This is a genomic window from Martinezella rhizogenes, assembly GCF_007002745.1.
GTDB classification, from domain to species: Bacteria; Pseudomonadota; Alphaproteobacteria; order Rhizobiales; family Rhizobiaceae; genus Agrobacterium; species Agrobacterium cucumeris.
In genome coordinates this window covers 282,361-340,031 of sequence record NZ_SGNY01000004.1, presented here as the reverse complement: position 1 = coordinate 340,031, position 57,671 = coordinate 282,361, and the positions used below count along the sequence as shown (strand labels likewise).

At 59.5% G+C, this 57,671-nt stretch carries 47 protein-coding genes (2 of these 47 only partly in view); 31 read left to right on the top strand and 16 right to left on the bottom strand.

Translation table 11 applies throughout. The features are described 5' to 3' along the window. From EXN68_RS14790 to EXN68_RS14740, 11 genes are all read left to right on the top strand, one after another. Nucleotides 1-563, top strand: the 3' portion of a protein-coding gene (locus EXN68_RS14790; protein ID WP_142841606.1) for an amino acid synthesis family protein. It extends 40 nt beyond the left edge of the window; 563 of the gene's 603 nt are visible here — the last part of the coding sequence; its start codon lies beyond the left edge, outside the window; the stop codon is at nt 561-563. Between the two features lie 11 nt (nt 564-574). After that, entirely contained in the window at nt 575-1,420 is an 846-nt protein-coding gene (locus EXN68_RS14785; RefSeq protein WP_142841605.1) for an alpha/beta fold hydrolase, read from the top strand. Beyond that, nucleotides 1,417-2,355: a flavin reductase family protein gene (locus EXN68_RS14780; protein WP_142841604.1), complete on the top strand. Its 939-nt coding sequence runs from the start codon at nt 1,417-1,419 to the stop codon at nt 2,353-2,355. The genes EXN68_RS14785 and EXN68_RS14780 overlap by 4 nt, the downstream gene beginning before the upstream one ends. Continuing rightward, complete coding sequence (locus EXN68_RS14775) at nt 2,352-3,392, top strand: LLM class flavin-dependent oxidoreductase (RefSeq protein WP_142841603.1); 1,041 nt, start codon at nt 2,352-2,354, stop codon at nt 3,390-3,392. The genes EXN68_RS14780 and EXN68_RS14775 overlap by 4 nt, the downstream gene beginning before the upstream one ends. 3 nt (nt 3,393-3,395) lie before the next feature. Further along, complete coding sequence (locus EXN68_RS14770; protein ID WP_142841602.1) at nt 3,396-4,862, top strand: aldehyde dehydrogenase; 1,467 nt, start codon at nt 3,396-3,398, stop codon at nt 4,860-4,862. 4 nt (nt 4,863-4,866) lie between these two features. After that, the gene (locus tag EXN68_RS14765) at nt 4,867-5,181 is read left to right on the top strand and encodes an NIPSNAP family protein (protein WP_142841601.1); all 315 of its coding nucleotides are present in this window, start codon (nt 4,867-4,869) and stop codon (nt 5,179-5,181) included. Between the two features lie 57 nt (nt 5,182-5,238). Then, entirely contained in the window at nt 5,239-6,249 is a 1,011-nt protein-coding gene (locus EXN68_RS14760; RefSeq protein ID WP_142841600.1) for an ABC transporter substrate-binding protein, read from the top strand. Nucleotides 6,250-6,356: 107 nt separating this feature from the next. Further along, nucleotides 6,357-7,184 carry an ABC transporter permease gene (locus EXN68_RS14755; protein WP_237681418.1) on the top strand — a complete coding sequence of 276 codons (828 nt, stop codon included), beginning with the start codon at nt 6,357-6,359 and terminating at the stop codon, nt 7,182-7,184. A 1-nt stretch (nt 7,185) separates the two neighbouring features. Continuing rightward, nucleotides 7,186-7,986, top strand: coding sequence for an ABC transporter permease (locus EXN68_RS14750; RefSeq protein ID WP_142841598.1), 801 nt, complete (start codon nt 7,186-7,188; stop codon nt 7,984-7,986). After that, complete coding sequence (locus EXN68_RS14745) at nt 7,983-9,065, top strand: ABC transporter ATP-binding protein (RefSeq protein WP_142841597.1); 1,083 nt, start codon at nt 7,983-7,985, stop codon at nt 9,063-9,065. The genes EXN68_RS14750 and EXN68_RS14745 overlap by 4 nt, the downstream gene beginning before the upstream one ends. An 11-nt stretch (nt 9,066-9,076) precedes the next feature. Next, nucleotides 9,077-10,531 carry an NAD-dependent succinate-semialdehyde dehydrogenase gene (locus EXN68_RS14740; RefSeq protein ID WP_142841596.1) on the top strand — a complete coding sequence of 485 codons (1,455 nt, stop codon included), beginning with the start codon at nt 9,077-9,079 and terminating at the stop codon, nt 10,529-10,531. 17 nt (nt 10,532-10,548) lie between these two features. Here EXN68_RS14740 and EXN68_RS14735 read toward each other — a convergent pair whose 3' ends face one another. Further along, on the bottom strand, nt 10,549-11,163 hold the full coding sequence (locus tag EXN68_RS14735) for a TetR/AcrR family transcriptional regulator (RefSeq protein WP_142841595.1): 615 nt from the start codon (nt 11,161-11,163) through the stop codon (nt 10,549-10,551). A 300-nt stretch (nt 11,164-11,463) separates the two neighbouring features. Here EXN68_RS14735 and EXN68_RS14730 point away from each other — a divergent pair, with 300 nt between their 5' ends. The 4 genes from EXN68_RS14730 (at nt 11,464) to EXN68_RS14715 (ending at nt 17,573) form a co-directional block, all read left to right on the top strand. Continuing rightward, nucleotides 11,464-12,540: an efflux RND transporter periplasmic adaptor subunit gene (locus tag EXN68_RS14730; protein WP_142841594.1), complete on the top strand. Its 1,077-nt coding sequence runs from the start codon at nt 11,464-11,466 to the stop codon at nt 12,538-12,540. Continuing rightward, nucleotides 12,540-13,625, top strand: coding sequence for an efflux RND transporter periplasmic adaptor subunit (locus EXN68_RS14725; protein ID WP_142841593.1), 1,086 nt, complete (start codon nt 12,540-12,542; stop codon nt 13,623-13,625). Before EXN68_RS14730 ends, EXN68_RS14725 begins: the two co-directional genes overlap by 1 nt. Further along, nucleotides 13,622-16,693, top strand: coding sequence for an efflux RND transporter permease subunit (locus EXN68_RS14720; RefSeq protein ID WP_142841592.1), 3,072 nt, complete (start codon nt 13,622-13,624; stop codon nt 16,691-16,693). Before EXN68_RS14725 ends, EXN68_RS14720 begins: the two co-directional genes overlap by 4 nt. A gap of 163 nt (nt 16,694-16,856) precedes the next feature. Further along, nucleotides 16,857-17,573 (top strand): FadR/GntR family transcriptional regulator, encoded by a 717-nt coding sequence (locus EXN68_RS14715; protein WP_142841591.1) that lies wholly within the window; start codon nt 16,857-16,859, stop codon nt 17,571-17,573. On the opposite strand, the gene EXN68_RS14710 is transcribed toward EXN68_RS14715, so the two are convergent. Continuing rightward, a complete protein-coding gene (locus EXN68_RS14710) occupies nt 17,542-18,969 on the bottom strand; it encodes an aspartate ammonia-lyase (protein WP_237681411.1) in 1,428 nt (475 codons plus the stop codon). The genes EXN68_RS14715 and EXN68_RS14710 overlap by 32 nt on opposite strands. Before the next feature lie 267 nt (nt 18,970-19,236). On the opposite strand from EXN68_RS14710, the gene EXN68_RS14705 reads away from it, so the two are divergent. From EXN68_RS14705 to EXN68_RS14670, 9 genes are all read left to right on the top strand, one after another. After that, nucleotides 19,237-20,697, top strand: a complete 1,461-nt coding sequence (locus EXN68_RS14705) for an amino acid permease (protein WP_142841589.1) — start codon at nt 19,237-19,239, stop codon at nt 20,695-20,697. After that, complete coding sequence (locus EXN68_RS14700) at nt 20,694-21,647, top strand: asparaginase (protein ID WP_142841588.1); 954 nt, start codon at nt 20,694-20,696, stop codon at nt 21,645-21,647. The genes EXN68_RS14705 and EXN68_RS14700 overlap by 4 nt, the downstream gene beginning before the upstream one ends. 317 nt (nt 21,648-21,964) lie before the next feature. Continuing rightward, on the top strand, nt 21,965-22,054 hold the full coding sequence (kdpF, locus tag EXN68_RS14695) for a K(+)-transporting ATPase subunit F (protein ID WP_035226808.1): 90 nt from the start codon (nt 21,965-21,967) through the stop codon (nt 22,052-22,054). A gap of 33 nt (nt 22,055-22,087) precedes the next feature. Then, entirely contained in the window at nt 22,088-23,791 is a 1,704-nt protein-coding gene (gene kdpA / locus EXN68_RS14690) for a potassium-transporting ATPase subunit KdpA (RefSeq protein ID WP_142841587.1), read from the top strand. 9 nt (nt 23,792-23,800) lie between these two features. Continuing rightward, nucleotides 23,801-23,965 carry a hypothetical protein gene (locus EXN68_RS27670; RefSeq protein ID WP_174031935.1) on the top strand — a complete coding sequence of 55 codons (165 nt, stop codon included), beginning with the start codon at nt 23,801-23,803 and terminating at the stop codon, nt 23,963-23,965. Nucleotides 23,966-24,009: 44 nt separating this feature from the next. Beyond that, the gene (gene kdpB / locus EXN68_RS14685) at nt 24,010-26,094 is read left to right on the top strand and encodes a potassium-transporting ATPase subunit KdpB (protein ID WP_142841586.1); all 2,085 of its coding nucleotides are present in this window, start codon (nt 24,010-24,012) and stop codon (nt 26,092-26,094) included. Between the two features lie 12 nt (nt 26,095-26,106). Continuing rightward, nucleotides 26,107-26,673, top strand: a complete 567-nt coding sequence (kdpC, locus tag EXN68_RS14680) for a potassium-transporting ATPase subunit KdpC (RefSeq protein WP_110758121.1) — start codon at nt 26,107-26,109, stop codon at nt 26,671-26,673. Nucleotides 26,674-26,728: 55 nt separating this feature from the next. After that, the gene (locus EXN68_RS14675) at nt 26,729-29,431 is read left to right on the top strand and encodes a sensor histidine kinase (protein WP_142841585.1); all 2,703 of its coding nucleotides are present in this window, start codon (nt 26,729-26,731) and stop codon (nt 29,429-29,431) included. A 60-nt stretch (nt 29,432-29,491) separates the two neighbouring features. After that, nucleotides 29,492-30,181: a response regulator transcription factor gene (locus EXN68_RS14670; RefSeq protein ID WP_142841584.1), complete on the top strand. Its 690-nt coding sequence runs from the start codon at nt 29,492-29,494 to the stop codon at nt 30,179-30,181. A gap of 33 nt (nt 30,182-30,214) precedes the next feature. On the opposite strand, the gene EXN68_RS14665 is transcribed toward EXN68_RS14670, so the two are convergent. Next, a complete protein-coding gene (locus tag EXN68_RS14665; RefSeq protein WP_142841583.1) occupies nt 30,215-31,267 on the bottom strand; it encodes a threonine aldolase family protein in 1,053 nt (350 codons plus the stop codon). Between the two features lie 373 nt (nt 31,268-31,640). Here EXN68_RS14665 and gltB point away from each other — a divergent pair, with 373 nt between their 5' ends. From gltB to EXN68_RS14655, 3 genes are read left to right on the top strand one after another with little or no spacing between them, the layout of a single operon-like run. Beyond that, nucleotides 31,641-36,386 carry a glutamate synthase large subunit gene (gene gltB / locus EXN68_RS14660; RefSeq protein WP_142841582.1) on the top strand — a complete coding sequence of 1,582 codons (4,746 nt, stop codon included), beginning with the start codon at nt 31,641-31,643 and terminating at the stop codon, nt 36,384-36,386. An 8-nt stretch (nt 36,387-36,394) separates the two neighbouring features. Next, the gene (locus EXN68_RS27665; protein ID WP_193559524.1) at nt 36,395-36,553 is read left to right on the top strand and encodes a hypothetical protein; all 159 of its coding nucleotides are present in this window, start codon (nt 36,395-36,397) and stop codon (nt 36,551-36,553) included. Nucleotides 36,554-36,568: 15 nt separating this feature from the next. Continuing rightward, nucleotides 36,569-38,023 carry a glutamate synthase subunit beta gene (locus EXN68_RS14655; RefSeq protein WP_046799952.1) on the top strand — a complete coding sequence of 485 codons (1,455 nt, stop codon included), beginning with the start codon at nt 36,569-36,571 and terminating at the stop codon, nt 38,021-38,023. A gap of 201 nt (nt 38,024-38,224) precedes the next feature. Here the strand turns inward: EXN68_RS14655 and EXN68_RS14650 are convergent, their stop codons facing one another. From EXN68_RS14650 to EXN68_RS14635, 4 genes are all read right to left on the bottom strand, one after another. After that, a complete protein-coding gene (locus EXN68_RS14650; RefSeq protein ID WP_142841581.1) occupies nt 38,225-39,580 on the bottom strand; it encodes a sensor histidine kinase in 1,356 nt (451 codons plus the stop codon). Continuing rightward, nucleotides 39,577-40,251, bottom strand: coding sequence for a response regulator transcription factor (locus EXN68_RS14645; RefSeq protein ID WP_142841580.1), 675 nt, complete (start codon nt 40,249-40,251; stop codon nt 39,577-39,579). Before EXN68_RS14645 ends, EXN68_RS14650 begins: the two co-directional genes overlap by 4 nt. A gap of 203 nt (nt 40,252-40,454) precedes the next feature. Next, nucleotides 40,455-41,690: an SGNH/GDSL hydrolase family protein gene (locus EXN68_RS14640; protein WP_142841579.1), complete on the bottom strand. Its 1,236-nt coding sequence runs from the start codon at nt 41,688-41,690 to the stop codon at nt 40,455-40,457. A gap of 62 nt (nt 41,691-41,752) precedes the next feature. Next, nucleotides 41,753-42,976 (bottom strand): lytic murein transglycosylase, encoded by a 1,224-nt coding sequence (locus EXN68_RS14635; RefSeq protein WP_142841578.1) that lies wholly within the window; start codon nt 42,974-42,976, stop codon nt 41,753-41,755. A 195-nt stretch (nt 42,977-43,171) separates the two neighbouring features. Here EXN68_RS14635 and galU point away from each other — a divergent pair, with 195 nt between their 5' ends. Beyond that, nucleotides 43,172-44,059: a UTP--glucose-1-phosphate uridylyltransferase GalU gene (gene galU / locus EXN68_RS14630; RefSeq protein WP_082185327.1), complete on the top strand. Its 888-nt coding sequence runs from the start codon at nt 43,172-43,174 to the stop codon at nt 44,057-44,059. Nucleotides 44,060-44,113: 54 nt separating this feature from the next. Here galU and uppP read toward each other — a convergent pair whose 3' ends face one another. After that, entirely contained in the window at nt 44,114-45,622 is a 1,509-nt protein-coding gene (gene uppP / locus EXN68_RS14625) for a polysaccharide biosynthesis protein UppP (RefSeq protein ID WP_142841577.1), read from the bottom strand. A gap of 418 nt (nt 45,623-46,040) precedes the next feature. Between uppP and EXN68_RS14615 the strand changes: the two genes are divergently transcribed. Further along, complete coding sequence (locus EXN68_RS14615; protein ID WP_142841576.1) at nt 46,041-46,406, top strand: PAS domain-containing protein; 366 nt, start codon at nt 46,041-46,043, stop codon at nt 46,404-46,406. A 60-nt stretch (nt 46,407-46,466) separates the two neighbouring features. Beyond that, nucleotides 46,467-47,462 (top strand): KpsF/GutQ family sugar-phosphate isomerase, encoded by a 996-nt coding sequence (locus tag EXN68_RS14610; protein ID WP_142841575.1) that lies wholly within the window; start codon nt 46,467-46,469, stop codon nt 47,460-47,462. Nucleotides 47,463-47,476: 14 nt separating this feature from the next. On the opposite strand, the gene EXN68_RS14605 is transcribed toward EXN68_RS14610, so the two are convergent. The 6 genes from EXN68_RS14605 to EXN68_RS14580 form a co-directional block, all read right to left on the bottom strand. Next, nucleotides 47,477-47,941, bottom strand: coding sequence for an NfeD family protein (locus EXN68_RS14605; protein ID WP_142841574.1), 465 nt, complete (start codon nt 47,939-47,941; stop codon nt 47,477-47,479). A 2-nt stretch (nt 47,942-47,943) separates the two neighbouring features. Further along, complete coding sequence (locus EXN68_RS14600) at nt 47,944-48,957, bottom strand: SPFH domain-containing protein (RefSeq protein ID WP_142841768.1); 1,014 nt, start codon at nt 48,955-48,957, stop codon at nt 47,944-47,946. Between the two features lie 59 nt (nt 48,958-49,016). Then, nucleotides 49,017-50,051, bottom strand: a complete 1,035-nt coding sequence (hemH, locus tag EXN68_RS14595; RefSeq protein ID WP_142841573.1) for a ferrochelatase — start codon at nt 50,049-50,051, stop codon at nt 49,017-49,019. Nucleotides 50,052-50,402: 351 nt separating this feature from the next. Next, entirely contained in the window at nt 50,403-52,325 is a 1,923-nt protein-coding gene (locus EXN68_RS14590) for a 5'-nucleotidase C-terminal domain-containing protein (protein ID WP_142841572.1), read from the bottom strand. A gap of 220 nt (nt 52,326-52,545) precedes the next feature. Further along, complete coding sequence (gene omp10, locus EXN68_RS14585; RefSeq protein WP_046799940.1) at nt 52,546-52,920, bottom strand: outer membrane lipoprotein Omp10; 375 nt, start codon at nt 52,918-52,920, stop codon at nt 52,546-52,548. Nucleotides 52,921-53,069: 149 nt separating this feature from the next. After that, nucleotides 53,070-54,515 (bottom strand): homospermidine synthase, encoded by a 1,446-nt coding sequence (locus tag EXN68_RS14580; RefSeq protein ID WP_142841571.1) that lies wholly within the window; start codon nt 54,513-54,515, stop codon nt 53,070-53,072. A gap of 243 nt (nt 54,516-54,758) precedes the next feature. Here EXN68_RS14580 and EXN68_RS14575 point away from each other — a divergent pair, with 243 nt between their 5' ends. Further along, nucleotides 54,759-55,667: a GGDEF domain-containing protein gene (locus EXN68_RS14575; RefSeq protein WP_142841570.1), complete on the top strand. Its 909-nt coding sequence runs from the start codon at nt 54,759-54,761 to the stop codon at nt 55,665-55,667. On the opposite strand, the gene EXN68_RS14570 is transcribed toward EXN68_RS14575, so the two are convergent. Next, on the bottom strand, nt 55,664-56,299 hold the full coding sequence (locus EXN68_RS14570; RefSeq protein WP_142841569.1) for an aminotransferase class IV family protein: 636 nt from the start codon (nt 56,297-56,299) through the stop codon (nt 55,664-55,666). The two genes, EXN68_RS14575 and EXN68_RS14570, sit on opposite strands and share 4 nt — an antisense overlap. Nucleotides 56,300-56,398: 99 nt before the next feature. Continuing rightward, a protein-coding gene (locus tag EXN68_RS14565; RefSeq protein ID WP_142841568.1) for a M3 family oligoendopeptidase crosses the window boundary here: on the bottom strand, nt 56,399-57,671 show its 3' portion. Its footprint extends 578 nt past the window's final position; 1,273 of the gene's 1,851 nt are visible here — the last part of the coding sequence; its start codon lies off the right edge, out of view; its stop codon occupies nt 56,399-56,401.

Below are 57,671 nucleotides of genomic sequence, written 5' to 3'. Positions count from 1 at the left end.
CGACGTTGATTGAGGGAGGCAAGGCTGCCGCTACGCCCTTGAAGCTGTTCAGCGCGATTGCGGTCGTGAAAAATCCCTGGGCGGGAAAAGGCTTTGTCGAAAACCTGAAGCCGGAAATCCATGCCGGTGCGCCCGTGCTTGGCGAGTTGCTGACGAAGATGATCCTTGATGCCGTCGGCTCGGGCGAAGCTGTGGAGGCCTATGGCAAGGCGGCAGTCGTCGGGCTGGATGGCGAGATCGAGCATGCGTCCGCACTCATCCACACGCTGCGGTTTGGCAATCATTATCGCCAGGCGGTTGGCGCGAAATCTTACCTGGCCTTCTGTAACACCCGTGGTCCGGGCAATGCACCGATCATGATCCCGCTGATGGACAAGAATGATGAAGGCCGCCGTTCGCATTATCTGACCATTCAGACCGCCATTCCTGATGCCCCGGCCGCCGATGAGATCGTCGTCGCACTCGGCGCTTCGGTTGGCGGCCGGCCCCACCACCGCATTGGCGACCGTTACCAGGATCTGCAGGATCTCGGTCAGGATGTTGCCAACCCGGCCGGCGTTTGAGGGTGACGCCAATGCAGGAGGCCGCCACCACCTCACGGGTCAATGTTGCAAAGGCAGGTGCTGCCGCGCTCCCTCGCAAGACGACCGAGGGCGGGGCGGCTTATTTCGAAGCCGGTGCGGGTGAGTATCTGATCCTCATCCACGGCGTCGGCATGCGGCTTGAAGCATGGGAGCCGCAGATCGAAGTTTTTTCCCGGACGCACCGTGTCATCGCGGTCGATATGCCGGGCCATGGCGGCAGCGCACGTTTGGCCGCGGGCAGCACGCTTACGGATTTTGTCGGCTGGTTCGGCCGTTTTCTTGACGATATGCGGATTGCACGCGCCAATGTTGCCGGCCATTCCATGGGCGCATTGATTTCCGGTGGAGCGGCAGCAACCTTCGGAGATCGCATTGCGCGCGTCGGTTACCTGAACGGCGTCTATCGCCGTGATCCGCTGGCAAAGGCAGCGGTGCTTGCCCGTGCGGCGGCAATTCGCACCGAGGGAGTGGACAAGGAAGGTCCACTGCTGCGCTGGTTCGGCGATGATGCCAAGAGCCAGCATGCGCGCGAACTGACACGCGGTTGGCTGGAAATGGTCGACCCGGAAGGTTACGCAGTTGCCTACACGGCCTTTGCGGGAGGGGATGAGACCTATGCGGATCGCTGGCCTTCGGTCGCTTGCCCCGCGCTTTTCCTGACTGGTTCTGATGATCCGAATTCGACGCCGCAGATGGCCGAGCAGATGGCGGCAATCACGCCGCGCGGTTACGCTCGCATCGTCGAGGCGCACCGGCATATGGTCAATCTGACCGCACCTGAAACTGTCAATGCACTGATGGCCGAATGGCTGGCTATTGAGGAGGAGCCGCAATGACTGTTGCAACCCTTGACCCGCGCGCCTTGCGCGACGCATTCGGCGCTTTCGTGACGGGCGTAACGATCGTGACCACGCGGGATGACGCGGGAAAGCCGGTGGGCTTCACCGCAAATTCCTTCACATCCGTTTCGCTCGATCCGCCGCTGCTGTTGATCTGCCTCGCACGCACCTCGCGCAATTTCGCGACGATGACCGGCGCAAAAAACTTCGCCGTCAACATTCTGTCGGAAAACCAGAAGGACCTGTCCAACACCTTCGCCCGCCCGGTGGAGGATCGTTTTGCTGCCGCCGCCTGGTCGGATGCACCGCAGGGATCGCCAGTCTTCGCTGAGGTTGCGGCCTGGTTTGAGTGCACGATGCAGGAGGTTATCGAGGCGGGCGACCATGTCATCCTACTTGGGCGCATTGGTGCTTTCGACAATAGCGGCCTGAACGGTCTGGGCTATGCGCGTGGCGGTTATTTCACGCCTATGCTGGCCGCCAAGGCGGTCTCGGCGGCAGCCGAGGGCGAAATTACGGTTGGCGCGGTGCTGGAGCGGCGCGGCGAGATTTATCTCGTTGGTGATGACGTGTTGTCGCTGCCCGGCTGCGTCGTCGCAGGCGGTGATCCCGTTGCGGCGCTGACATCGCGCCTTGAGGAGTTGACGGGCCTCTCCGTCAGGACGGGCTTCCTCTACTCCGTTTATGAAAACAAGGCGGATGGACGCCAGCATATCGTCTACCACGCGCTTGCCGAGGGTGACGACGCGCCGGAACAGGGTCGTTTCCTGTTACCGAGTGCGCTTGGTTCCACAAAATTCGATTCCGCCGCGACCGCGGATATCGTCAATCGTTTCGCGCTGGAAAGTTCCATCGGCAATTTCGGTGTCTATGTCGGCAACGAGACCGCGGGCAAGGTCCATCCCATTTCCATGAAGGGGGCAAACCCATGAAATTTTCGCTCTTCGTCCACATGGAACGGCTGGACGCCTCGCAGGATCACAAGACGCTCTACGAGGAGTTCGTCACCCTTTGCGAGATTGCCGATCGCGGCGGCATGCATGCCATCTGGACCGGCGAACATCACGGCATGGATTTTACCATTGCCCCGAACCCCTTCGTAACGATTGCCGATCTCGCGCGCCGCACGAAGACGGCACGTCTCGGCACCGGCACGGTCATCGCGCCCTTTTGGCATCCGATCAAACTGGCGGGTGAAGCGGCGATGACGGATCTCATCTGCGATGGTCGCCTTGATATCGGCATTGCCCGCGGTGCCTATTCCTTTGAATATGAACGGCTGCTTCCCGGCCTCGACGCGTGGGGTGCCGGCCAGCGCATGCGCGAGCTGATCCCGGCCGTTAAAGGCGTCTGGGCGGGCGATTATGCCCATGACGGCGAGTTCTTCCAATTTCCGGCCACCACGTCGGCCCCGAAGCCCTTGCAGCAACCCTTTCCGCCGATCTGGGTGGCGGCGCGTGATCCGAATTCGCATGAATTCGCCGTCGCCAATGATTGCAACGTGCAGGTGACACCGCTGTGGCAGGGCGATGACGAGGTGGAAACCCTGATGGGCCGCTTCAACGATGCGTGCGCCAAAAACCCCGAAAAACAGCGGCCGAAAATCATGCTGCTGCGCCACACCTATGTGGGTTCCGATGCAGCCGATATCGCCCAGGCGGCGCATGAAATGAGCGTTTATTACAATTACTTCTTCGCCTGGTTCAAAAACGAGAAGCCGGTTCATCAGGGCCTCATCGAACGCATTGCGCCGGAGGATATTGCTGGAAACGCCATGCTTTCCGGCGATGTCATGCGCAAGAACAATGTCGTCGGCGATGCCGATGAAGTCATTACCCGGCTTAAAGCCTATGAGGCCATGGGGTACGACGAATATTCCTTCTGGATCGACACCGGCATGAGCTTCGAGCGGAAGAAAGCCTCACTGGAGCGTTTCCTTTCCGATGTCATGCCGGCTTTCAAGGAGTAAGTGATGCGCCGTTTTCAGTGCTATATCGACGGACGTTTCGAGGATGGCGAGGCCAGCTTTTCAAGCCTTGATCCGGCAACCGGCACGGCATGGGCCGAAATGCCGGAAAGCCGGGAGGCGGATATCGGCCGCGCCGTCAATGCCGCGCACCGGGCGCTTTATGAGGATGTGGCTTGGTCGAAGCTGACGGCGACGCAGCGCGGCAAGCTGCTTTACCGGCTGGCCGATCTGGTTGCGGAAAATGCAAAAACGCTGGCCGAGCTGGAAACCCGCGATACCGGCAAAATCATCCGCGAAACCTCCGCGCAGATCGCCTATGTCGCGGATTATTACCGCTATTATGCCGGGCTCGCCGACAAGATCGAGGGCGCTTATCTGCCGATCGACAAGCCGGATATGGATGTCTGGCTGCGGCGCGAGCCGGTTGGCGTGGTGGCGGCTATCGTGCCGTGGAACAGCCAGCTGTTTCTCGCCGCCGTCAAGATCGGCCCGGCGCTCGCCGCGGGCTGCACCATCGTCGTCAAGGCCTCGGAAGATGGGCCGGCACCGCTGCTGGAATTTGCCCGGCTGGTGCATGAGGCCGGTTTTCCGGCTGGCGTCGTTAATATCGTTACCGGTTTCGGCGCCTCCTGCGGCAATGCGCTTACCACCCATCCGAAAGTGGCCCATATCGCCTTTACCGGCGGGCCGGAAACGGCGCGTCATATTGTCCGCAATTCGGCTGAAAACCTTGCCTCGACATCGCTGGAACTCGGCGGTAAGTCGCCGATCCTCGTTTTTGCCGATGCCGATCTTGAGAGTGCCGCCAATGCGCAGGTGGCGGGCATTTTTGCCGCAACCGGCCAGAGCTGTGTCGCCGGCTCGCGGCTGATTATCGAAAGAAGCGTCAAGGACCGTTTCCTCCAGATTCTGGCTGCGAAGGCTGAGGCGATCCGCATCGGTTCGCCGCTGGATATGGCGACGGAAGTGGGGCCATTGGCGACGGAGCGCCAGCGCAAGCACATCGTCTCACTGGTTTCCGCTTCCGTGGATGCCGGTGCGAAAGTGGTTACCGGTGGTAAGCCTCTGGATGGTGACGGCTATTTCTATCTGCCGACCATTCTTGATTGTGATGGCATCCGTTCGCCTTCCATGGAAAAGGAATTTTTCGGTCCCGTTCTTTCGGTCGTTTCCTTTGAGACCGAGGCCGAAGCCATCGCGCTCGCCAATGATACCGTCTACGGCCTCGCCTCCGGCGTTTTCACGCAGAACCTGACACGCGCCCATCGGCTGATGAAGGCGATCCGTGCCGGCATCGTCTGGGTGAACACCTATCGCGCGGTCTCACCGATAGCGCCTTTCGGTGGCTTTGGCCTCTCGGGTGATGGACGCGAAGGCGGGCTTGCGGCGGCGCTCGATTACACGCGTACCAAGACCATATGGCTGCGTACGTCCGACGACCCGATCCCCGATCCTTTCGTGATGCGGTGAGCCGATGTTTTACGAGATCCGCACCTACAGGCTGAAGAACGGCGCCATCCCGGCCTATCTCAAGGTCGTGGAGGAAGAGGGTATCGAAATCCAGAAAAGCCACCTTGGCGAACTGGTGGGTTACTTCTTTTCCGAGATCGGCCCGATCAACGAAATTGTCCATATCTGGGCTTTTGTGAGCCTTGATGACCGGGAGGAGCGGCGCGCAAAGCTGATGGCCGATCCGCGCTGGTTATCGTTTCTGCCGAAAATTCGCGACCTCATCGAAGTCGCCGAAAACAAGATCATGAAGCCGGCGCGTTTTTCTCCGCTTGTGTGAAAGCCACAGGCCGCGACGTGCATGCCAACGACAAGCTCTAAAACGGAGTAAGGGAACATGAGATCGAAACTGGTATTGACGACATGCGCAGCACTTTTCGCCCTCGGTGCAGCCGCACAGGCGAATGATCTGGTCTTTTCCAGCTGGGGAGGAACCACGCAGGACGCCCAGAAGGCGGCCTGGGCCGAAAAATTCATGGTGTCGAGCGGCATCAACGTGCTTCAGGATGGCCCGACCGACTATGGTAAGCTGAAGGCCATGGTTGAGGCAAACGGCGTGACATGGGATGTGGTTGATGTCGAAGGCGACTATGCCGCACAGGCTGGGCCCAAGGGTCTGCTTGAAAAGCTGGATTTCAGCGTCATCGACAAGACGAAACTCGATCCGCGTTTCGTGACGGATTATTCCGTCGGCAGCTTTTATTACTCCTTCGTCATCGGCTGCAATGTCGATGCCGTGGCCGCCTGCCCCAAGAGCTGGGCCGATCTGTTCGACACGGCAAAGTTTCCCGGCAAGCGCACCTTCTACAAGTGGTCCGCACCGGGCGTGATCGAAGCTGCCCTTCTGGCCGATGGTGTGGCCGCCGACAAGCTTTATCCGCTTGACCTCGATCGCGCTTTCAAGAAACTCGATACGATCAAATCCGATATCATCTGGTGGTCGGGCGGCGCGCAGTCGCAGCAGCTGATCGCATCGGCGGAAGCGCCCTTCGGCAGCGTCTGGAACGGCCGCATGACGGCGCTTGAGAAAAGCGGCGTGAAGGTGGAGACCTCCTGGGAACAGAACATCACCGCAGCGGATTCCCTCGTCGTGCCCAAGGGAACGAAAAACAGGGATGCGGCGATGAAGTTCATCGCACTCGCCACCTCCGCGCAGGCGCAGGCGGATATGGCGACCGCGACGGGTTACGCTCCTGTTAATATCGAATCCGCCAAGCTGATGGATCCGGAAACGGCCAAGACTCTGCCGGACCAGCAGACCGCAAGCCAGGTCGATGCCGATATGAGCTACTGGGCACAGCACCGCGATGAAATCGGCGAGCGCTGGTACGCTTGGCAGGCGAAATAAGATAACGGCGCGGGCAGCGAAACGCCCGCGCGATTTTCCACGTCCGGGGAGGTTTGGACATGGTCTCGCTAACCGATGAAACAGTCAGCACGAAGGCGAGGGCGCGAATGCCCTTCCGGCCCGGCAATTTTGCCGCCATCCTGCCGGCGCTGGTTCTGCTTGTCCTGTTCTTCGTCGTGCCGGTTCTGATCCTGCTGTCGCGCAGCATTACCGAGCCTGTCTTCGGCCTTGGCAACTATGCGGCACTGCTGGGCAGCTCCACCTATCTGAAGATCTTCTTCAACACCTTCGTGGTGTCGGCGCTGGTAACGGTGGTGTCGCTGGTGATCGGTTTTCCCGTCGCCTGGGCGCTTGCCATCATGCCGGCGCGGCTTGCCTCCATCGTTTTCGCTATCCTGCTGCTCTCGATGTGGACCAATCTTCTGGCGCGCACCTATGCCTGGATGGTGCTGTTGCAGCGCACGGGTGTGGTGAACAAGACACTGATGAGCCTTGGCATCATCGATCAGCCTCTGCCGCTGGTCAACAATCTCACCGGGGTTACCATCGGCATGACCTATATCATGCTGCCCTTCATCATCATTCCGCTCTACGGCGTCATTCGCAAGATCGACCCGGCCATTCTGCAGGCGGCTTCGCTGTGTGGGGCAACCCGCTGGCAGGCGTTGACCCGTATTCTCATTCCACTTGCCGCACCCGGCATGATCTCCGGAGCGCTGATGGTCTTCGTCATGTCGCTCGGTTATTTCGTCACCCCCGCGCTCCTTGGCGGCACGGCAAACATGATGCTGGCCGAACTCATCGCGCAATTCGTCCAGTCGCTCGTCAACTGGGGCATGGGCGGGGCCGCTGCGCTGGTGCTTCTGGTGGTGACGCTCACTCTCTACGCCGTGCAGCTCAAATTCTTCGGCGCGGCCGGGGCAGGGGGGCGCTGACATGCTCTTGAATTATAACAGCCTCGGCCTCTGGAAATGGCTGCTCCTCCTCATCACCGTGCTGACCTCGGCATTTCTGATCCTGCCGATCATCTTTATCGCCGCTTTGTCCTTCGGTTCGTCACAATGGCTGATCTTTCCGCCGCCCGGCTGGACGCTGAAATGGTATGCGGATTTCTTCGCGGACCCGCGATGGCTGGATGCCGCCTGGACGAGCCTGCGCATCGCGCTGATGGTAACCGTGCTGTCCGTGCTCATCGGTCTTGTCGCCTCCTTCGGGCTGGTGCGCGGCCGTTTCATCGGGCGCGGCACTTTGCGGGCGCTGTTCATGACGCCGATGATCCTGCCCGTCGTGGTGCTGGCGGTGGCGCTTTACGCCTTTTTCCTGAAATTCGGTCTTGCAGGCACCACGACCGGTTTCGTCATCGCCCATCTCGTCGTGGCGCTGCCCTTCTCCATTCTGGCGCTGACCAGTGCGTTGGAAGGTTTCGACAAATCGATCGAGGATGCGGCGGTGCTGTGCGGTGCAACTCCTTTACAGGCGAAAATCCGCATCACGCTTCCAGCCATCAGTCACGGCCTGTTTTCGGCGGCGATCTTTTCCTTCCTCACCTCCTGGGATGAGGTGGTGCTGGCGATCTTCATGGCAAGCCCGACATTGCAGACGCTGCCGGTGAAAATCTGGGCGACGCTGCGTCAGGATCTGACGCCTGTCATCGCCGCCGCCTCAACGCTTCTCATCGCGGTGACCATCATTCTCATGCTGCTTGTCGCGGCTGTGCGAAAAGGACTGAAAACATGACCAAACCGCTCCTGCAAATTCGCGGCATCCGCAAACAATATGGGCCGGTCGTCGCCGTTCAGGACGTCAATCTCGACGTGCAGCCGGGCGAGTTCATGACATTTCTCGGGCCGTCCGGCTCCGGCAAGAGCACGACGCTTTATATTCTCGCCGGCTTCGAGCAGCCGACCGCGGGCGACATCCTGCTGAACGGCGAGAGCCTGCTGTCCACCCCGTCGCACAAGCGCAATATAGGCATGGTCTTCCAGCGCTACACGCTGTTTCCGCATCTGTCGGTCGGGGAGAACATCGCCTTCCCGCTGAAGGTCCGCCGCAAGGGCAAGGCGGAAATCGATGCCAAGGTAAAGGAAATGCTGCGGCTTGTCCGCCTCGAAGGTTTCGAGGACCGGAAGCCTGCGCAGATGTCCGGTGGCCAGCAGCAGCGCGTGGCGCTGGCGCGCGCACTTGCCTATGATCCGCCGGTACTTCTGATGGATGAGCCGCTTTCGGCGCTCGACAAGAAGCTGCGCGAAGAAATCCAGTTCGAAATTCGCCGCATCCACCAGCAGACGGAAGTGACGATCCTTTACGTCACCCACGATCAGGAAGAGGCCTTGCGCCTTTCCGACCGGATCGCCGTTTTTTCGAAAGGGGTGATCGACCAGATCGGCACGGGGCCGGAGCTTTATGCCCATCCCACCACCCGCTTCGTGGCCGAATTCATCGGCGACAGTGATTTTATCGCCTGTGATCTCCTCGCCGCATCGGGTGGCAAGGCAACGGTTTCACTGGGCCGGGATATCGTCTTCGATCATATTCCGATGCATGGCGAGGCCGCGCCGGGCAAGAAGGCGGCGCTGATGCTGCGCCCCGAGCGCCTGCAGCTCAGCCGCAACCGGCCGGGGTCCTCCGCCGGTTTTCAGGCAACGGTCAGCGACATCACCTTCCTTGGCAACAACGTCCACGTGGTTGCCCATACCGGTTCCGGTGAACCGCTTGCGGTCCGTCTGCCCTTCGGCCACGAAGCGATTTCCGGTCTTAACCGGGGCGATCTCGTGCATCTCGCCTTCGATCCGGCGTCGGCTCAGGTTTTCTGTTGAGGGATTTGCCCATGCATCTGAATGATCCCACACTTCTGGGTGAAAAAGTGCCTGTGGCCGGCCGCTGGATCGGCTGCGATGGCCGCGAAACCGCGACCATTCATAACCCCGCGACGGGGGAGATGGTCGGACAGGTTCCCGAACTCGGCGCAGCGGAAACGCAGGAGGCTATCGCTGCCGCCGTGATTGCCCAGAAGGCATGGGCGCGCCGCACCGCCGGTGAGCGTGCGACTATTCTCAAGACGTGGCACCGGCTCATCATGGAAAACCGCGACGATCTCGGCATGATCCTGACGCTGGAACAGGGAAAGCCGCTTACTGAGGCCAAAGGCGAAATTGCTTACGGCGCAAGTTTCATCGAATGGTTCGCCGAAGAGGCACGCCGCATCAATGGCGAAACGGTGCCCGGCCATCAGCCGGACAAGCGCATTCTGGTTCTGCGCCAGCCGGTCGGCGTGGTCGCGGCCATCACGCCGTGGAATTTTCCCAATGCCATGATTACCCGTAAAGTCGGCCCGGCGCTGGCCGCCGGCTGCGCGGTGGTATTGAAACCTGCGCCGCAGACGCCGTTTTCGGCCATAGCACTTGCCATTCTCGCCGAGCGCGCCGGCCTGCCGCTTGAACTTTTCAGCATCGTGACCGGTCCTGCTGCTGAAATAGGCGGGGTGCTGACGGCAAGCCCGGATATCCGTCTTCTGACCTTCACAGGCTCTACCCGCACGGGAGAATACCTTTACAGACAATGCGCGCCGACCATCAAGAAACTGGGGCTGGAGCTTGGCGGCAATGCGCCCTTCATCGTTTTTGACGATGCCGATCTCGATGCCGCCGTGGAAGGCGCTATCCTTGCGAAGTTCCGCAATAATGGCCAGACCTGCGTCTGCGCCAACCGTCTTTATGTGCAGGGCGGCGTGTATGAGGCCTTCGCTAAAAAATTCGCACGCGCCGTCTCGCAGTTGAAAGTCGGCAACGGGCTGGAGGAGGGAAGCATTCTCGGTCCGCTTATCGATGGCAACGCCGTTGCCAAGGTGGAAGCACATATTGCCGACGCGCTTTCGAAGGGCGCCGAGATCGCCACAGGCGGCAAAAGACACGCGCTCGGCGGCAATTTTTTCGAGCCGACGATCCTGCGCAATGTCGATGCCGGCATGCAGGTGGCGCGTGAGGAAACTTTCGGGCCGCTTGCCCCGCTCTTCCGTTTCGAGGATGAAGCGGATGTGATCGCGCAGGCCAACAATACCGATTTCGGCCTTGCCTCCTATTTTTATGCGCGTGATCTCTCGCGCGTCTTCCGGGTTGCCGAGGCGCTGGAATACGGCATGGTCGGCGTCAATACGGGGGCGATTTCCACTGCGGAAGCGCCGTTCGGCGGGGTCAAGATGTCGGGGCTCGGACGGGAAGGGTCTCACCACGGTATCGAGGAATATACCGAACTCAAATATGTCTGCATTGGTGGCATTAGCTGAAAGCAGGCTGCCGGGGGTTATGCCAGCAGTCCGCGCATAAGCAGGTCGAGATGAACTTTCAGAACGGCCTGCCTGTCCAGACTGCGCCGATCATCGAAAATCAGCCGGAACACCAAGGTGCCGACCATGGGTGACATGACGACCTTGGCGAGTTCGGGCGGATTGGCCCTGAACCTCTCTTTCGCCACGCCCTCATCGAGGATCATATTGATGCGTCCCAACACTGGCGCCATCAGAACATCATGGTGGTGGTCGATGAGATCAGGAAACTTCGCGCCCTCCGCAACGACGAAGCGGAACAGTTCCCGCATTCGCCTGTCATCGACAAGGGTTTCGAACAGGAATTCGAGCAGCAGGTGAAGCTCGTCGACGGGGTCGTCGGAGGTACGGGCATAGGCTTTGAAAGCCTCCTGAAAAGGCCGGCCGACATGCTCAATCATCGCGGCAAACAGGGCTTCCTTGGTTTCGAAATAGACATAGACCGTCCCCTTCGTCACCCCCACCCGGTCGGCAATGTCCTCGACCCGCGTCGCCGTAAATCCCCTTTTGGTGAATTCCTCAAATGCGGCATCGAGAATTTGCAACGGACGTTGTATCTTCTGTTCTGCACGTGTCAGTTTTGTTTTCGTCATGACCCCGGCTCCTCAGGTATTTTCGGCGCGTGCCCTTCTATCCGTCGTGAGCGGCGGACGTCATTGGTGGCCTGCCTATCGCACCGGCGCAAAAACCGGAATCGATTTTTGCAGGTGGTGCGTGGTTCATTCTTTCAGCCTTATTCCCGGTGTCTCCCAAGAACGCCCGGGTAAATCTTCGATAATCATCCGGGAGCCCGGCGTTAAGCCCGAACGGTTCCCGGATTGGCGGCATAAGAATTTCATTGACTATTCAGTCAGTCAAATATTATAGGATGGGGCGAAGATCAAGAGGTCACCATGAAAACCATTCTTATCGCGCTTGCGGTTGGCGGTGTTTTTGCCCTGTCGTCCTGCAGCAATGAAGAGCCGCCGGCCGAAAAGCCACTGCGGACCGTCGACGTGGTCACGGCGGTGAAAAAGCCGGTAGATCGCGGCAGCGTTATCACCGGCGAAGTGAGGGCGAGGGTTCAGACGGACCTGTCCTTCCGGGTCAGCGGCAAGATCACCGAGCGGCTTGTGGATGTGGGCGCGCGGGTGACGACCGGGCAACTGCTCGCCCGCATCGATCCCGAAGAGCAGAAGGCCGACATCGATGTCGCGCTCGCCAACCTGCAATCGGCCGAAGCGCAGCAGACGCAGGCGCAACTGACGTTCGACCGCCAGCAGAGCCTGTTCAAGACACAGGTCACTTCGCGTTCAGCGGTCGACAAGGCCCAGGAAACCTTGCTCACCACGCAGGGCGCGGTGAGATCGGCGCAGGCGCAGCTCGATACGGCCCGCGATGCGCTTTCCTATACCGAACTCAGGGCCGATGCTGACGGAGTGATCACGGCACGTAATGTCGAGGTTGGCCAGGTGGCGCAGGCTGCGCAACTTGTTTTCACGCTGGCGCATGACGGGCCGCGCGATGCGGTTTTCGATGTCTACGAATCGCTGTTCCTCGAGCGCGATATCGACAATCTCGTCAATGTCAGCCTCCTGTCGGATCCGTCCCGCACGGTTGCGGCACCGGTGCGGGAGATTTCACCGACGATCGATCCGGACAATGGGACGATCAGGGTCAAGGTTGGCCTCAACGGCGATCTGACCATGCCACTCGGCGCGCCCGTATCCGGCCATTTCCGCTTCAAACAAGTCGATGCCATCGAGCTTCCATGGTCGGCGATGACATCGCAGAACGGCCTTCCCGCCGTCTGGGTTGTCGATCCGCAATCATCGGAAATCGCCATGCGCCGGATCGCCATCGCCGACTACGAGACCGGCCAATTCGTCGTCGCGGATGGGCTCAACCCCGGCGATATCGTCGTCACCGTCGGGACTAAATTTCTGCGGGCCGGTGAAAAGGTCGCCTATGAAAAGGGGCAGGCACAATAATGTTCAGGATAAACAGAAGCTTGTTTTTGCTCGTTGCGGCAATCGCGGTCTCGTCCTGCCAGGAAAAGCAGGAAGCCGCCGCGGAGGCACCGCGCCCGGTACTCTCCGTTGTGGTGGAGGAGAAGTCGCCCGATGCGCTGCGGCTCACCGGCACGGTGGAATCGCGCATTCAGACCGATCTCGGTTTTCGTGTGCTCGGGCGCATTATCGCCCGCAATGTCGATGTGGCCGATCTGGTGAAGAAGGGCGACGTGGTGGCGTCAATCGATCCGCTCGCGCTTGAGCTTGCGGTGAAGAGCGCGCAATCCGACCTCTCCAATGCGGAAGCGCAGCTGGCCAATGCAGTGACGACCGAGCAGCGCCAGCGCGTGCTGGCGGAAGCCCGCAGCGGCACGGAAGCGGCACTGGAAGAGGCCGAGCAGGCCACCCGCACCGCCAATGCTTCCGTCGCCAAGGCCCGCGCCAATCTGGACAAGGCCGAAGAGCAGCTGGGTTATGCGCAGCTGCGTGCGGAATTTGACGGCGTGGTCACCGCCACATCGGGCGAAATCGGCCAGGTCGTTTCGGCCGGTCAGACGGTCGTGACGATCGCCCGCCCGGAAGTGCGTGATGTGGTGGTGGATGTTCCGCAATTTGCGGCGCAGTGGCTGGAGATCGGCTCGACCTTCGATATCGCCCTGCAGCTCGATCCGAAAATCCGCACCACGGGTGTGGTGCGCGAGATTGCTCCCGAGGCCGAAACGGCGACGCGCACGCGCCGCACGAAGATCAGCCTGCAGGATGCGCCCGCGGCCTTCCGGCTGGGCTCCGTCGTCACGGCCTCGGCGCTTGCCGCATCCGAACCGCAGATTGCGCTTCCCGCATCAGCCCTGCTGAAAACCGACAATGGATGGGGCGTCTGGATCGTCAATGCCGATACGGCAACGGTGACGCTGCGCCCGGTTACGATAGCGGGCGAGCCGGTTGACGGCGGCAGCGTGCGCATTACCGGCGGCGTCAAGCCCGGCGAGCGTGTTGCCAGCGCCGGCGTTCACAAGCTTAAGGATGGACAAGCCATCAGGATCGATCAGGAGGTCCGTCAGTGAAGAAATTCAATCTTTCCGACTGGGCGCTCGAACACCGTTCGCTCGTCTGGTACTTCATGGTGGTGTTCGTTCTCGCCGGCGTTTTCTCCTATCTCAACCTTGGCCGTGAGGAAGATCCGAACTTCACCATCAAGACGATGGTGATCAGTGCGCAATGGCCCGGTGCCTCGGCAGAAGACGTGGCCCGGCAGGTGACCGACAGGATCGAGAAGAAACTCGAGGAACTCGACAATCTCGACCATCTGCGCAGCCAGACGGTGGCCGGCCGCACCACGATCTTCGTGGAGCTGGTGCCGGAAACCAAGGCCAGGAACGTTGAACCGACATGGGTGCGGGTGCGCAACATGATCGGCGATATCAAGGGCGAGTTCCCCTCGGGCGTCGTCGGTCCTTTCTTCAACGACCGTTTCGGCGATGTCTATGGTAATATCTACGCTTTCACCAGCGATGGCCTCAGCCAGCGGCAATTGCGCGATCTGGTGGAAGATGCCCGCGCAAAAGTTCTGACCGTCGACAATATCGGCAAGGTCGATGTCATCGGCGCGCAGGACGAGGCAATCTATCTGGAATTTTCCACCCGGCAGATCGCGGCGCTCGGCATCGATCAGCAGTCGATCATCAAGACGCTGCAGTCCCAGAATGCCGTTACCCAGTCTGGTTTCGTTAATGCCGGACCTGAGCGTGTGGCGTTGCGGGTCAGCGGCCAGTTCACCTCGGAAGACAGCCTGCGGTCCATCAACCTGCGCGTCAACAACCGGTTCTTCCCGCTGACGGAAGTGGCGACGATCCGGCGCGGTTATGTCGATCCGCCATCTTCGCTGTTCCGCTTTAACGGCCAGCCGGCCATCGGTCTTGCCATAGGCATGAAAACCGGTGCGAACCTCGTGCATTTCGGCGAGGCGCTGGATGCGCAGATGAAGCGCATCGTCGCGGACCTGCCAATCGGCGTCGATCTGCACCGGGTATCCGATCAGCCGGCCGTGGTTGACGAGGCGGTATCGGGCTTTACTTCGGCGCTCTTCGAAGCGATCGCCATCGTTCTCGTCATCAGCTTCATCAGCCTTGGCCTCAGGGCGGGCATGGTGGTTGCCGTCTCCATCCCGCTCGTGCTGGCGATCACCTTCGTTTACATGGAATATACCGGCATTTCGCTGCAACGCATCTCGCTTGGCGCCCTCATCATTGCGCTTGGGCTGCTTGTCGATGACGCGATGATTGCCGTCGAGATGATGGTCGCGCGTCTGGAGGTCGGCGATGATCTCAGAAAGGCGGCGACCTATGTTTACACCTCGACTGCCTTCCCCATGCTGACGGGCACGCTGGTCACCGTCGCCGGCTTCATTCCCGTCGGTCTCAACAACAGCGCGGCGGGTGAGTTCACCTTTACGCTCTTCGTGGTGATTGCGGTTTCGCTGATCGTGTCGTGGATCGTCGCGGTCCTGTTCACGCCGCTGCTCGGCGTGACGATCCTGCCAAAGACGATGAAATCGCACCATGAAAAGAAGGGCCGTTTCGCCTCCGGCTTTTCCTGGCTTCTTGGCCGGGCGCTGCGCTGGCGCTGGGTGACGATCATCTTGACCATTGCGCTGTTCGGTCTTTCCGTCGGAGGCATGAGCCTCGTTCAGCAGCAGTTCTTCCCGTCATCCGACCGCGTGGAACTGATTGTCGACTGGAACCTGCCGCAGAACAGTTCGATTGCCGAAACCAACCGGCAGATGGCGCAGTTCGAACAGGAGATGCTGGCCAAGAATACGGATATCGATCACTGGACGACCTATGTCGGCGAAGGCGCGCCACGTTTCATCCTGTCTTTCGATGTGCAGACGCCTGATGTGACTTTCGGCCAGACGGTCATCGTCACCAAGGGGCTCGATGTGCGTGACAAGGTGCGTGCCGAGTTGCAGGATTACCTGAACCGGACCTTCACCGGCACCGATGCCTTCGTGAAATTGCTTGATATCGGCCCGCCTGTCGGGAAACCGGTACAATATCGCCTGAGCGGTCCCGATATCCAGAAGGTCCGTGAGCTTGGACAACAATTGTCGGGTATCGTCGGCGAACATCAGCTGCTGTCCAACATGGTCATGGACTGGAACGAGCCGACGCGTGTGGTCAAGGTTGACGTTCTGCAGGACAAGGCCCGCCAGCTTGGCGTCTCGTCGGAAGACATCGCCAATGCCATGAACAGTATTGTCGAAGGGTCTACGGTCACGCAGGTCAGGGACGATATCTATCTCGTCAATGTGGTGGCGCGGGCGCAGATGTCGGAGCGCGGCTCCATCGAGACATTGCAGAACCTGCAATTGCCGGCGACCAACGGCAAGGCCGTGCCGCTGTCGGCCATCGCCAATTTCCGCTACGAGCTGGAACAGCCGACCATCTGGCGCCGCGACAGGATCCCGACGATCACGGTCAAGGCTGCCATTATCGGCCCGACGCAGCCCGCAACGATCGTCGAGCAGTTGAAGCCGAAGATCGAGGCGTTCCAGAAAACACTTCCCGTCGGCTACAAGCTGGAAACGGGTGGTTCGGTGGAATCGAGTGCGGATTCGCAAGCGCCGATCATTGCCGTGGTACCGCTGATGCTGTTTGCGATGGCGACCATCCTGATGCTGCAGCTGCAAAGCTTCAGCCGGCTGTTCCTGGTCTTCGCCGTGGCGCCGACCGCATTGATTGGCGTGGTGGTGGCGTTGCTTCTCTCCAATGCGCCGATGGGCTTCGTCGCCATTCTCGGCGTGCTGGCGCTGATCGGCATCCTGATCCGCAACTCCGTCATCCTCGTCGTCCAGATCGAGCATCTGAGAAGCGAGGGCGTCTCGGCTTGGCGCGCGGTAGTCGAGGCGACCGAGCACCGCATGCGGCCGATCATGCTGACGGCGGCGGCGGCCACCCTTGCCCTCATTCCCATATCGCGGGAGATTTTCTGGGGGCCGATGGCCTATGCGATGATGGGCGGCATCGTGGTCGGCACGGCGCTGACGCTGCTTTTCCTGCCGGCGCTTTATGTCGCCTGGTTTCGCATTCCGCGTGAGGATGACGAGCCGGAGGGACAGGAAGTGAAGGTGTGATACTGAAGGGAAGCGGCCGCCGCTTCCTTTCCTCCGATAAAAATATCCGCCGTCGTTGTTCCATCCGGCCGGATAGTGTTAGGAAGGTCGGCTTAGCCGCGTGAGCGGCCGCCGTCCTTTCATGCTGGATGGCAGGCATATTGAGGGTGCGGAGGGTTTAAAGATGGGCGGGTTGTCGGATTGGCTTGCGGATGCACAGCCGATCAATCGCAAGAATGCCGCGGAAGCGGTGTTTGAAGATATCCGCTCAGCGATTACTTCGGGGCAGATCGCGGTCGGCACGCGGCTGCCGTCCGAGGCGCATCTGGCACAAAGATACGGCGTCAGCCGGCCGATCATTCGCGAGGCGTTGCGATCTCTCCAGACTTTGGGGCTGACGCAGACCCGCACTGGAAGCGGCACATATGTAATGACGCCAACGCCGCCTTCCGAACTGAATTACGGCGCTTATTCCGCCCGCGATCTGATCGAGGCCCGCCCCTTCATTGAAGTGCCGGCGGCCGGCTGGGCGGCGCTCAGGCGCACGGATGCCCAGTTGCAGGTTTTGCTGCACCTCTGCGACCGGATGGACGCCGAAGAAAGGCCGCACCCCTGGGTGTTGCTGGACGGGCAGTTCCACTGCGCCATCGCGGAAGCTTCCGCCAATGCTCTCTTTGCCAAGGTGGTCGCTGACGCCCGCGAGGCTGTGTCCCAGCAATCCGAGATGGTCAATCTGATGGCGGGCCGTCGCGTTGCGTCGAATTACGAGCACCGCCGGATCGTTGAGGCGATCCGGCGGGGTTCAGCACCCGAGGCGCGCGAGGCGATGGAGCTTCACCTTGGGCAGGTGAAGCAGGTGGTGACGACGATCATTGGAGAAGATCGGGCTCGTCAACCGTAAGTGCCGGCAGGTTGGCAAGGTGCCGCGGGCTCAGCGCCTGCTGCAATTGCGCTTCCGTCAGATATCCGCGTTCCAGAACCACCTGCGGCACGGTGCGGCCACTGGCGAGCGCCTCCTTGGCCACTTCCGTTGCCGCGTAGTAGCCGATCAGCGGATTGAGTGCGGTGGCAAGGCCGATCGATTCTTCCACACGCTGCGCCATGATGGTGGGGTTGGCGACGATGCCGTCAACGCAGCGTTCCGCCAGTGTCCGGCAGGCGGCGCTGAGCTGGCTGATGCTCTGGGAAAGGGCACGCACGATGATTGGTTCGAAGGCGTTCAGCTGCAGCTGCCCGGCTTCGGCGGCCATGGTGATGGTGATATCGTTGCCGATGACCGCATAGGCGACCTGATTGACGACTTCGGGAATGACCGGATTGATCTTGCCCGGCATGATGCTGGAACCCGCCTGAACCGACGGCAGGGTAATTTCGCCGATACCGGCGCGCGGACCGGAGGAGAGCAGGCGAAGGTCGTTGCAGGTTTTCGACAGCTTGACGGCCACGCGTTTCAACACGCCGGACAGATGCACGAATGCGCCGGGGTCCTGTGTCGCTTCAATAAGGTCTACCGCGGTCACCAGCGGCCGTCCGGTCAGCGCTGCCAGATGCTGGCAGGCAAGCGCCGCATAACCGCGCGGCGCATTAAGGCCGGTGCCGATGGCGGTGGCGCCAAGATTGATCTCGTGCAGCAGGGCCGCGGATTCGATCAGGCGGGCCTGATCTTCACCCAGCATCACCACGAAAGTGCGGAATTCCTGGCCGAGCGTCATCGGCACGGCGTCCTGCAATTGCGTGCGCCCGATCTTGATGAAGCCGGCAAATTCCTGCGCCTTGCGGTCAAAAGCGTCCTTCAGCACGCCCATGGAGACCGCCAGATCGTCGATTGATTCAATCAGGCCGACATTGACCGCCGTCGGATAGGCGTCGTTGGTGGACTGGCTGAGATTGACATGATCGTTGGGGTGAAGGCGGGCATAATCGCCTTTTTGGTGGCCGAGCAGTTCAAGCGCCCGGTTGGCGATGACCTCATTGGCATTCATGTTGGTGGAGGTGCCGGCTCCGCCCTGGATTTCATCCACCACGAATTGCTCGTGCAGCGCGCCGGCGCGGATTTCGCGGCAGGCCGCAGCGATTGCTTCCATTCGCTCGGTATCGAGCAGACCGAGTTCGTGATTTGCGCGCGCCGCCGCCTCCTTCACATAGGCTAATCCCCGGACGAGATAGAGGTTGTGGCCGATGGTCACCCCGGTGATCTGAAAGTTTTCTACCGCGCGTGCGGTGTGCACACCCCAATAGACATCAGCCGGAATTTCCTTCGTTCCGAGCAAATCATGCTCCCTGCGCGTCACACTCACTTTTTCCTCCACTGGCTTTTAAGTGTTGCTATATCTGTAAAGCTGTCTTACAGATTTTTTGACCTTAATCTGGGCTGAGGAGAAGGTCAATCATATCGAATACCCTTGACGAACGGCATTATCTGCCATTATGAGGGGCGAAAATCTGTCATGCAGCTTTACAGCATGCATGCGCATGCTGGCCATATTTCCAGCACGGACTGTGCCAGTTTCATTTTGATTTCCGGCTTATCGCCGACTAAAGCAGTTTATCGGGAGGATAAATCCATGCATTCTGGGAAAACGGCGCCTGCCGAACGTGAGGTCTTCGTCGAAGAGGACCTCGGTTACCACAAGGCCCTCAAGCCACGTCAGATCCAGATGATCGCCATTGGCGGCGCAATCGGCACCGGCCTGTTTCTTGGCGCCGGCGGCCGGCTGGCGCAGGCGGGTCCGGCGCTGGTGTTTGTTTATGCGCTCTGCGGCTTCTTCGCATTCCTGGTGCTGCGCGCGCTTGGCGAACTGATCATGCACCGCCCGAGCTCCGGTTCCTTCGTATCCTATGCCCGTGAGTTCTACGGCGAGAAAATGGCCTTTGCCGCCGGCTGGATGTATTGGCTGAACTGGGCGATGACTTCGGTGGCGGATGTGACCGCCGTTGCCCTCTACATGAATTTCTTCAAGCAATATGTTCCGTGGCTGGCGGGCATCGACCAATGGGTCTTCGCGATGACGGCGCTTCTGGTCGTGCTGGCGATGAACATGCTGTCGGTCAAGGTCTTCGGCGAGCTTGAATTCTGGTTCAGCCTGATCAAGGTTCTGGCGCTTGCAATTTTTCTCGTCGTCGGCGTTTATTTCGTCATCTTCGGCACGCCCATCGAGGGCCATGTCACCGGTTTCAGCCTCATTACCGATAATGGCGGCTTTTTCCCGAACGGCATTCTGCCGGCCTTCGTCATCATTCAGGGTGTCGTTTTCGCTTATGCCTCGATCGAGCTGATCGGCACGGCGGCGGGTGAAACCGAAGACCCGCGCAAGGTCATGCCCCGTGCCATCCGCGCCGTCGTTCTGCGCCTCGTGGTGTTTTACGTCGGTTCGGTGCTGCTGTTCACGCTGCTTCTGCCCTATACCGCCTACAAGGCCGGTGAGAGCCCCTTCGTCACCTTCTTCGGATCCATCGGCGTAGAGGGTGCTGACGTCATCATGAACCTCGTGGTTCTGACCGCCGTGCTTTCCTCGCTTAATGCCGGTCTTTATTCCACCGGCCGCATTCTGCACTCCATGGCCGTTTCCGGCTCGGCTCCGGCCGCGCTGGCAAAGATGAACAAGGCCGGCGTGCCCTATGGCGGCATTGCGGTCACCGCCGTGGTCACCGTTCTCGGCGTGGCCTTGAATGCCGTCGTTCCCGCTTCGGCCTTCGAAATTGCCCTTAACCTCTCGGCACTTGGTATCATCTGCGCATGGGCCGTCATCGTGCTCTGCCAGCTGAAGCTCTGGCAGCTTTCGCAGCGCGGCGAATTGGCGCGTCCGGATTTCCGCATGTTCGGCGCGCCTTACACTGGCATTCTCACGCTCGTCTTCCTGTTCGGCGTACTTGTGCTGATGGCGTTTGATTATCCCGTCGGCTCCTGGACCATCGCTTCGCTGCTGGTCATCATCCCGGCGCTGATTATTGGCTGGTATCTGCTGCGCGATCGTATCCACCGTCTGGCGGCTGAACGTGCGGCCGGCGCGGGGCCGTCGCATTGAGCGGGCAGGATGAAACTTCACTGGTGGCGGTCATCGCCACCGGTGGCACCATCGCCAGCCGGCGTGGTGCCGATGGCGCCAGTACGCCCAGTCTTTCCGGCGAGGACCTGCTTTCGCTGGTGCCGCAGATCAGCGCCCGGCTGAAGCCGGTCGATCTGATGGCCAAGGATTCCTCCAGCCTGACATTGGCAGACATGCAGCGCATCAGCGATGCGGTAGGCTTGGAACTTAACGACCCCGCGGTGGCGGGCGTCGTTGTTCTGCATGGCACCGACGCCATGGAAGAATCCTCGCTACTCGTCAATTTGCAGAATAGTCTCACCAAGCCGGTGGTCTTCACCGGTGCACAGTTTACGGCGGACCACCCGGATGCGGACGGACCGGCCAATCTGGCGCAGGCGATAGAAACCGCGCTTGATCCGCAGAATGCCGCAAAGGGCGTGCTTCTGTCCTTCGGCGGTCGTTGTCTGCCTGCCTGGGGGCTTTACAAGCTGAGTGCGGATGCGGCGGACGCCTTTCGCTCGGCGCGACCATTGGTTCAGGCCTCAGCGCCGAGCCTTGTCGCTCCTGTCAACGATATCAGGGTTGATATCGTCGCCATCCATCCCGGCTGTGACGCCACCCATATTGATGCGAGCCTGCAGGCGGGCGCTGGAGGTATCGTGCTCGCCGCGCTCGGTTCCGGTAACGCCAATCCTGCTATTGCCGAGGCGGTGAAACGTTGCGCGGAACGTGGCGTCCCTGTCGTCGTTTCCAGCCGTGTGCCGGAAGGCCGTCTTGTCGCAAGTTATGGCGGCGGCGGTGGCGGACATGACCTTGTCGCGGCCGGTGCCGTGCATTCTTCCACGCTTCGCCCAGGCCAGGCCCGCATTCTGCTGGCGGCGCTGCTGGCCGGTAAAAGCACCGCGGAAACCATTGTTTCCGCTTTCGGCGAGCCGCTTTCTCTCTAAGAAACAGCAGCGGTGCCCGCGTCTGCGGGCATCGAAATTCCTATAGGATTCCTATTTTATTCCCATTTTGGCCGTCTCGAACCTTTATGCGGTTCGGGTGCATTCTTCTGTTCGGGAAGGGATGGTGTTCCTTTCCTGAGCCAGAAAGAATGAAAAGCGACGTCCCACATGGCGGCGCTTTTCTTCCTGTCCGGCTCCTCGTGGAAAAAAGGAGTCCCATCATGATGGACCTTGTTCTGATCGGCGCAGCGACGGTGTTTTTCGCTCTCTGCTTTGCCTATACGCGCGCCTGCGACCGGCTTTAGACGGAGGCTGCGATGATATTCGACTATGTCCTCAGCGGTGCCGTCACCGTCTTTATCGCCGCCTATCTCACCTATGCTCTCATTCGCCCCGAACGCTTCTGATCGGGAAGCGGCGGCTATTGAAAGTCCAATACAATGACCCTCAATGGATGGTTTCAGATTCTGCTGTTTTGCGGGATCATTTTTGCGCTGGTGAAGCCGCTCGGCTTCTATATGGCGCGTGTCTTTAGTGGTGAACGCACCCTGCTTTCGCCGGTTCTTGTCCCCGTCGAGCGCGGCCTTTATGCCCTTGCCGGAACAAGTGAGCGCGAGGAACAGCACTGGACGACCTATGCGTTCTCCATGCTGCTTTTCAACCTCCTCGGTTTTGTCCTGCTTTACGCGCTGATGCGTTTTCAGGCCGTGCTGCCTTATAATCCGCAGGCAATGCCGTCCGTCGGGCCGGAACTGTCGTTCAACACGGCGGTCAGCTTCGTCACCAATACCAACTGGCAGAATTATGGCGGCGAAAGCACCATGTCTTATCTGACCCAGATGGTTGGTTTGACCGTGCAGAATTTTGTTTCCGGCGCCACGGGCATGGCAATCGCCATCGGCCTCATCCGCGCCTTTTCGCGCGCTTCGGGCAAGGCCATCGGCAATTTCTGGGTGGATATGATCCGTGCGACGCTCTACGTGCTTTTGCCCCTCTGCATCGTACTGACCCTTGTCTATGTGTGGCTCGGCGTGCCGCAGACGCTCGGTGCCTATGTCACGGCACAAACGCTCGAAGGTGCGCAGCAGACGATTGCGGTCGGTCCGGTGGCATCGCAGCTGGCGATCAAGATGCTCGGCACCAATGGCGGCGGTTTCTTCAACGCCAATTCCGCGCATCCGTTTGAAAACCCTGATGCCTTTTCCAACATGATCCAGATGGTTTCGATCTTTGCGATCGGGGCGGCCTTCACCAATGTCTTCGGGCGAATGGTGGGCAACCAGCGCCAGGGCTGGGCGATCCTTTCGGCCATGGGCGTTCTGTTCATCGCCGGCGTCGCCGTCACCTATTGGGCGGAAGCGGCCGGAAATCCGCTGATGCACGGCTTTGGTCTTGCGGGCGGCAATATGGAAGGCAAGGAGGTCCGCTTCGGCGTGGCGCTTTCGTCGCTGTTTGCGGTCATCACCACAGCCGCGTCCTGCGGCGCGGTCAACGCCATGCATGGCAGTTTCACGGCGCTTGGCGGTCTCGTCCCGCTCATCAACATGCAGTTGGGTGAAGTGATCGTCGGCGGTGTCGGCGCGGGTTTCTACGGTATTCTGCTGTTCATCATCATCGCCATCTTCGTGGCGGGTCTGATGGTTGGCCGCACACCGGAATATCTCGGCAAGAAGATCGAGGACAAGGAAATGAAGATGGCGATTCTGGCCATCCTCTGCCTGCCGCTCGCCATGCTGGCTTTCACCGCCACGGCGACGGTCCTGCCATCGGCGGTGGCGTCGATCGGCACGGCTGGACCGCACGGTTTCTCCGAGATCCTCTATGCCTATACTTCGGCAGCTGCCAATAACGGCTCGGCTTTCGGCGGTCTCACCGGCAATACCACCTGGTACAACATTACCCTTGGTTTCGGCATGCTGATGGGGCGTTTTCTGGTGATCATTCCGGCACTGGCCATTGCCGGTTCGCTGGTCACCAAGAAGACCGTTCCGGCATCGGCCGGCACCTTCCCGACCGATGGTCCGCTGTTTGTCGGCCTGCTTGTCGGCACGATCCTGATTGTCGGTGGCCTCACCTTCCTGCCGGCGCTGGCGCTTGGTCCGGTGGCGGAACACCTGGTGATGGCAGCGGGCCAGGTCTTTTGAGGTGGCACGATGACCAATGACACCCCTCGATACCGACGCAACCTTCCCGTCCGCACTGGTGCTCCCGTCAAAAGGAGCGCCGGTCCCGGCGGCTGGTGCGCGTCCAATCTCATTCTTGCGATGATGGCGGCCCTGTTCGCCGCCGTCGTCGCTCTCGAAGTTCTCACGGGCTGATCGACCCTTATCGGTCGCCCTGTTTCAAACGCTGGAGCCTCTCCATGAGCCAGTCCAAACAAGCGAGCATCCTCGATTCTCGCATTCTCGTGCCGGCCATTGCCGCCGCATTCAAAAAGCTCAATCCGCGCACGCTTGCCCGCAACCCGGTCATGTTCGTCGTGGCGACGGTCTCGGTGCTGACGACCGTGCTCTTCATCCGCGATCTGATCATCGGCAGCGGCAATCTCGGCTTTTCCTTCCAGATCAACCTCTGGCTCTGGTTCACCGTGCTGTTTGCCAATTTTGCCGAAGCCGTTGCCGAAGGGCGCGGCAAGGCGCAGGCGGATTCGCTGCGCCGGACCCGCACCGAAACCCAGGCGAAACTGCTGACCGGCGATGACCGCAGCCAGTATAAGATGGTGGCGGGCACCAGCCTGAAGGTGAATGATATCGTGCTGGTGGAAGCCGGCGATATCATCCCCTCGGATGGCGAAGTCGTCGAAGGTGTCGCCTCCGTCAACGAGGCGGCGATAACAGGTGAATCCGCCCCTGTTATCCGCGAATCCGGCGGCGACCGCTCGGCTGTCACAGGCGGCACGCAGGTTTTGTCGGACTGGATAAGGGTGCGCATCACCGCTGCCGCAGGCTCCACCTTCCTCGACCGGATGATTTCGCTGGTCGAAGGTGCCGAGCGCCAGAAGACACCGAACGAGATCGCGCTCAACATCCTGCTCGCGGGCATGACACTGATCTTCGTTCTGGCCACCGCGACGATTCCAAGTTTCGCGACCTATGCCGGTGGCTCCATCCCGATCATCGTTCTGGTAGCGCTGTTTGTGACGCTCATCCCGACAACCATCGGCGCTCTTCTGTCCGCCATCGGTATTGCCGGCATGGACAGGCTGGTGCGCTTCAACGTGCTTGCCATGTCCGGCCGCGCCGTCGAAGCGGCAGGTGACGTCGATACGCTGTTGCTGGACAAGACCGGCACCATCACGCTCGGCAACCGGCAGGCGACCGAGTTTCGGCCCATCGCCAGCGTTTCCGAACAGGAGCTTGCCGATGCCGCACAGCTCGCCTCGCTTGCCGATGAGACGCCGGAAGGCCGCTCCATCGTCGTTCTCGCCAAGGAAAAATACGGCATCCGCGCCCGCGACATGCAGAAGCTGCATGCCACCTTCGTGCCGTTCACCGCCCAGACCCGCATGAGCGGCATCGATTTTGAGGGCGCCTCCATTCGCAAGGGTGCCGTCGATGCCGTGCTGTCCTATGTCGATGGCGGCGTTGCACAACAGGGCAATGCGGCGTTGGCCGTCAAAACTGAAACCGATGCCGCGCGTGGGATCCGTGCCATCGCGGAAGAGATCGCCAAGGCTGGCGGCACGCCGCTTGCCGTGGTGCGGGACGGAAAACTGCTCGGCGTCGTGCAGTTGAAGGATATCGTCAAGGGCGGCATTCGCGAGCGTTTCGCCGAGCTTCGCCGCATGGGCATCCGCACCGTCATGATCACCGGCGACAATCCGATGACGGCTGCTGCCATTGCGGCGGAAGCAGGCGTCGATGATTTCCTTGCCCAGGCGACACCGGAAAACAAGCTGGAGCTGATCCGCGAGGAGCAAGCCAAGGGCAAGCTCGTCGCCATGTGCGGCGACGGCACCAACGACGCCCCGGCGCTGGCGCAGGCCGATGTCGGCGTCGCCATGAACACCGGCACGGTGGCGGCGCGCGAGGCGGGCAATATGGTCGATCTCGACAGCGACCCGACCAAGCTCATCGAGATCGTCGAAATCGGCAAGCAGTTGCTGATGACGCGCGGCGCGCTGACGACATTCTCCATCGCCAACGATATCGCCAAATATTTCGCCATCATTCCGGCAATGTTCCTGGTGCTCTATCCGCAGCTTGGCGTCCTGAACGTCATGGGGCTTTCGACGCCGCAAAGCGCGATCCTTTCCGCCATCATCTTCAACGCGCTGATCATCATCGCGCTCATCCCGCTGTCGTTGAAGGGCGTCAAATACCGTCCGATCGGCGCCGGCGCGCTGCTGTCGCGCAATCTGGTCATTTATGGCCTCGGCGGCATCATCGTTCCCTTTATCGGCATCAAGGCCATCGACCTCGCCATTACGGCGCTTGGTCTTGCCTGAGGAGTAAAGACAATGTTTAGACAGTTTCGTCCCGCACTGGTGCTGATCCTTGCCACCACCGCCATCACCGGCCTTGCCTATCCGCTGGGCATGACGGGCCTTGCGCAAGCGCTCTTTCCCTTTCAGGCCAATGGCAGCCTGATCGAGAAAAACGGCAGCGTGGTGGGTTCGCAATTGATCGGACAGGCCTTCACCGGTGAGAAATATTTCCACGGCAGGCCGTCGGCCGCTGGTGACGGGTATAATGCTGCCTCCTCTTCCGGCTCCAATCTTGGCCCGACCAGCGCCAAGCTGATCGACCGGGTGAAACAGGATTATGAGACCGCGAAAGCCGAAAACCCGGCAGCCGAAGTGCCGGCCGATCTGGTGACGGCATCGGGCAGCGGTCTCGACCCGCATGTTTCGCCTGAGGCCGCCTATTTTCAGGTTGCGCGCGTCGCAAAGGCAAGGGGCATGGATGAAACCGCGTTGCGTGCCATTGTCGAGCGTCATGTCGAGGGACCGGAACTGGGCTTCATGGGCGAACCCGTCGTAAATGTACTGGCGCTCAACATGGCTCTTGACGCAGCCGGCTCATGAACTGAAATGGCTATGGCTTCTTCGGAAGCCATAGCTTCGACCACTGGTGGGTTATATGCCTGACGATATCAGCAATATGCCGAGCCGACCGTCGCCCGATGCGCTGCTGGAAAATGCCCGGCGCGAGGCACGGGGCCGGCTGAAGATTTTTCTGGGTGCAGCCCCCGGCGTCGGCAAGACCTATGAAATGCTGATGTCCGGCCGTGCGAAGCTTGCGGATGGCGTCGACACGATCATCGGCGTCGTGGAAACCCATGGCCGCCGCGAAACCGAGGCGTTGGTCGAAGGGCTGGAGGTGATCGCCCGCAAGCGCATCGATTATCGCGGTCAGATACTGGAGGAGATGGATCTCGATGCGATACTCGCCCGCCGCCCCGCTCTGGTGCTGGTTGATGAACTGGCGCATACCAATGCCGCCGGCAGCCGCCACCCCAAGCGCTATATGGATGTTCAGGAAATCCTCGCACAGGGAATAGACGTCTATACGACGCTGAACATCCAGCATGTCGAAAGCCTGAATGATGTGGTGGCGCAGATCACCCGCATCCGCGTGCGAGAAACCGTGCCTGACAGCATCATCGACAGGGCCGACGATGTCGAAATCATCGACATCACCCCCGATGATCTGCTGAAACGCCTGCAGGATGGCAAGGTCTACATGCCCCGCACCGCGCGGCGCGCCATCGAGAATTATTTCTCGCGCGGCAACCTGACGGCGTTGCGTGAACTGGCGCTGCGACGCACGGCGCAACGGGTGGACGAGCAGTTGCTCAACCACATGCAGTCGCATGCCATTTCCGGCCCGTGGGCTGCTGGAGACCGGGTTCTGGTCTGTCTGGACCACGGCGGCAACGGCCCGGGTTTGGTGCGTTATGCCCGAAGGCAGGCAGACCGGCTGCGCGCGCCATGGACGGCGCTGCATCTCGATACGCCGCGTTCGCAGCAACTATCGGAGGCGGAGAAGGACCGGCTGGCCGGCACCATGCGGCTTGCCGAGAAGCTGGGCGGCGAGACGGTAACCCTGCCGGCACTTGATCTGACACGTGAGATCATCGCCTATGCAAACGCCAATAATTTCACTCACATCATCATCGGCCGTCCGAAAAAGAACTGGTGGCAGCGCCTGTTTCAGCGCTCTCTCACCCATGAATTGATCGACCATGCGGGTGATATTAGCGTCCACGTCATTTCCGGCGACAAGACGGCGGAAAAGCCGGCACCGACGGTAAAGCAGGCATCTCCGCGCCTTGGCAATCGGATCAAGGCCTATCTCAGCAGTACGCTGCTGGTGGCCGTGGCTATCGTTGTCGGCATCGGGCTGGACCAGATGCTCGACGTCCGGAACCTGGCGCTGGTCTTCCTGATGGCGGTTCTGGCTGCGGCCGTGCGCGGCGGGCTGGGGCCGGCACTTTATGCCTCGCTGCTTGGCGCCTTCGCCTTCAACTTCTTCTTTCTGGAGCCGCGTTACACGCTGACGGTGAGCGCGCCGGACAGCGTCGTGGCGCTGCTGTTTTATTTCGGGGTGGCCCTGGTTGCCTCCAATCTGGCCGTCGCGGTGCAGAGGCAGGCGGCGTCGGCGCGGGCGAGGGCACGCACGACCGAGGACCTCTATCTGTTCTCGAAAAAACTGGCGGGCACGGGCACACTGGATGATGTGTTGTGGGCAACCGCTTACCAGATGGCTTCGATGCTGAAGGTCCGGGTCGTTCTGCTGCTGCCGGAAAACAATACGATTACCGTCAAGGCGGGGTATCCGCCGGATGATACGCTGGCGGATGCCGATATTGCCGCTGCGCAATGGGCATGGGAGCATAACAGAGCCACCGGCCGCGGTGCGGATACGCTGCCGGGTGCCAAGCGCCTTTATCTGCCGTTACGCACCGGCAGCGGCGCCATCGGCGTGGTGGGGCTGGATGACGACCGGGTGGGCCCGCTTTTGACACCCGAACAGCAGCGGCTGTTCGATGCGCTTGCCGATCAGGCGGGGCTTGCCGTTGAACGTATCCAGCTTGTCTCGGACGTCGACAGGGCAAGGCTCGCGGCGGAAACCGACCGGCTGCGCACCGCTCTCCTTACCTCCATTTCCCACGACCTGAAGACGCCACTTGCCGCCATTCTAGGGTCTGCCGGAACGCTCAAGGATTTTGCCGACGACATCCCGCCAGATGCGCGAACAGAGTTACTTTCGACGATCATTGAGGAGTCCGAGCGGCTGAACCGTTTCATCTCCAATCTGCTGGATATGACAAGAATTGGCTCAGGTGCGATGGAACCGAATTACGGGCTGCATTTTGTTGGTGATATGGTCGGCACGGCGCTTTCGCGCGCGGCGAAAATCGTTGTCCGGCATGAGATCGTTCTCGATATTCCCTCTGATCTGCCGATGCTGAAGGTCGATCCGGTGCTTTTCGAGCAGGTGTTGTTTAATCTGATCGACAACGCTGCCAAATACGCACCTGAACAGACGGCCATCGAGATCAGAGGGTGGCGACAGGGCAGGCACGTCTTCCTGTCCGTTGCGGATGAGGGGCCGGGCATTCCCCCTGATGATACAGAGCGGGTGTTCGACAGTTTTTACCGGGTGCGCAAGGTGGACCATGTGCAGGCCGGCACGGGTCTCGGGCTATCCATCTGCAAGGGTTTCATCGAGGCCATGGGCGGGTCGATCCGGGCGGAGAACAGGTCAGGTCGCTCAGGCGCGCAATTTATCATAAGCCTGCCCGCTTCCCCTGACGCTCCCGTGCTAGATCATGATTAGGGCGCGATTTCAGAAGAGAATCATTCACGTGCTTTGCCGTGCCGCTAAGGGAGATCGGGAATGACCAATTCCGCCGTCCGCATTCTGATCGTCGACGATGAACCGCCGATCCGCAAGCTTTTGCGGGTGGGGCTGTCGACGCAAGGATATGCGGTGAGCGAGGCCATGAATGCCAAGGTGGCGATGGAGCTCGTCGAGCAGGACAAGCCCGATCTCGTCATTCTCGATCTGGGCCTGCCTGACATGTCGGGGCATGATCTGCTGGCGAAATGGCGTGGCGAAGGACTGGCGTTGCCGGTCATCATTCTCTCCAGCCGCACGGATGAGGCAGGTATCGTCAAGGCGCTGGAACTGGGGGCGGATGACTATATAAGCAAGCCCTTCGGCATGAACGAGCTTGTCGCCCGCATCCGCGTCGCCCTGCGCCACCGCCTGCAGAGCCAGGGGGAAAGACCGGTATTCCAAACCGGCGATCTTTCGGTCGATCTCGTCCGGCGCATCGTCAAGGTGGAGGACCGCGAGGTGAAACTTTCGCCCAAGGAGTATGATATTCTGCGGGTTCTGGTGCAGCATGCGGGCAAGGTGCTGACGCACCGATTTTTACTTGAGCATGCGTGGGACGAGTTGACCGACGTGCAATATTTGCGGGTCTATGTGCGCCAGCTCCGCCAGAAGATCGAAAAAATCCCGGACCAGCCACGTTATATCCTGACGGAAACCGGTGTCGGTTACCGGCTTCAGGAGGTTTGAGGGCGCCATTATGGAGCGCCCTCAAATGTTGTGTCAGACAGAGGCGCAGATCGACAGGAATTCGTCCACGTCGGCCTCGGTCGTCGCAAAGCTGGTGACCATACGGATCAGCATTTCGTCCTTGCCGACCTTTTCCGGCATGTCGCGCGGCTCCAGCCAGTCATAGAACTTCGCACCCTTGGCCGTTGCGGCTTCGGCGGCTGCCTTCGGCAGAATGGCGAACACTTCGTTAGCCTGTGTCGGCCAGGCGAGGCGGGCGCTGTTGAGCGAGCCGAAGCCGGCGCGCAGCCGGTTGGCCATGGCATTGGCGTGGCCGGCGAGACCGAGCCACAGATCGTCCTGCAGATAGGCTTCGAACTGCGCGGCGATGAAACGCGATTTCGAAAAAAGCTGGGCGGTGCGCTTGCGCAGGAAGGAGAAGTCCCGGGCGAGCGAGGGATCGAAGAAGACGATCGCTTCCGCGCACCAGCAGCCGTTTTTCGTGCCGCCGAAAGACAGGACGTCGACGCCGCGTTTCCAGGTCATTTCGGCCGGCGTGGTGCCGAGTGCGGCAAGCGCATTGGCAAAACGCGCGCCATCCATATGCAGTGGCAGGCCGTTGTCCTTGGCGATCCTGGCGATGGCGTCGATTTCATCGAGCGTATAGACCGTGCCGGCCTCGGTTGCCTGCGTCATGGTGATGGCGGCGGCGCGGCCATGGTGAACGGCGTCCTGCGGATAACGCGCGATACGTTCGATCAGGTTTTCCGGCAGCATCTTGCCATCCGGCCCTTCGACGGCGACCATGCGCATGCCGCTGAAGAAATCAGGCGCGCCGCATTCATCTTCGATCACATGGGCTTCCGAATGACAGAAGGTCAGGCCGCCGGGGCGGGCAATGCTGGCCAGCGAAAGCGAGTTGGCCGCCGTGCCAGTGGCGACGAAAAACACCGCGACCTCGCGCTCGAATATCTCGTTGAAGCGTTTTTCGATGGAGAGATCGAGTTCGCTGGTGCCGTAAGCGGCGGCAAAGCGGGTGGATTCCCGCGAAAGCCGTTCGTTGACGGCCGGATGGGCGCCAGCCCAATTGTCTGAAGCAAAAAACATCTCTGAAGGCTTTCCGATAGCTGAGGGTCTGTTTTGGGGCTGCGTGAAGCGATGACGGGGAAAGTTCTAGGACCTAACCTTGCGATTGGCAAATCCGGTAATGAAAGCAACAGCTCGGCCGGTTCTGTGACAAGAAAGTTTCGCGCAATAGGTCAGTATCGAAACTTCACTGCAAAAGGACGGTCCGACTAATTGGATTCGCACCCTTGCCAATTTCGCCGGTTTCTGCCAAAATCCTTGTGAATTGAGACAGCTTTGCTGTCCTAAATTTGATTGAGCCGGGTTGAGTGCGATTTTTGCTGGAAGCGAGAATTCGTGGTCGAGCCGGATCTTCGCATGAAACCATGCAAGTAATTTTGCAGGAGGGACAAACATGACGCATAAGCCGCAGGCAGAGATCGCCGCCGCAACCCTGACCACAGACTGTCCCACCGCGGCTGTGGCCGCACCCGTTTCTGCGAAAGCGCGTTTCGCGGGCGGCCTGCCGGAAAAGCAGGGTCTTTACGATCCCGCCAATGAACATGACGCCTGCGGCGTCGGCTTTGTTGCCCATATGAAGGGCCAGAAGTCGCACCAGATCGTCAAGGACGGCCTGTTCATTCTGGAAAACCTGACGCATCGCGGCGCTGTCGGTGCCGATCCGCTGATGGGTGATGGTGCCGGCATTCTCGTGCAGATCCCCGACCGTTTCTTCCGCGAGGAAATGGCGAGCCAGGGTGTGACGCTGCCAAAGGCTGGCGAATATGCCGTTGGCCACATTTTCATGCCGCGCGATCCGTCCCGCATCGAGCACTACAAGAAAGTCATCGTTGATGTCATCGGCGAGGAGGGACAGCAGTTCCTCGGCTTCCGTGATGTGCCGGTTGACAATTCTTCGCTGTCCAAGGCCCCGGATATTGCCGGGACAGAACCGCACCATGTTCAGGTCTTCATCGGTGCGGGGCGCGAAGCAGCGACCAATGCCGATTTTGAGCGCAAGCTGTTCCTGATCCGCAAGGTGCTGTCCAACCGCATCTATGACGAGGGCGGCGGCAAGGAGACACAGGATTTCTATCCCGTGTCGCTCTCCTCCTCCACCATCGTTTATAAGGGCATGTTCCTCGCCTATCAGGTTGGCGCCTACTACAAGGATCTGGCTGATCCACGTTTTGAATCCGCCGTCGCCCTCGTGCACCAGCGTTTCTCGACCAACACTTTCCCGTCGTGGAAGCTGGCCCATCCCTACCGCATGGTCGCCCATAACGGCGAAATCAACACGCTGCGCGGCAACGTCAACTGGATGGCGGCGCGTCAGGCGTCGGTTTCCTCTGCACTGTTCGGCGACGATATTTCCAAGCTCTGGCCGATTTCTTATGAAGGCCAGTCGGACACCGCCTGTTTCGACAATGCGCTCGAATTCCTCGTGCGCGGCGGTTATTCCATGGCCCATGCCGTGATGATGCTGATACCGGAAGCCTGGGCCGGCAACCAGTCGATGTCGGCCGAGCGCAAGGCATTCTACGAATATCACGCGGCACTTATGGAGCCGTGGGACGGCCCGGCCGCCGTCGCCTTCACCGATGGCAAGCAGATCGGCGCGACGCTTGATCGCAACGGCCTGCGCCCGGCGCGTTATCTCGTCACCGATGACGACCGCATCATCATGGCGTCGGAAGCCGGCACGCTGCCGGTGCCGGAAGAGCGCATCGTCAAGAAGTGGCGTCTGCAGCCGGGCAAGATGTTGCTGATCGATATGGAAAAGGGCTCCATCGTTTCCGACGAGGAAGTGAAGCACGAGCTTGCCGCCAAGCACCCTTACCGCACCTGGCTCGACCGCACGCAGCTCATCCTTGAAGAGCTGAAGCCGGTGGAACCGCGCGCGCTGCGCCGCGACGTGTCGTTGCTCGACCGCCAGCAGGCCTTCGGCTACACCAGCGAAGATACGAAGCTGCTGATGTCGCCGATGGCGACGACCGGCCAGGAAGCCATCGGTTCGATGGGTACCGATACGCCGATTTCGGCCATGTCGGACAAGTCGAAGCTGCTCTACACCTATTTCAAGCAGAACTTCGCGCAGGTGACGAACCCGCCGATCGACCCGATCCGCGAAGAGCTTGTGATGAGCCTCGTGTCCTTCATCGGTCCGCGCCCGAACATTCTCGACCACGAAGGTGCTGCTCGCGCCAAGCGTCTGGAAGTGCGCCAGCCGATCCTGACCAATGGCGATCTGGAAAAGATCCGCTCCATCGGCCACACGGAAGACCGTTTCGATACCAAGACGCTCGACTTCACCTATGATGTGGAGCGTGGCGCGGAAGGCATGCCCGATATGCTCGACCGCCTGTGCGAGCGGGCCGAATCGGCTGTACGCGGCGGATACAACATCATCGTTCTCTCCGACCGCCAGCTCGGCCCTGATCGTATCGCGATCCCGGCACTTCTGGCGACGGCTGCCGTGCATCACCACCTGATCCGCAAGGGTCTTCGCACCTCGGTCGGTCTCGTGGTGGAAACCGGTGAGCCGCGTGAAATCCACCATTTCTGTCTGCTCGCCGGTTATGGTGCCGAGGCGATCAACCCCTATCTCGCCTTCGATACGCTGCTCGACATGCACAAGCACGGCGCCTTCCCGAAGGAAGTGTCCGACGACGAAGTCGTTTATCGCTACATCAAGGCGGTTGGTAAGGGCATTCTCAAGGTCATGTCCAAGATGGGCATTTCCACCTACCAGTCCTATTGCGGCGCGCAGATATTCGACGCCATCGGCCTGTCTTCGGAATTCGTCGAGAAATATTTCTTCGGTACCGCGACCTCCATCGAGGGCGTGGGCCTGACGGAAATTTCGGAAGAGACCGTGACGCGCCACACGGCGGCCTTCGGCAAGGACCCGATCCTTGCCAACACGCTCGATATCGGTGGCGAATATGCCTATCGCATGCGTGGCGAAAGCCACGCCTGGACGCCTGACGCGGTCGCTTCGCTGCAACATGCCGTGCGCGGCAACAGCCAGGATCGCTACCGCGAATTCGCCGGCATGGTGAATGATACGGCGCTGCGCATGAACACCATTCGTGGCCTGTTCAACGTCAAGTCGGCGGAAGCACTCGGCCGCAAGCCGGTCTCCATTGACGATGTCGAACCGGCAGCTGATATCGTCAAGCGTTTCTCGACGGGCGCCATGTCCTTCGGTTCCATTAGCCGCGAGGCGCATACAACGCTTGCCGTCGCCATGAACCGTATCGGCGGCAAGTCGAACACCGGCGAAGGCGGCGAAGAATCCGACCGCTATCTGCCGTTGCTCAACGGCAAGCCGAACCCGGAGCGCTCGGCCATCAAGCAGATTGCCTCGGGCCGCTTTGGTGTGACGACGGAATATCTTGTCAATGCCGACATGCTGCAGATCAAGGTGGCGCAGGGTGCAAAGCCCGGCGAAGGCGGTCAGCTGCCCGGCCACAAGGTGGATGCAACGGTTGCCAAGACCCGGCATTCGACGCCGGGCGTCGGCCTCATTTCGCCACCGCCGCACCACGATATCTATTCGATCGAAGATCTGGCGCAGCTGATCTACGATCTGAAGAACGTCAACCCGGAAGCCGATGTTTCGGTGAAGCTGGTGTCTGAAGTGGGCGTCGGCACGGTTGCGGCCGGCGTTGCCAAGGCCCGCGCCGACCACATCACCGTTTCCGGTTTCGACGGCGGCACCGGCGCTTCGCCGCTCACCTCGCTGAAGCATGCCGGCAGCCCCTGGGAAATCGGCCTTGCTGAAACCCAGCAGACGCTGGTGCTGAACGGCCTTCGCTCACGCGTGGCACTGCAGGTGGATGGTGGTCTGAAGACCGGCCGCGACGTCATCATCGGCGCGCTGCTCGGTGCGGATGAGTTCGGCTTTGCCACCGCGCCGCTGATTGCGGCGGGCTGCATCATGATGCGCAAGTGTCATCTCAACACCTGTCCCGTTGGCGTTGCGACGCAGGACCCGGTTCTGCGCAAGCGCTTCAAGGGTACGCCGGAACACGTCATCAACTATTTCTTCTTCGTTGCCGAAGAAGTGCGCGAAATCCTGGCCTCGCTTGGCGTTACCCGGCTGGACGAGATCATCGGCGCTTCCGAACTGCTCGAAAAAGATGAGATGCTGGCGCACTGGAAGGCCAAGGGGCTGGATTTCAGCCGCATCTTCCACAAGGTCGAGGCTCCCAAGGAAGCAACCTTCTGGACCGAGCGCCAGAAGCACCCGATCGACGACATTCTCGACCGCAAACTGATCGAGAAGTCGCTGCCCTCGCTCGAAAGCCGCGAGCCCGTAGTTTTCGAAGTGCCGATCAAGAACGTCGACCGTTCCGCTGGCGCCATGCTGTCAGGTGCGCTTGCCAAGCGCTGGGGCCATAAGGGCCTGAAGGACGATACGATCCACGTCACCCTCAAGGGAACGGCCGGTCAGTCCTTCGGCGCGTTCCTCGCGCGTGGCATCACCTTCGATCTGGTGGGTGATGGCAATGACTATGTCGGCAAGGGACTTTCGGGTGGCCGCATCATCGTGCGCCCGCCGGAAAACGCCCGGATTGTCGCGGAAAACTCGATCATTGTCGGCAATACCGTGCTTTACGGCGCGATCACCGGCGAGTGCTATTTCCGCGGTGTGGCGGGCGAGCGTTTCGCGGTGCGCAACTCCGGTGCTGTCGCGGTTGTCGAGGGTGTCGGCGACCATGGCTGCGAATATATGACCGGCGGTATCGTGGTGGTTCTCGGTGAGACGGGACGTAACTTCGCGGCCGGCATGTCCGGCGGCGTGGCCTATGTTCTCGATGAGACCGGTGATTTTGCTACCCGCTGCAACATGGCGATGGTCGAGCTGGAGCCGGTTCCGGAAGAAGACGACATGCTGGAAAAGCTGCACCATCACGGCGGCGACCTCATGCACAAGGGACGCGTGGACGTTTCCGAGGACATGACGCGCCACGACGAGGAGCGCCTCTACCAGCTGATCTCCAACCACTTCCACTACACGAACTCGGCGCGCGCCAAGGATATACTCGACCGCTGGAGCGAGTTCCGCCCGAAGTTCCGCAAGGTCATGCCGGTCGAGTACCGTCGTGCGCTTGAGGACATGGAGCGGATGAAGATGGGTGTGGCAGCGGAGTAATCCGCCGCGTGAAGATATTACACCAACTGGTCTCGCTGTTGATCGCGATCGCCGTTCCCACGGCGATCTACTGGACGAGCGGCGAGATCGGATTTGAGTTCATCGTATTGGGGGCGGCTTTCGGTTTCGCTTACTGGTACTGGGGCCCGACAGGCGCTCCGCTTTGATGTGAGGACATAAACGTGGGCAAGGTAACAGGTTTTCTGGAAATCGACCGGCAGGTGGGCAAGTATCAGCCCGCATCGGATCGTATCCGCCATTTCCGCGAATTCACCATTCCGATGTCGGATGCCGAAGTGCAGAAGCAGTCGGCACGCTGCATGGATTGTGGCATTCCCTATTGTCACGGCCCGACGGGCTGTCCCGTGCACAACCAGATCCCCGACTGGAACGATCTGGTCTATAACAACAATTGGGAAGAGGCGATCCGCAACCTTCATTCCACCAATAACTTCCCGGAATTTACCGGCCGCGTCTGTCCTGCGCCTTGCGAGGAAGCCTGCACGCTGAACCTCGAGGATGCGCCGGTCGCCATCAAGACCGTCGAACAGGCGATTGCCGACAAGGCCTATGAGCTGGGTTTCATCGTGCCGAAGCCGGCGACGATCCACACCGGCAAGAAAGTCGCCATCATCGGCTCCGGCCCCTCTGGCATGGCGGCCGCTCAGCAGCTTGGCCGTGCCGGCCACGAGGTGCACGTTTATGAGCGTGAATCGAAGGCCGGTGGCCTGCTGCGTTACGGCATTCCGGATTTCAAGATGGAGAAAAACTTCATCGACCGCCGCGTCGAGCAGATCAAGGGCGAAGGCGTCACCTTCCATTACGGCGTTAATGTCGGCGTTGATGTGACCGTCGAGGCGCTCCTGGCTGATCACGATGCGGTGCTTTATTGCGGTGGTTCGGAAACTCCTCGTCCTGCCGGCATCGGCGGCGCAGATCTGCATGGTGTCTACGACGCCATGCCGTATCTCGTGCAGCAGAACCGTCGCGTCGGCCGTGAGAACATCGACAGCGTCGGCTGGCCGGCCGATCCGATCCTTGCCGGTGGCAAGCATGTTGTCGTTGTCGGCGGCGGTGATACGGCGTCCGACTGCGTCGGCACCGCCTTCCGTCAGGGCGCGGTGAAGGTCACCCAGCTCGACATTCGTCCCATGCCGCCGGAAAAGGAAGACAAGCTGGCGGTCTGGCCTTTCTGGGCAACCAAGATGCGCACCTCTTCTTCTCAGGCCGAAGGCGCCATTCGCGAGTTCCAGGTGGCGACACTTGAGTTCGTCGGTGAAGACGGCGTGTTGACCGGCGTGAAGTGCTGTCAGGTGGATGACCGCCGCAAGCCGATTGCCGGCACGGAATTCATCATCAAGGCTGATCTCGCTTTCATCGCCATCGGCTTCTCCGGTCCCTTCACCGATAGCGTGCTGAAGGAAATGAACGGCAAGCTGGCGCTGAATACCGACCGTCGCGGCTCCACCAATGTGATCGCCAACGAGACTGACTACAAAACCTCCGTCGATAAGCTGTGGGCGGCGGGCGACGTTCGCCGCGGCCAGTCGCTGGTGGTCTGGGCGATCCGCGAAGGCCGTCAGGCGGCGCGTGCGATCGATGAAGCCCTGATGGGTGCAAGCCTATTGCCACGCTGAGCGGATTAATGTCGGCGTAAGCCGCACGAAGAAACACAAAAGGCCTGTTGTGCGAAACACAACAGGCCTTTCGCTTGACCGGACGACCAAAAATGCGATTGGGGTGTCGCATCGTTGGGGACAGGCAAAATATCGCGCCTGTGAATTACACCGGCATTACGGGTTTTTTCGAAAAGCAGCTTTTTTGCGAAAAACCGTGTGTCAGCAATAGGGGAGGCTGATACGGAAACAGGCGCCCCCTGTGGAGGAATCGCTGATGGTGATTTCTCCGCCATGGTAACGGATGATTTCCTGAACGAGATTGAGACCGAGCCCGGTGCCGCGATCTTTCGGTCTCAAACGGTGGAATGCATCAAACACCAGCTCCCGGTCCTCTTCTGGAATCCCACTGCCCTCGTCGCATATGTCGATAACGCGATTGGCGGCGACCTTTATGGTGATCGTTCCGCGATTGCCGCCATGTTCGATGGCATTCTGCACGATATTCATAAGGGCGCGTTGCAATGAGGCGTCATCGGCCAGAGCAAGGATTGGTTCTTCTTCCGGCTCGAAAGAAAGCTCATAGCCTTGGGAGATGGCAAGCGGCGCCATGTCAGCAACGACCGACCTGCACAGGCTGACAAGATCAAGCGGAATAAGCGGCGCTTTCTGTCCGCCGAGACGCTGCAGATCAAGCAATTGTTCGGCCAGCACGGCAATGCGGCTGGCATCAGCCAATATCCTGCTCCGGGACGGGCCGTCCAGCAACGTTTCAACGCGGGTCTGGAGAATGGCGACGGGGGTTCGCAATTCATGGGCAGCGTCGAGAATGAAGCGCTTGTGCCGTTCGTAGCCATCGTCCAGCCGTTTCAGCGCGCCGTTGACGGCATGCACAAGCGGCTGCACCTCTCTTGGAATATCGCCATCCGGCAATCGATATCCGCGCTTGTCGATATCGATGGTCTCTGCCGTGCGTGCAATGGCGGAGAGGGCGAGAAATTCCCTGCGAATGATCCAGGGAATGGTCATGATTGTGACAATCGACATGAGAATGAGGATCGGCATGATCAATATGTTGGAAAACAGCAGGACGGGGAATGTCATGCTGAACGGTCCGCCTTTGCCGATCATGGCGAATTCGCCGGCCGGCCCGGAAACGCGGCGAACGATGGCAATACGCACGACGGCGAGATAGGAATAGGACAACGCCGCCTCGCGTATATCCGAGAGCCTGATATCGCTCAGCTGTTGACCCATGTTGCTGAACGCTTCGGGAACTTGCCCACCCTGTATGACCTCTCCCGTTTCGCTGACGGCGGCGAACCAGAAGTCGGGTGTGCTACTGCGCAATTGCGCGAATTCACTCGTTTCCTTCAGAACTAGCCGGCCATCCTTGTCCCGCACCAGCGCATTGGCGGTAATCTGGGCTGCCTGTGGGCTGAGCAGTGCGCTGCTTCCGCCGCCGGTGGACAGATAGGCGACGAAGCCGGCGCTGACGATGAAAAGGCTGCCGATCTGGAACAGCAGTAATTGAATGGTCAGGCGGCGCTTGAGCGATTTTCTCTTGGCCGGTTTCATGATGTCGCTCTCAAAAGATAGCCGACGCCGCGAATGCCATGGACCTCCACCCCCGCATCGGCGGACAGCAATTTGCGGCGCAAACGGGAAATGTGGGAATCGAGGGCATTGGACTGGATTTCATCATCGAAATTATAGACGGCTTCCTCCAGCAGCGAACGCAGCACCGTTCTGCCCTGCCGCCGCAACAGCGCTTCAAGAATGAGCAGTTCCCGCCTGGTCAGGGCAAGAAACTCGCCCGCAATGCGGACTTCACGGGTTTCGAAGCAAAATTCCAGCTTGCCCAGCTTCGCCGTCATCGTCACCGCGCTGGCGGGTCGTCGCATCAGGGCGCGGATGCGGGCGAGAAGTTCTTCGACGGCAAAGGGCTTGGCCAGATAATCATCCGCACCGAGGTTCAGGCCCTTCACGCGGTCGGCAAGTGCGCCCTGCGCCGTCAATACGATGATCGGCGGAGTGACCGGTAAAACGCGCAGATCCTCTATAAGCTGGATACCGTCTCCATCGGGCAATTGCCGGTCGAGAACGACAAGATCGTGGACACCGTCCATGATGGCATGACGGGCAAGGTCGAGCGTGCCGACATTGTCCACGATGATATCGAACCGGTGAAGCGCGGCGGACAGGGCTGCTGCCATTTCGCGTTCGTCTTCAACTAGCAGCAGGCGCATGAATTGGTCTCGGCAAAATCTTGACGCGGCTCACGTGGGCCGTGCATGAAGTAAAAATGACAGCTTTGTGGTGGTAACGAAGAAATATCGCCATACAGAATGCGGCTACAGGCCGCATCCCTGCAGAACTTCCGTTACCTTGCCATTTTCGCATTGCCTAAACATTACGCCCGGCCGCGTTTGTGATGCCGGTGGAGAAGCGCCTATTGTCGGGCTTGCACATTCTCCGGGACGACCCGATAGTCATCAATGCGGCCGGCTGGCGCATCGGCCATTTCGCCACGCTTGGTCAGCCGTTCACGTGGCGATTCCACCACCGAGACCCGTGTCGGCCCGGCTGTCAAAGGTGCATCGCCCAGCAGCTTGTCGCCACCATCGAGATTGGGATCGGTAAGGCTGATCGGCTGCGTGCGCACCTGCCCCGCATCGATGCCAAGCGCCGGCAGCGAGGTGAGCGCCGGAAGATTGCTGCCGTCCAGCTTCACGAGATCCGGGCCGGCGCTATCGAGGTGTCTGCGCACGAATTTCTCGACGTAGAAGGCGAGCTTGCGCTTGCCGGCCTGTGTCATGCCGATGCCATCAGCCTCGCGCAGACGGGCCTGCTGGCCGTTCATGTCGTAACCTGTGATGACGAATTTTCCGCCTTCATCGACAAATCCGTCCCATACATCCACGAACTCACCGCCATATTTTTCGACATGGCTGCGGTAGAGCCGGTTGAAGCCGACGAGATCGGCTGTAAGCGAGGGGGACTGGAAGGCGGGAAGGCCAACCCAGAGCAGTGGCACTTTCGGCCGGCCGGCAAGGGTCAGGAGTTCATCGATCCGCCGTTCATATTCCTTGAACCAGACATCGGTGCCGAATTTTTCCCGGATATCGCCGATCTGCATTTGCTGGCGATCGTTCGAGCCCATCATGATGACGATGGTGGCCGGATTGGTCTCGCTTATGAATTGCGGCAGATTGGAAAACCAGTCGTAATAATCCGTGCGGACGAGACCGGAAGAACCATTCGCCCGCACATCGACGGCAATTGCCGGCGAACTGGCAAAGGCATTGACGAGCTCTTCCCCCATGCCGCCGGCCAGGAAGTCACCGATAACGAGAACGCGTCGTGCATTTTCAAGCTTGGCGGCCGGCTCCGGCTTTGCGGTTCGCATCTGAACCACCGAAGGTGCCTTTCGCGCAGGTTGCGGACGTGTGACCGATCTTTCGCGCGGGGCAGAGGGGAAATCCCGCCGGCTGCGGGGCTGGTATTCACGTCCGGATGAGCCATCGCGGCCTACCGGCCTGCCGAACAGCATTTCGAACAGGGTACGCCGCTGTTCCTGGGCAAAGGACTGGGATGGAACGAGCGGCACGCAAAGGGCAGCAGAAAGAATGATGGCGCAGATGCGCCATCCGGTCTTTTTGCTATTCACCGTTGGTTTCCAATTCATAACATCGACCTTTCCGGATGCTTCGGCGGTGGTGAACCCCCGCCGAATTCGCCGGCATATTATCAATTGCGCAGGGCTCTCAGCAATCTCTGCGACGGCTGGCCGTCATTTTCCATGCCCATGCGCGACTGGATGGCGCTAATGGCTGCTTTCGAACCGGAGCCGAAATTACCGTCAATCTCGCCGTCGTAATAACCGAGTTCCTTCATGCGGGTCTGGAGCTCGAATTTTTCGCGAATGTCGAGCGTGCCATCGGGGCGCGGCCATTTCTGCTGCATGCCGCCATAACCGGCGATTTCATCCGCGAGCAGGCCGACGGCCAGCGCATAGCTGTCCGATGCGTTGTATTTCTTGATGGTGAAGAAGTTTTTCATCATCAGGAAGCCCGGACCGCTTGCTCCACCCTGCAATTTCAGCATGGCGCGATCGGAGCCGCGGGTAAAATTCTTGCCGTTCGGGCGGGCAAAGCCGAGCTTTGCCCATTCCGAAATCGTCTTCGTCTGGCCTTCATAACGTGCGCCGCCGCGCGGCACGGCGGTTTCATAACCCCAGGTCCGGCCGGGTTCCCAGCCGTTCTTGGAAAGAAGATTTGCGGCTGTCGCCAGCGCATCGGGAACCGAGTGCCAGATGTCACGCTTGCCATTGCCGTCGGCATCTACCGCGTAAAGCAGATAGCTGGTCGGAATAAACTGGGTGTGCCCCATCGCGCCCGCCCAGGAGCCGGTCAGCTGTTTCGGTGTGACATCGCCCGCCTGAAGGATTTTGAGGGCGGCGATCAATTGCGTGCGCGCGAATTTGGCGCGCTTGGGATCGGAATAGGCAAGCGTCGCAAGAGCCTGCGGGATGTTGTGCAGCCGCTCCGGCTTTTCGAGAACCGCGCCGTAATTGGATTCCATCGACCAGATGGCGAGAATGATGTGCTTGTCGACATTGAAGTTGCGCTCGATCCAGTTCAGGGTCGTCGCATGCTTCATCTTCATCTCGCGGCCGATCCGCACCGTATAGGGGTTGACGCGGGAATCGAGATAATCCCAGATCTGGGTGGTGAATTCCGGCTGAAAGGTTGCCTTGCGCAGCGCATCCGGGTCCGGTTCGCTAACGCCGGCGAAGGCCTTCTGATAGGTCGCCTTGCTGATGCCTTCTTTTGCCGCTGTTGCGTAGAACTGGTTGATCCACTGTCTGAATCCGGCGTCGGCATGGGCCGAAACAGGGGTCAGGGAGATCACCAGGCCTGCAACCATCATGCAGCCGAATTTGCGGACATCTGAAAGGATCATCTTTGTCATCGTCAGTCTTTCGTTCTCTCGAATGTCATTTCGATTGCGAAAACGCATCGGGCATCAGCAGGGATAACAAAAGAACGTCAACAAATTCTTTACCATTAATAGATGGTAGCGTCACCCTTTACAAAACGTTGTTATTTTTGAAATAACAACAGCGTGCGGGGATTGTGATCAAGTTTTATCTCTCAGGAGGGATATGTGGTAGAACAGAAAAAAATTCGGAAGGCCGTATTTCCGGTCGCAGGTCTCGGTACCCGTTTCCTGCCCGCAACCAAGGCGGTTCCGAAAGAAATGCTCACTGTCGTTGACAAGCCGGTCATTCAATACGTCGTCGATGAGGCGGCGGAAGCAGGCATTGAGCATTTTGTATTTGTCACCGGCCGCGGCAAGGCGGTGATCGAAGATTATTTTGATATTCAATTTGAACTCGAACAGATGCTGCGTGAGCGCAACAAGAATGCCGAGCTGACATTGCTGGCCGGCCTTCTGCCCAAAGCCGGCACGGCAAGCTTTACGCGCCAGCAGGTGCCGCTCGGTCTTGGCCATGCGGTCTGGTGTGCCCGCGATATCGTCGGCGACGAGCCTTTCGCCGTGCTGTTGCCGGACATGATCATGCATTCGCAGAAAAGCTGCCTGAAAGGCATGGTCGAACTTTACGACCAGACTGCAGGCAACGTGATCGCGGTGCAGGAATGCGCTCCCGACCAGACCCACAAATACGGTATCGTTGGTGTGGGCGATGCCGTGGGCGAAGGTTTCAAGATCACAGAGATGGTCGAAAAGCCTGCCAAGGGTACGGCACCGTCGAATTTCTACATCAACGGTCGTTACATCCTGCAGCCGGAGATTTTCGACATTCTCGAAAATCAGGAGCGTGGTGCAGGCAATGAAATCCAGCTGACGGACGGCATGCTGACGCTTGCCCAGTCGCAGGAGTTTGCCGGCTATCACTTCCGCGGCCAGACTTTCGATTGCGGCGCCAAGGACGGCTTCATCCTCGCCAACGTCGCCTTCGCTCTTGAACGTGGTGATATTCGTCCGGCGATCGAAGAGCCGATCAAGGCCCTGATCGAGGGACTGAAGTAACCGACCAGAACACGACAAAATCCCGGCCTTCGCGCCGGGATTTTTGTTTGGTGATTACCGCTTCAGGACAAGTCCTGCACCGACGCGGAATTCGTTGCTGTCATAAACCGGCGTCCACTGGTAGCTGACGTCGGCGGTCAGGTCGAGATAGCGGTTCAGCCCCCACGTTAGACCGGCACCTGCCGTATATTCCACGGCATTCTCGATGTCGGAGGAGGGGAATGTGCGGTGCACGATCTGTCCCGTCAAACGTGCGACCAGATTGTTGCGTAATTCGTGGGTAAGCCCGGCATCCAGCCGATAGGAAATCCAGCCGCCCTGCGGACCGCCGGCAAAATCCTCAATCGTCGTGCGCAGGCCGAGATTGACATTCGTTCCGCGCTGCGGCGACCAGTTGAGTTCGCCGTCCAGCGTCAAGGCGCCGATGGAGGCAAGACGGTCGTCATCATATTGCTTGCGCAGATAACCGATGGCGGCCTCGCCACGGGTCTTTTCGCCGAGATCGACCTCGGTTCCGATCTTCGCACCATAGGAATTGGAGGAGCGGGCGTAACCGGAATTATCCAGCCGACTGTCATATTTGGTCTTTCCCGCATTCAGTTCCAGGAACGGGATCAGCGCCGGCGATAATTCGTAACCAATGCGCCCGCGCAGGTTCGCACCGTTCTGGTCGCGGTCGCTGAGGCTGATCGGCCGGCCATCAAGGCCTTTCGCATCCGTATAGACCGTGCGGGAGAGATCGAGCGCCGCAAGCCCACGCAGCTTGCCGAAATCCCGCTCTATCGACGCGCCAGTCGTGAAACGGTGCTCACCGCCCTGCACGGCAGCGCCGGTCAGAGCATTGGGGTCCGTCGTGTCTTCGCGGCTGAACTCGTAACCGGCTTTGAGATTGGCCTTCGTCTCTTCGCCGAGATCGAGGCGCAGATCGGCCTCTATCCGCGCCCGGGGCTCTTCGCCATCCTTGTCGCCACCGAAGTTTCTCTCCCAGGCGCCGTCGCCCGTCACGGTCAGCGCGTGGCGGGACCAGTCGCTGGTAAGCGTGCCGCGGATGCCTGTTGTCAGATAGTTGCGTCTGGAGGGACCACCGGTATTTGTCTGTTTTTCCGTGTTGATGGTCTGGCTGATTGCGGGACGCAGCAGGAATGTACCGAGCCGGATGCCGGGGGTCTGGCCAGGCTCAGCTGCTATCTGCGGGTTTTCACCGCCATCCACCGTCGGCTCATAGGGGTTTTCAGCCTCGGCATAGGGTTGGCCCGCATCGTCCTGCTGTTCGTAAATCGGGTCGCCGGGATTGTTCGAGGGGCGCCAGAGCTGCTGTGGCGCAGGCGCGGCGGCCGCAGGTGCAGCCTGTTCTGCATCCGCCGCTGCTCCAACGCCCGTTGCCGGGGTGGCCGAAGTTGTTCCGTCGCCGGCGGGAGCGGTGCCGGGCAATAAGGGGGTGGCTGTAACGGTGGTTTGGGCGAAAAGGTTTGTCGTGGTGGAGCAAAGAAGCGTGCAGGCAAGCAACAGGGTTGCTGCTTTCCGCGACGTCTGCAGACGTGTGGCGGCGCCCTTCACATTCATTCCTCTTCACCCGGCGAATTTGGCCGATGCCGGATCGACAATTCGCCAAAACACTTCCCCGGGCCAAATGAATGAGAGGCCGATGAAATGACGTGGACAAACCAGGGACCCGACAGGCGACGCAAGTTTTAACATCGCTTTAACAATAGGTTTTTTATGGTTAACAGTTGATAAAGATCGCTGGGATTTCAGCGTTTTGGCTACCGCGTGAAAATCGGTGAGGCTCGCGCTCACGGTTTGCAATCAGAATTCTGCCAGCCGGAGGAACGGAAAACCGTACCGCAGTGCAAAATATTTCTAATATGATAAGATTTAAACGTTTCAATTTGGCACGGAATCGCCCTATGATTTAAGGGTAATGGGCTTTCTATTGCTTGGTAAATTCTTTGATTTTTATTTTATGTGACAGCGTCGTTTCATGAATTCCGTTTCGAACATCAAGCAGGTCGGTTTTTATTGCTGGGATATTACCAACGACCGATTCTATCTGGATGAGGTCTGTGCGGAACTCTTCGGAATTCCGTTAAGACAGGCGATGCAGGGTATCAGCATTTTTCAAATGCTTGAAAAAGTGCATCTGGATCATCGAAATCGTGTGATCGAGACCGCCTTGATCACCCTGAAGGCGGCAAGCTTTTACAATCAGGAATATGCCGTGCGCCGGGACGATGGTTCGGTATCATGGGTAAGGACAGTCGGGCGATATCTGGTCGATGAAGAAAACATCCCTTTCAAGCGGCTGGGAACGATCGAGGAAATCTCTCCGCCGGACCTGCGGCACTAAAAAGTAGCACTGGCCGGCTGAAGAGTGGACTTATTCCGGGTGAAAGAGTAACAGTCGGCCATGATTACGCGCGCCGTCAAACTGGTCGAAGACAATGCCATCTCATCCGCTGTGCGGACGATTTCGATGGAGCGGGCTGGTCTTGCCGCCCTTGAGGCCGCTCTCACCAACGGTCTTTCCGAGCCTTTCTGCAAGGCGATTGAGACAATCGGCCAGTCGAATGGCCGTCTCATCATCACCGGGGTCGGTAAAAGCGGCCATATCGGCGCAAAGCTCGCCGCCACTTTCGCCTCCACCGGCACACCGGCGTTTTTTGTACATGCGGCCGAGGCCAATCATGGCGATCTGGGCATGATCGGTGGCGACGATGTGGTTCTGGCGATCTCCAAAGGTGGTGAAAGTGCTGAACTGCGCAGCATCATCAACTATTCGCGCCGCTTCTCCATTCCGCTGATCGCACTCACCTGTTCCGAGACTTCATCGCTGGCGAAGGCCTCCGATATCGTGCTGCTGGTCCCCAATGAACAGGAAGCCTGTCCGCTTGGTCTGGCACCCACCACTTCCACCTTGATGCAGCTGGCGCTGGGTGATGCCCTTGCCGTGGCACTTCTGGAGGCCCGCAATTTCACTGCCGGTGATTTCCGGGTGTTTCATCCCGGCGGCAAACTGGGCGCCAGCCTGAAACTGGTCAGCGATATCATGCATACCGGCGATCGTGTGCCGCTGGTGACCAAGGGAACAGCCATGCCGGAAGCGGTCGGCGTTCTCTCCCGTAAGCATTTCGGCTGTGTCGGCATTCTGGATGAGGATGGCCGTCTGTGCGGCATCGTCACCGAGGGTGATCTGGCCCGCAACCTGTCGCGCAATCTCGCCGAATTGACGGTGGACGATATCATGACCCGTACTCCGAAGACGGTCAAAAAATCAGTGCTGGCGACCAGCGCGCTGGCGACACTGGAAAAATTCCACATCGGCGCGCTGATCGTGGTGGATGATGACAACAGGCCGATCGGCCTTGTGCATTTCCACGATCTGTTGAGAATCGGCGTGGCCTGAGGCCACAGGGCTTTCTATCGGTCTATGGGCTCGATCGTCAGCGTGCGGCCGCGTGCTGACGCAATCCTCACGCGGGTTCCGGCCGGAAGGTCTTCGCCATTTACCGGCCACCACGTGTCGTCCAGCCTTATCCGGCCACGTCCCTCGACAATTGGCTCCTGCAGCGTCGCGGTGCGGCCAACAAGGCTTGCCTCGCGCTGATTGAGGAACGGTTCATCGGTGGCGGCCCGGTTCCTGCCGAAATATTTCCGGCCGAGCAGGGCAAAGACGACGGAGAGCGCGGCAAACAACACCAGCTGCAATTGCCAGGCCCAATATGCCGCATCCCATAAAAGCAGCGACACCGCGCCGATGACCAGCGCGGCAAGGCCGATCCAGATCAGGAAAACGCCCGGAGCGATAAGCTCGGCGGCCAGCAGCACAAAGCCGACGATCCACCAGCTCCATGGTCCCAGCTCAGTGGCAAGCCGTTGCAGCATCGTTATCTCTCCGATGAGGAACCGAAGGGGGAAGGCCGGGTTGGCGGCACGGAGCGAGTTGGAGCTGGGGCCGGGGCGGATGGCGCATCGCCCTTATCACCAAAAACCTCTCTCGCAATGGTGCCGATACCGCCGAGTGAACCAATCAGCGCCGAGGCTTCCATCGGCATCAGCACGATCTTGGAATTCTTGGCCGTGCCGATTTCAGCCAGCGCCTCGGTGTATTTCTGGGCAACGAAATAGTTGATGGCGTGAACATTGCCGGCGGCGATGGCTTCCGACACCATTCGGGTGGCATTAGCTTCGGCTTCTGCCAGACGCTCACGGGCTTCGGCGTCCCGGAATGCTGCCTCGCGCTGGCCTTCGGCTTCCAGAATGGCGGATTGTTTTGCGCCTTCGGCGCGCAGAATCTGGGCGTTGCGGGCGCCTTCGGCTTCCAGCACCTGCGCGCGTTTTTCGCGCTCGGCCTTCATCTGCCGCGCCATGGAATCCACGAGATCCTTCGGGGGCGCGATGTCCTTGATTTCGATGCGGGTGACCTTGATGCCCCATGGTCCCACTGCTTCATCGACCACGCGCAGCAGGCGGTCATTGATGGCATCGCGGTTCGACAGCAACTCGTCGAGGTCCATCGAACCCATCACCGAGCGGATGTTGGTCATGGTGAGGTTTTCGATCGCCATCTGCAGATTTGAAATCTGGTAGGCGGCCTGTGCGGCATTGAGTACCTGATAGAAGGTGACGGCATCGGCCGAGACGCTGGCATTATCGCGGGTGATGACTTCCTGCGTTGGTATATGAAGCACCTGCTCCATGACATTCATTTTCGAACCGATGCTTTCGAAGAACGGCACGATGAGGTTCAGGCCGGGTTCGAGCGTGCGGGTGTAACGCCCGAACCGTTCAACCGTGTAACGATGCCCCTGCGGCACGGTCTTGATGCCGGCAAACAGCACCAGAATAACCAGAACAACCGCCGCTATGACGACGATGTCGAAACCGCCCAATGCAATCATCACTTTCCCTCCAAGGATCAGAACCATCTGGGTTTTACCCCAGTAGCGTTATGGCAAGATTACACCCAGCCTTGCAACTCCTGTCTTACAACCTTTTCGAGAACGTTCATGCCCTCGGCGCTGTCGTTAAGACAAGGAATATGGGTGAATTTCTCGCCGCCATTGTGCAGGAAGATTTCTCCGGCTTCACCGGCAATTTCCTCCAGCGTCTCAAGACAATCCGATACGAAGCCAGGGTTCATGACGGCGATGCGCTTGATGCCCTCGGATGCCAGCTTTTCCACGGTCTTGTCGGTATAGGGCTGCAACCACTCTTCCGGCCCGAAACGCGACTGGAAGGTGATCATGAAATTCTTGTCGGTCCGGCCAAGGGCCTCCCGCAGCAGGCGGGCGGTTTTCTGGCAATGACAATAATAGGGATCGCCCTTTTTGAAATAGGATTGCGGAATGCCGTGGAAGGAGGTGATCAGCATCTCCGGCTCCCAGTCCAGCGTCGCCAGATGGTTTTTGACGGAGGTTGCGAGCGCCTCGATATAGGCCGGATCGTCGTGATAGGGCGGCACGGTGCGAATGGCGGGCTGCCAGCGCAGCTTCATCAGATGTTCGAATGCCTTGTCGTTCACCGTTGCCGTGGTCGATGCGGCATATTGCGGGTAAAGCGGGAAAAGCAGGATTTTTTCGCAACCCTGTTCCTTCAATGCATCGATTTTCGAGGCAATGGAAGGCTGGCCGTAGCGCATCGCCCAGTCGACGACGACGTTGGGCAGATCCTTCAACGCCTGTGCCATCAGTTCGCCCTGGCTGCGGGTGAAGGTGCGCAGGTAACTTTCGTTACGCTCGTGGTTCCAGATTTCCTCATAAGCCTTGCCAACTTTCTGCGGGCGCTTGTTGAGAACGATGCCGTAAAGGATCGGATACCAATAGAGGCGCGACCACTCGATGACGCGCTTGTCGCTCAGAAACTCCGCCAGATAACGGCGCATCGGCCAGTAGTCCGTACCGTCAGGCGTACCGAGATTGACGAGCAGGACGCCAACCTTGCCGAACGTTATGCGGGGATGGTCTACGGGGAGTGCGGATAGTTCTGTCGCCATGAATGACACCCTGAAACTCGGACTGTTTGCGTGAGAGCTTTTCCGTCTGGAATAGGGGCGGAAAGGCTCAATCTTCTGTCTATACATACCGGATGCGAACCGTGATGGCTTTTGCCGGAAATGCCCGAGCTATACGCCCGTGCCGTCGATTTGTTCACGTGTTCTAGACGAATTTTTTCAGGATTGAACCACCAACGGGTGTGATTTGCTCATTCAATGAGCGGTCACGCTGCTTTTTGATAATTCGCAGTGCACAACATACTGTTTTTTATGGAAAAATAAGAAGCCGGCCCCTTGGCTGAGGGCCGGCTTCCAGTCTGCGGCAAATTGCCCTGTCTTGCGGCTTCCGGCTTATTGAGCCGGAAGTTCGAGTTCTTCGCCGATCTCGATATGGTTCGGCCGTTTCAGAGTGTTCGCCTTGGCAATTCTGGTCCAAAGCGCGCCGTCGCCATATTTTTCCGCTGCGATCTTCCAGAGAGAATCGCCCTTTTCGACAACATATTTGCTGGCTGCTGCGGCTGCGGCCGCAGGCGTCGGGGCAGCGGGTGCAGCAGGCGCCGGAGTTGCGGTGGTGGCGGGTGCCGGTGTCGTGGCAGCAGGTGCTGTCGCAGTGGGTGCGGGAGCTGCCGGTGCCGGCTGTTTTACAGGCGCAACGTAATCCGCCGGCGTTACATCGGTGATGCGTCCGTCGGTTTGTGGCTTATAGGGGCTGTTGGCACTGATATAGGCCGCAACCGCATCTTCAAGGCTCGGGCCGAAGTCATAGGGATTAACGGCTTTGGTCGCGAAAACCTTATAGCCGTCGCCGCCCGAGCGCATGTAGTTGTTGGAGACGACGCCGTAGGTCTTGTCCGGATCGAGCGGCACGAAGCCGTTACCTTCCTTGACCTCGACGGAAACGACGCGGCTGCCGGCAGGCTTGGAACGGTCGAACGAATATTTGAGGCCGGCTACCTGGGCGAAGCGCCCGGCCCCTTCCTCGATCTGGCCGGCGCCATTTTCAAGGGCGGCCACAACGTCGGAGCCTTTCAACTGGAATGTGGCGATGGAGTTCTGGAACGGCAGAACCGTCAGGACTTCGCCCATCGTTACTGTGCCGGCATCGATGGAGGCACGCAGACCGCCGCCATTCTGGATGGCGATGGTGATGCCCTGGTCCTTGACGCGGTCCAGCAACGCGTCGGAAACGAGGTTGCCCATCGTGCATTCCTTGGCGCGGCAAACTTCCCGTGAACCGTCGATGGGAGCTTCAGAAGAACCGATTTCCTTTTTCTTCATCTCCTCGAGCGGGCCGGCAAGTTCCGTCACGCGCTTGGTAAAGCCTTCGTCGGGCGTGACGGAAGCGTCGAGAAGCTTCGGTGCGCCTTCGGCGGATTTAACCACGCCATTGTCATCGAAGGTCACTGTCAGGTCACCGAGATATTTCGAATAGGCATAGGCAGTGACGATCGGGACATCGATCCCGGACGGGTTCTTGACGAGAGTGGGATAAGCACCGGCAGCCTTCGGGTCAGTGCTGGAAAGCAGGGTGTGGCTATGGCCGCCGACGATGACGTCGATGCCGTCCACAGCGCGGGCGATTTCCTGATCCTTGACATAACCGACATGCGAAAGCAGCACGATCTTGTTGACGCCCTGATCCTGAATTTCCTTTACGGCGCCCTTCAGATAGGTGACCTCGTCCTCGAAACTGATCTTGTCGCCAGGGGACGACGTCTCATTGGTGTCGGTCGCAAGCACGGAAACCACGGCAACCTTCTGGCCGCCCAGATCCTTGATGACATAACCCTTGTATTTGTCGGCAAGGATGGAATCGGTCGCTGCCTTGGTGTTTCCGGAAATGATCGGGAACTTCAGCGCATTGATGAATTTCAACAGCTCTTCCGGGCCGTCATCGAATTCATGGTTGCCGATTGCCATCGCATCGAAACCGATACCGTTCATGAATTCCGCGACCGGTCCGCTCTTGTACTGCGTATAGAACAGCGAGCCCTGGAACTGGTCGCCGGCGTCGAGAACCAGAAGATTGGCGTTGCTGCCCAGTTCACCCCGGCGTGCGTCGATCGCGCTCTTCACGCGGGCGATGCCGCCGAAGCATTCGTTCTTTTCCGTTTCGGCAGCAGAGCAGGTCGAGTCGAATTTGTTGATCGCTTCGATGCGTGAGTGCAGGTCGTTGATGTGAAGAATGTTAAGTTTGTAGTCGGCCAGAGCGACCCCGGCTGAAAGCGTTATTGCGGAAACGCTCAGCATGCCCAGTCCCAAAATTCTTTTCATCGTCCCTCTCTCCTGTCTGAAACATAATACGGGCTTGCCGATCATCATCCGCCCGTGCTCCGATCATTCTTTAATCTGAAAGTATGTCAGGCTTTCAAAGCCGGATGTTTCCATTTAGCGGCCATTGCCGCAAGCGAAATTATGACAGGTGCGCAACAAAGAAAAACGCACGCCGGAAGCGTGCGTTTAAGAAAGTCATGTCGTTGAAAAGGCAGCTATATCAGCCTTGGCGCGTCAGCGAGAACTGGCTGTTGCTGTCTGTCGTGCAATTCAATTGTGAAGGCGAAACGAGGGCGCAGTTGACGCGCGACTGCGTATTGCGCACCAGCGATGTCATGTTGATTTCGTAGAGCGTCGGCGAAATCGTCACATAGGTGCCGGAGGCCAGAAGCGTGTTGGTGTCTGTCGAACGGGTGGAGAAGGCGCCATTCTGGAAGGTCGACACGATGCCGTTGCGATCGATCCAGCGGCCATCGACGGCCGGGCCGCGGGAAAGCGAAGGCGCCATCGAGGTCTGCTGCGAGGGACCCGGCGCGACGCATGAAGACACCGCGATGGCGGCACAAAGCAAAGCAGCGCTTGTCTTGAAGTTCATGAGCCTGTTCTCCTGCGATTCGATGAAACTTTCTGTGTTTCGACCATGCCGTGAAGCGTTCCTTATTTCAAGGCAACGTTGCTTGCTCTTGCTGGTTCCTCATATGCCGCATGAAAGCATCCATGTGACAAATATGAGACGCCGCTTCCTCACCGCACCAGAATGTTGCGGAACTGCCAGGGATCGGAGGTGTCGATATTGTCGGGAAACAGGCCGGGGCGGCCGTCGAGCGGCGTCCAGTCCGTGTAGTGTCCTTCGACCGGGCCCAGATAGGGGCGCTGCACCTCCAGGCATCGGCGATAATCCATTTCATCCGCCTCAACGATGCCGACCTGCGGATTTTCGATGGCCCAGACCATTCCGGCCAGCACCGCTGAACTGACCTGCAGTCCAGTCGCATTCTGGTTGGGGGCGAGCGAACGCGCCTCCTGCAGGCTCAGCCGTGAGCCGTACCAATAGGCATTTTTGTCGTGGCCATAAAGCAGAACGCCCAGCTCGTCGGCGCCATCCACCAGCTCATCTTCGCCCAGCACATGTTGCACCGGCTGTGGAATGCCGCCATTGCCGAAGAGTTCGTGCAGGGAAAGAATGGCGTCGTTGCAGGGGTGATAGGCATAATGACAGGTCGGCCGATAGGTCACGTCGCCATCATCATTGCGGACGGTGAAGTAATCAGAAATCGAGATCGCCTCATTATGGGTGACCAGAAAGCCATATTGCGGTCCCTGTCCCGGACACCATGTCCGCACCCGCGTATTGGCGCCGGGTTGGTCGAGATAGATCGCCGCCTTGCTGCCCTTCTTCTGTTTTTTCGCGTTTTTCGGCATCCAGTTTTCATGGGTGCCCCAGCCGAGTTCGGCGGGCTGAAAACCCTCGGCGATAAAACCTTCCACAGACCAGGTGTTCCAGAAAGCGCCGAAGGGTTTTGGGTCCTTTGCCCGCTGCGTATCGCGCTCGGCCACATGCACGCCCTTGACGCCGAGCTGCTTCATCAGCTTTGCCCAGGCTTCCCGGTCATGCGGCTGTGGCTCTTCGATATCAAGGCCGGTATCCTTGGCGAGATTGACCAGCGCCTGCTTCACGAACCATGACACCATGCCGGGGTTCGCCCCGCAGGTGGAAACGGCCGTCGTGCCGCCCGGCTTGCGCGCCTTTTCCTTCAGCATGGTCTCGCGCAGCGAATAATTGGTTCTGGAGGCATTATCTGCATCAGCGTCGAAATAAAAGCCGGGCCATGGCTCAACCACGGTGTCGATGTAAAGCATGCCGTGTTTGCGGCAGAGCCGCATCAGATCGACGGAGGCGGCATCGACCGAAAGATTGACGCAGAAGCCCTGGCCCTGAACGCCCTTGAGCAGCGGCCTCAGAACTTCCTTGTAATTCTCCTTGGTCAGATGCGTGCGGATGTGGTGAATATTCCTCTCGGCCAGAAACGCGGCGATATCTTCGCGCGGATCGATGACGACGAGCCGGGTCTTGTCGAAATTGAAATGACGTTCGATCAACGGAAGAGTACCGCGCCCAATGGAGCCGAAGCCGATCATGATGATGGGGCCGTCAATATCGCCGTAAATCGGATGGTTTGCGTCCGTCATTCGTCAATTTTCCTTTTTCAGCCAATAAGTAAGCTAGATCACAAAAGCGTGCCACAATAAAGGGCAGGTGGATGACGGACATATGACGGTCGGGGTGAAAGCAGCCGTGCACGCGCATTCTGCCTCTTCGCATTTTAGAGACTGCGTTTATAATCAAGTTCTTCTTTTCGTCTTGAGACCAGCTGCTGGGGGGCTTTGGCCGATGACGACAGGGAGTTTTTGCCATCACAGGAGAATTGCCTGTTGAACAGTTTCATCGAGCGTGTCGCAGCGCTTCAAAGTGCCACCCCCGTTCTGATTGCCCTCTACGATTCCGAAGACCGGCTGCGGCATGCCAACCCGTCGTTTCGGGAAAGCTTTCAAATTACCCCGGAAGAATTTCCGACCTGGGCGGATATCATGCGGCTGAACCACCGCCTGCAAACCGGTGTTGTCGTTCGACACAGGGATTTCGAAGGCTGGCTCCTGTCGGCGCAGTCCCGGCGCGGCAAGCTGCCTTATCGCGCCTTCGAGATGGACATGTATGACGGCCGCTGGTTCTGGATGACGGAAACGGTGCAGCAGGATGGCTGGATGCTGTGCATTGCCAGTGACGTGACCGAATTGCGCCAGGGTTACCGTGCGCTGCGGCAGGACCGGGATCTGGCGGTGCGCGCCTCGCAGACGGATGAGTTGACGGGAACGGCGAACCGCCGTTTCGTTTTCGCCAAGCTGGCACTGCAGGTGGAACGGGTTGGCAAGGGGCTTGAAACACCCTTTTGCCTCTGCACGCTCGATATCGATTTTTTCAAGCAGATCAATGATCGTTTCGGCCATAAATGTGGTGATGCAGTGTTGCGCGATTTTGTCGGCATCGCCCATTCCGTCATCCGGCGGGTGGATTGTTTCGGCCGGATCGGCGGTGAGGAATTCATGCTTGTGCTGCCGCGCAGTTCGGTCGCCGAAGGCCGCGAGATTGTCGAGCGGCTGCTGCAAAAGGTGCGGCTTTCAAGACCTCTGGCCGACTTTCCCGATTTCTCCTACAGCTGCTCGGCTGGCATGACGACGTATCGGATGGCGGAAAGCGCCGATGATGTTTTTATGCGCGCCGATCAGGCTCTTTATGCGGCCAAGGAAAAAGGCCGCGACCGGCTTCTGGCGGTGACTGTTTAAACCAGTTCCGCCGCAATCAGCCCTTGCAGCGAATTACCGACGAAGAACTTCCGGCCGGTAATATCCTGCGGTTTCAGCGCCTGTCCGCGCGCCTTGCGTTCGCGGATCAGGTCGGCACGCAGCACTCCCGGCAGGATGCCGCTGTCGAGCGGCGGCGTCAGCAACTGCCCGTCCGGCATTTCGACGAAAATGCTGGTCGATGATCCCTCGCACAATTCGCCGCGTTCATTGAGCAGGAGAACTTCATCCGCCTCTTCGGCTGAAAATTCGGCGCGGGCGGCATCATAGGGCTCGCGACGCGATGATTTGTGGCGATAGAAGGTATCCGTGGAATCAAGCGTGGTTTTTGTCGCGATACGAACGCGCCAGACCGCATTTGTTTGTACGGGACTAAAATCGGCCGTCTCGATATCGAGTTCGCCCTTGTAGTTCATAACCAGCCGGACGCAGAGCGGTTTTTCGCCGCCCACCGTCTTTTCCAGCGCCTGAATTGCATTGGCCGGGGCGCGAAAACCGAGCGCATCGGCCGACCGCAGCAGCCGGCGCATATGCTGGTCGATGCGCTGAAAGCCGGTTTGCGGCTCCCAGCGCAGGGTTTCCCTCAAGGTCAGATCGGCAGGTTTGCGTTTCATTGCCTGTGCTCGTCGCCTGTCATGATGGTCGGTTTCTGCGCCGGCACTATCAACCGGCAAAGCTTGTCCGAAATAGGATAGCCTTGCCGGCTGGCGGGGTTAAGCCTGTTTATTGTCCAGCGCTTCCAGTTCGTCGATCAGTCCTTCGATCATCGAAAGTCCCTTGTCCCAGAAGGAGGGATCGGTGGCATCGAGGCCGAAGGGCTTCAGAAGCTCGGAATGGTGTTTGGTCCCGCCCGCTTTCAGGAGTTCGAAATATTTGTCCTGAAAGCCCGTCTCGGCCTTTTGGTAAACCGCGTAAAGCGAGTTCACCAGGCAATCGCCGAAAGCGTAGGCATACACGTAGAAGGGCGAATGGATGAAATGGGGGATGTATGTCCACCATGTCTCGTAGCCTTCGGAAATGCGGATTGCCGGGCCGAGGCTTTCGGCCTGCACGGAGAGCCACAATTCGCCGATCTGTTCGGAAGTCAGCTCCCCCTGCTTGCGGGCAGTGTGCAGCTTGCGCTCGAATTCATAAAAGGCGATCTGGCGCACGACGGTGTTGATCATGTCCTCGACCTTGCGGGCGAGCATGGCCTTGCGCTCCCTGACATCCTTCGTGTCGTCGAGCAATTTGCGGAAGGTCAGCATTTCACCGAAGACGGAGGCGGTTTCGGCAAGCGTCAGCGGCGTTGCGCACATCAAGGCACCCTGCTGGCCGGCCAGCACCTGATGCACGCCGTGACCAAGCTCATGGGCAAGCGTCATGACGTCGCGCGGTTTGCCGAGATAGTTGACGAGCACGTAGGGATGAGCCGAAGGCACGGTCGGGTGTGCGAATGCGCCCGGCGCCTTGCCGGGACGGGCGGGGGCATCGATCCATTCCTCGTCAAAGAAACGGCGGGCGATATCGGCCATCTCAGGCGCGAAGTTGCCGTAGGCCGAAAGCACGGTGTCCTTGGCCTCGTCCCACGGAATAATCGTGTTCGATGTATCGGGAAGCGGCGCGTTGCGGTCCCAGTAATTCATCTGCTCCATGCCGAGCCACCTGGCCTTCATGGCGTAATAACGGTGCGAAAGACGCGGATAGGCTTTCTTCACGGCGGCGGCCAACGCATCGACCACTTCGCGCTCGACGCGGTTGGCCAGATGGCGGCTATCGGCAATATCCTCGAACTTGCGCCAGCGGTCGGAAATATCCTTGTCCTTGGCAAGCGTGTTGGTGATGAGGGTGAAGACCCGCAGATTATCCTTGAAGGTGGCGCTCAGCGCTTCCGCTGCTTTTTTTCGGGTCTCTGGCTCCGGCTCCTGCAACATGTTGAGCGTCACTTCCAGCGGAAGGCTCGCGCCGTCGATGTCGAAACGCAGATCAGCCATCGTTTCGTCGAAC

Bases quoted from the DNA above. Each gene is read 5' to 3' on its own strand.
- EXN68_RS14785 (WP_142841605.1), top strand. From the start codon at position 575: ATGCAGGAGGCCGCCACCACCTCACGGGTCAATGTTGCAAAGGCAGGT.
- EXN68_RS14780 (WP_142841604.1), top strand. From the start codon at position 1,417: ATGACTGTTGCAACCCTTGACCCGCGCGCCTTGCGCGACGCATTCGGC.
- EXN68_RS14775 (WP_142841603.1), top strand. From the start codon at position 2,352: ATGAAATTTTCGCTCTTCGTCCACATGGAACGGCTGGACGCCTCGCAG.
- EXN68_RS14770 (WP_142841602.1), top strand. From the start codon at position 3,396: ATGCGCCGTTTTCAGTGCTATATCGACGGACGTTTCGAGGATGGCGAG.
- EXN68_RS14765 (WP_142841601.1), top strand. From the start codon at position 4,867: ATGTTTTACGAGATCCGCACCTACAGGCTGAAGAACGGCGCCATCCCG.
- EXN68_RS14760 (WP_142841600.1), top strand. From the start codon at position 5,239: ATGAGATCGAAACTGGTATTGACGACATGCGCAGCACTTTTCGCCCTC.
- EXN68_RS14755 (WP_237681418.1), top strand. From the start codon at position 6,357: ATGCCCTTCCGGCCCGGCAATTTTGCCGCCATCCTGCCGGCGCTGGTT.
- EXN68_RS14750 (WP_142841598.1), top strand. From the start codon at position 7,186: ATGCTCTTGAATTATAACAGCCTCGGCCTCTGGAAATGGCTGCTCCTC.
- EXN68_RS14745 (WP_142841597.1), top strand. From the start codon at position 7,983: ATGACCAAACCGCTCCTGCAAATTCGCGGCATCCGCAAACAATATGGG.
- EXN68_RS14740 (WP_142841596.1), top strand. From the start codon at position 9,077: ATGCATCTGAATGATCCCACACTTCTGGGTGAAAAAGTGCCTGTGGCC.
- EXN68_RS14735 (WP_142841595.1), bottom strand. From the start codon at position 11,163: ATGACGAAAACAAAACTGACACGTGCAGAACAGAAGATACAACGTCCG.
- EXN68_RS14730 (WP_142841594.1), top strand. From the start codon at position 11,464: ATGAAAACCATTCTTATCGCGCTTGCGGTTGGCGGTGTTTTTGCCCTG.
- EXN68_RS14725 (WP_142841593.1), top strand. From the start codon at position 12,540: ATGTTCAGGATAAACAGAAGCTTGTTTTTGCTCGTTGCGGCAATCGCG.
- EXN68_RS14715 (WP_142841591.1), top strand. From the start codon at position 16,857: ATGGGCGGGTTGTCGGATTGGCTTGCGGATGCACAGCCGATCAATCGC.
- EXN68_RS14705 (WP_142841589.1), top strand. From the start codon at position 19,237: ATGCATTCTGGGAAAACGGCGCCTGCCGAACGTGAGGTCTTCGTCGAA.
- kdpF (WP_035226808.1), top strand. From the start codon at position 21,965: ATGATATTCGACTATGTCCTCAGCGGTGCCGTCACCGTCTTTATCGCC.
- kdpA (WP_142841587.1), top strand. From the start codon at position 22,088: ATGACCCTCAATGGATGGTTTCAGATTCTGCTGTTTTGCGGGATCATT.
- EXN68_RS27670 (WP_174031935.1), top strand. From the start codon at position 23,801: ATGACCAATGACACCCCTCGATACCGACGCAACCTTCCCGTCCGCACT.
- kdpB (WP_142841586.1), top strand. From the start codon at position 24,010: ATGAGCCAGTCCAAACAAGCGAGCATCCTCGATTCTCGCATTCTCGTG.
- kdpC (WP_110758121.1), top strand. From the start codon at position 26,107: ATGTTTAGACAGTTTCGTCCCGCACTGGTGCTGATCCTTGCCACCACC.
- EXN68_RS14675 (WP_142841585.1), top strand. From the start codon at position 26,729: ATGCCTGACGATATCAGCAATATGCCGAGCCGACCGTCGCCCGATGCG.
- EXN68_RS14670 (WP_142841584.1), top strand. From the start codon at position 29,492: ATGACCAATTCCGCCGTCCGCATTCTGATCGTCGACGATGAACCGCCG.
- EXN68_RS14665 (WP_142841583.1), bottom strand. From the start codon at position 31,267: ATGTTTTTTGCTTCAGACAATTGGGCTGGCGCCCATCCGGCCGTCAAC.
- gltB (WP_142841582.1), top strand. From the start codon at position 31,641: ATGACGCATAAGCCGCAGGCAGAGATCGCCGCCGCAACCCTGACCACA.
- EXN68_RS14650 (WP_142841581.1), bottom strand. From the start codon at position 39,580: ATGAAACCGGCCAAGAGAAAATCGCTCAAGCGCCGCCTGACCATTCAA.
- EXN68_RS14645 (WP_142841580.1), bottom strand. From the start codon at position 40,251: ATGCGCCTGCTGCTAGTTGAAGACGAACGCGAAATGGCAGCAGCCCTG.
- EXN68_RS14640 (WP_142841579.1), bottom strand. From the start codon at position 41,690: ATGAATTGGAAACCAACGGTGAATAGCAAAAAGACCGGATGGCGCATC.
- EXN68_RS14635 (WP_142841578.1), bottom strand. From the start codon at position 42,976: ATGACAAAGATGATCCTTTCAGATGTCCGCAAATTCGGCTGCATGATG.
- uppP (WP_142841577.1), bottom strand. From the start codon at position 45,622: ATGAATGTGAAGGGCGCCGCCACACGTCTGCAGACGTCGCGGAAAGCA.
- EXN68_RS14615 (WP_142841576.1), top strand. From the start codon at position 46,041: ATGAATTCCGTTTCGAACATCAAGCAGGTCGGTTTTTATTGCTGGGAT.
- EXN68_RS14610 (WP_142841575.1), top strand. From the start codon at position 46,467: ATGATTACGCGCGCCGTCAAACTGGTCGAAGACAATGCCATCTCATCC.
- EXN68_RS14605 (WP_142841574.1), bottom strand. From the start codon at position 47,941: ATGCTGCAACGGCTTGCCACTGAGCTGGGACCATGGAGCTGGTGGATC.
- EXN68_RS14600 (WP_142841768.1), bottom strand. From the start codon at position 48,957: ATGATTGCATTGGGCGGTTTCGACATCGTCGTCATAGCGGCGGTTGTT.
- hemH (WP_142841573.1), bottom strand. From the start codon at position 50,051: ATGGCGACAGAACTATCCGCACTCCCCGTAGACCATCCCCGCATAACG.
- EXN68_RS14590 (WP_142841572.1), bottom strand. From the start codon at position 52,325: ATGAAAAGAATTTTGGGACTGGGCATGCTGAGCGTTTCCGCAATAACG.
- omp10 (WP_046799940.1), bottom strand. From the start codon at position 52,920: ATGAACTTCAAGACAAGCGCTGCTTTGCTTTGTGCCGCCATCGCGGTG.
- EXN68_RS14580 (WP_142841571.1), bottom strand. From the start codon at position 54,515: ATGACGGACGCAAACCATCCGATTTACGGCGATATTGACGGCCCCATC.
- EXN68_RS14570 (WP_142841569.1), bottom strand. From the start codon at position 56,299: ATGAAACGCAAACCTGCCGATCTGACCTTGAGGGAAACCCTGCGCTGG.